Source organism: Mucilaginibacter sp. 14171R-50, assembly GCF_010093045.1.
In the GTDB taxonomy this organism is placed as follows: Bacteria; Bacteroidota; Bacteroidia; order Sphingobacteriales; family Sphingobacteriaceae; genus Mucilaginibacter.
This window is the reverse complement of sequence record NZ_CP048115.1, coordinates 2,073,128-2,130,798: the sequence shown is the minus strand read 5'-3', so window position 1 is coordinate 2,130,798 and position 57,671 is coordinate 2,073,128. Positions and strand designations below refer to the sequence as shown.

The window sequence follows — 57,671 nt, the reverse complement described above, 5'->3', positions numbered from 1 at the left end:
ACGAAAAGGCCAGCAGTATGGCTGCTAAGGAAACGCCCAGGGCGTAACCTGTAAATTTTTTTATCATGATATAATGCGGTTTTAGTATAGGTAGACGTTTATAGTTTAAAAAAGATGTTCCGTTTATACAGCCAGTAGCACAGGCCCCACTCGGCAATTAGCGTGGCAATGGCCGATACCACAGCCGCTACGCCTAACGGAACGTTCAGGAACAGGTGCAGCATATCGCCGGTAAAAATGGCCACTTTGCCATTAACCCATTGCGCGCCAACCGTTTCAAAAAACAGGTAGATGAATATGGCGTTCATGCCTACCACGGTAAATATCCATGCGTATTTATTGTTGCGCTTTACATCAACCAACCAGTAAACTGCAGCCAGTATCAACAACACCCAACCCACCGATGCAAACGCGAACGCGCTGGTGCTTATCCGTTTGATGATAGGTGTTACACCCGAAAGGTCGAGCCCGAAACCAATTACAAGGGCTACAATGCCGGCTGCAATTAAGGCCTTTATTTTATAACTGATGCTTTTGTTTGATATTAACAGTTTACCTGCCAACACACCCCAAATGGTATGCGCCGCTGTTGGTATGCAATTGATGGTTACCCAGCCATCGCTGTTTATTTTACCCATAAGCAGGGTATCAACATACGCCCCAAAGTTTTTGCCTTCTACAAACGGCTGGTCGAAACCAGGCATAAGTATGGTGCGGTATAAGACTTCGGTTAGGATAAGCAGGCCAATGCTAAACACAATTTGCCACGTGTACGATTTATCGATGATGAGATATGCTACTATGGTAGTGAACGATAGCTGTGTTAGCACATTCCAAAGTTCCCAAACCGGCTTGCCGGCATAAAAGCAATGCAGCGCTACACCGCAAATAAAAAGCTTAAGGCTGCGTATTAATATATGGCGCAGATTATCGTTCCAGCTAATGCCTTTATCCAGTTTGCGGCTGTAAGAAATATACATCGCGGCACCCGCCATGAACATAAACGCGGGCTGAACTAAATCCCAGAAATGCAGCCCGTGCCACGGATGATGAAAGAACTGGTTGATCAGTCCGCCCATAGGTTTGGCAGGATCGATATGCCTTATCGCTTCATAAAGCGCGCAGCTTTCGCCGCAAAGCAGTATCATGATCATGCCGCGCATAACATCTAACGATACTAAACGCCCGTTGGCTAACTGATCAGCAGTTGTACTTTTTGCCATAGTGCCTGATGTATATTTTACAGCCTAATAAACAGATATAAATCAACTAAACGCTATTCGCTCATGTCTAAGAAGAAACTCGAGGTCCCTTCGTCGGGCGCGTTGCCCAGCACTACCGACCAGTCGTTTTTTATGGCCTGTAAAGCTATACGCATGCCCGAACCTGTTAAGCCTTTAAGCTTACCGCGTGCAATACGCATTTCAAACTTCACCACACCGGCTTCATCCTTAACTGTACCTACTGTGTAGGCCTCGGCTATTGACTGCGGGGCGAACGAAAAGGCGTTCTGATCGGCGCTGTTATGGTAAAAAATATCCACACCAGCGGTGAGCAGCTGACCTTCCAGCAGGATGTCGTAGCCACCATCGGGGAAAGTGCCGGTTAGCAATCCTGTGCCCGCATCATTATCAGAATCGATATACATATCAAAAATAACCGCGTCTGATTTTTTTCCGGTCATTTCGCCGTACAGGTACACGTAGTTACCATCGTAATCCATTTTTACATTCCTGAAAATGCCCTTGGTTGCACCCAGTGGAATAACATCTTTGGTAACAGCTGCCCAATCATCGAGCGAGTTATCGTTGATCTTCACCGGCGATGTTTTGGCTATACGCAGCACAGTTGATGCCTCAACGCTTTTACCGTTTACCGATGCGGTTAGCGTTGGCACATACTTGCCCTTGCCCGGATAGGTATGGGTGGGGCTGGCTTCGGTAGATGTTTCACCATCGCCAAAATCCCATTTGTAACCTGTTACGCCCTCGGTTTTAACTTTAAAGGTGGCGGTAGAGCCATCAACTTCTACATCATAAAGCAGATCGGTTTGGGCTACATAGCTATCCTTTTTACATGAACTGAGTACCGCACTTGCTATAACTACCGATAGCACGAACAGGTAAGCTTTTAAATTTTTCATATCAATATGTATGTTACTGTGTGATAATTAAATTATGGGTTTTGTGTGGCTAACGGGTTGCTTAACACCTCGTCGATAGGCAAATAATAAATAATGCGCGGACTGGTGTACGGCACTGTTAGGTTAGGATACCCCGCCGGCGTTTTAGACAGATCGATATCGGTTTCTTTTAAACCGGTAAGGTGGTAACCCCAGTAAGCCTTGTTAAGCGTGCGTTTGTTACGGAATACGTCATAAGTACGGTGGCCTTCAAATGCCATCTCTAAACGTTTTTCGTCCAATACTACATCCAAAGCGGTTTTGCCGCCCGGTACTACCTTGTTATAAAGCGAGCCCTCCAGTCCGCGGTTCTTGCGAATCATATCCACATCGTCAAGCGCATCGGCGGTTTTTCCGGTTTTGGCTTCGGCTTCGGCACGTATCAGGTACATTTCGGCTATCCTGAACATAATTGGCGAGCTTAAATTTGGCAGGCCGCCCTGGAACGAGAATTTACTGATGTAATAGATCTCGATGCCGTTTTTCTTTTGAACGCCACCTGCACCATCTGACAGGGGAACGATGTACGACCAGCGCACATCTTCGGGGTGAGCCGACATCGCCGACCGTAATGAAGATGAAGCATACTCCTCGCCCCAGCCCGAGTTACCGTCTGAGTAGATCATTGATGCGATAGAGCCAAATTTACCATAATCGTCAACCGGGGTAAACGCTACGCACCAGATGGTTTCGCTGCTGGTAGCAGCATTGGCAAACAGGGTTTTGTACTCGTTTTTGTTGGCTAAGGTAAATTTGCCCGAGTTAATTACTTTATTGGCATACTCAATAGCCTTTGCGTTATCTTCTTTATACAGGTTTACACGCGCAAGTAACGACCACGCTGCTTCCTGCGATGCATACTGTACACCGCGCGGCCGGGTCATTAAACCGGCTGCTTTTTCGGCGTCGGCAATAACAGAATCGTAAACCTCCTGAACGGTTGAGCGCGCTTTTTTTGATGGATCGGTAAGGTTATCGCGCAGGATGATGCCCGGCGCGTTAGGATCTACCGTGTATGGCTTGGCAAATAGCCTTACCAGGTTAAAGTGGCAGAAGGAACGCAGGAAGTAACACTCGCCCAATAATTGATTGGTAGCGGCGTCTGTTTTGCCCGATTTTTCAACCGCATCTATAACCGTGTTAACACCAGTGATGATCTTGTACGAAATGTACCAGAAATAACGTGTGTTGCCCTGTGCCGGCGAATGATCGAGGCTAAAGCTGTAATACAATGGGTCGGTTGTTACCTGCCCGCAAACAATATCATCACTGGCAAAATCGCTCAGGTGATAAAACTGGCGCAGGTACATGTTATTCTGGTCAACCGTGCCGTTAAACTCAATATGGTCTTTAAACAAAGCGTAGGCTCCGTTAAGGGCATTGGTTAAACCATCGCTGGTGGTTACCAGCGTACCGGTACTGATGGCATCGCTTGGGGTAACATCTAAGTTTTTACAGCTGCTTGCCGCAACTAACACAAGGGTTATAATAGAGAATATTTTCTTTTTCATATACTTAATTTTATTAGGCTGCAACCTGCTTAAAAGTTAAAGTTAACGGTTAACAAATATTGGCGGTTGTTTGGGTACTTAAAGTCTGACACGCCCGGTGTTGCAAAGCTGCCCGGTGTAATGGTAGTTTGCGGGTCCTGGCCCAAAAAGTTCGAGAACGTAGCCACGTTATCGGCAGTTACGCCAACGGTTACACCCTTCATGGCTATTTTTTGTGCCCACGCGGTTGGCAGGGTATAGCTGAAAGCGATATTCCTGATAGTAAAATAGCTGCCGTCTTTTAAATAGCGGGTTGAGGTTTCGGTAGAGTTTGCCGAGTTTTGAGGGCTTGGCTCTGTAGCCTGGGTATCGCCGGGGCCGCTCCATATTTTAGCGCCATCAGGCAGTTTTATCTGGTTGTAATATGGTTCGTGGCCGTCGTTCATCATAAACCTTAAGTTATTGCTAAATACTTTGTTACCGTAGTTAAAGTAAGTGCTCACCCTTAAGTTAAAGCTTTTATACCTGAAACTGTTATTAAAGCCACCCTGAAATTTAGGCAATGCCGAACCAACTTCCTGGTTGGTAGCCTGTGCGTAATCTGATGTTTTTTCGCTGGCCACTGCTTTACCATCGGTATTGTAGATGATCTTTTCCCAAACAGGGGCGCCGGTTTGCGCATCTACGCCTAACCATTTTGGCATGTAAAACTCAAACAGGTCGCCGCCGTTGCGGTAGATCTGCGAGATGCTCCACGACCCGGTCTTGATAATATCCGATGGGAAGCCTGATAACTTGTTGTTGTTAAAATTAATGGTAAAATCGGTGTTCCATTCAAAATCTTTGGTTAGTACATTGGTCGAGCTGATGCCCACCTCAATACCCTTGTTTACTACAGTTCCGGCGTTTTCCCACCTGGTTTCGAAACCTACCGACAGCGGCTGCGATACCTGCAGCAACAGGTCTTTAGTATCGTTACGGTAAACATCTACCGTTAAATTCAACCGCTTAAATAAACCGATGTCGATACCGGCGTTTATCTGGCGTTTGCTCTCCCATGTTAAATTAGGATTGGCCAATTGGTATGGCACCGCGCCAACCAGCGAGTTATACTGGGTAGTTAACGAGAACAGGCCCAGGTACCGCGACGCGCCGATATCCTGCGTACCTGTAATACCATAACTGCCACGCAGCTTTAAGTTGTTGATGATATTGTTGTCTGCCAGGAAATCTTCGTTGCTGGCCAGCCATGCGGCAGATATAGACGGGAAGCCGCCGTATTGTTTGCTTGGCGCGAAGTTAGATGAACCATCGTACCGGAACGATCCAGAAAGGAAGTATTTGTTTTTGTAGTTATAGTTTACCTGCGAAAGCAATGATTGCAGGATGTATTTATTATTCGCGCCGTTTACCAGCTGGTTGTTTGATACCACGTTAAGCACCTTTAAACCTTCGGGCAGGCCTTTGCCCGATGCGCCCGAATATTCGCTCTTACTGGTTTCAAACGCCCCGCCCACAAAACCGCTAAGGCTGTGGTCGCCCATTTTAAAATCAAATTTGAATAACTGGTTGCTGATAAGGCCGTAGTTAAGGGTGTTCAGTTCGTCAATGTACCCGGTGCCATGGTAGGTACCTGCCGCTATCGGCGATACGTAGTTTGTACCTTTGTCAAACGATGCCGCTACGCGGTTGGTGCTGGTAAATGTTAGCCAGTTGGTAATGCGGTAATTGATACCCAGATCATAGTTTACATTGAACCCTTTGTAAGAGTGATCGGAGTTTTTTACCGTATTAAGGGGATTGATCTTATCGCGCGACCACCATTTAAAGGTAGAGTTGCCATCTACATAAATTGGCTGGCCGTTTGCATCATAGGGGTTATCCCAAGGCATGTTCAGGAACGAATAGTACACATCCATGTAATCGTAGCTTTTGCCCTGCGATGCGCTCAGGTTAATGTTATTGGTAACATCAAGCTTTTTTGAAAAATGGTAGGTTGAATTGCCGCGTAAGTTTACACGCTCGAAATTAGTGTTGATAAAAGTACCTTTTTCTTTATAGTATGATGCGCCAACGTAGTAATCGTTCTTTTCTGTTTTGCCGCTGGCAGATAAGTAAAAGTTATAAATAGGGGCTTTTTTAAACGATTCTTTAGACCAGTTATAATCCTGGCTGCGTAACGATAGCGGGCGCTCGTTATAAAACTTTACAAGGTCTATCTTATAGGAGTTATCGGGGGCACCAACTATATAATCGCGATAAAATTCCTTTTGATAATCGTAAAGCTCGTTACTGTTCATTACTTTCATCTTACCAAAATCGGCCGTGCGGAAACCGGTTGATATCTTAGCCTCGAACCTGGTTTCGCCCTGCTTTGCGGTTTTGGTAGTGATGATAACCACGCCGGCGTTGGCCTGCGAACCGTAAAGGGCGGTAGCGCCCGCATCCTTCAATACAGTAATGCTTTCTACATCGTTAGGGTCGTAGTTACCGCCAATAATGCCATCAACCACAATAAGCGGGCTTTGATTGGCATTAACAGATGATACGCCACGAAGCCTGATCTCGGCAGCTGCACCCGGCGCGCCCGAGCTGTTCACCACATTTAAACCGGCCACCTTGCCCTGCAGCATGGTGCCAATATCGTTTGCGGTAACATCCTTAAGCTTATTGGCCGATACTACGCTAACAGCGCTGGTAAGCTCGTTTTGCTTTTTGCTGGTATAACCTACTACCACAACATCGGTAAGCTGCTGCACATCCTCGGTTAGTTGTACCTGGATGCCTGTTTGGCCGCCTGTAACCGGCACCTCTTTAGGAAGGTAGCCTAAAAAGCGTACAACTAATGTTGCCTTACCGGCGGGCACGTTTACCGTAAACTCGCCGTTAATGTTTGTCATGGCGCCTGCGGTTGTGCCTTTAACAGAAACAGTTACGCCGGCCATGGGCTGCTTATCAAGCGCCGATACCACACGCCCTGTTACCGGTAAGGTTTGCGAGAAACCCTGCAGGCAAAACATGATGGCGCAAAAACAGATAAGTAAAATTTTCCTGATCATATTATGTGAATTAGTTTATAGTTTTTGCTTATTTATTTGGTTATCGTAAAAGTGATGTAAAATTGTTGTTAACGAAAGGCCGACCCTTTCAGCCAAAACCAAAACAGCATTACGCAAACGGTTGCATAGTTTACGCAAACGTTTGTTCTATTTTTACGCAACCGTTTGCGTAAAATTTACTTATTTACTGATTAGCAGATTATTATTGGCATTATTTGCCGCAAAACGCCACTAAAGTGTGCGATGATTGAAAAGAAGAGACAATTATTTGGCGGGCATATAATCCACCATCTCCGAATCGATGATGTGCTGAAGCAGCGGCAGTTCGGGGGCATTGGGTTTTGCGGCATTGTTGATCAGCTCGAAAAGAAAGCCTGCCGCCATTGACGATTGCTTGTAGGCAAACTGCTCTATCGAGGCCAGTGGCACGCTATCCATATACTCCCAGATGGGCAGGTTGGCAAAGCTGATGAAGCTGATATCCTTATTCACCACCAGCCCTTCGGATTTAACGGCAGCAATGCAATCAAGTAACACATAATCGTTAAATACAATAACAGCAGTTGGCCGCTCTTCCAGTTCTATCAGCTTGTTTATGGCCTTCAGATTATCGGCCTTAGCCAGGGTTGTTGATACAATAATCTCCTGATCTACCGGCAGGTTGTTCTCTTTTAAGCAACGGATGTATATCTCTAAGCGCTGCAGCGTGGCCGATAGTTTTGCGGGGCCGTTGATAAGGCCGATACGGGTGTGGCCAATGTTCACCAGTTTGGTTATGGCCTGCAGCATGCCCGAAACAAGGTTACAGGCTACATAATTGATATCCTTGCGGCTGGGCACCCTGTCAAAGAAAACTACGGGGATGTTATATTTTTTCAGGCTGTCGAAGTGGTCGTAGGTAGATGTTTCCTTGGTAAGCGATACCAGCACGCCATCTACCCGGTGGTCTTTCATATTCTCTACTATCTTCTTCTCCCGCTCAAAATTATCAAGCGATTGCCCGATGATCACGTTGTAATTGCTCGCTTCGGCGGCATCCTCTACCCCGGTTAGCGCCGCCGAAAAAAACGGCTCAGACAGGTCGGGGATGATAACACCTATGGTATAGGTTTTCCGCTCTTTAAAGTAGATGGCCATTTTATTGGCTTCGTAGCCAAGTTCTTTGGCAACCTTATGTACCCGCATTGTGGTTACCAAACCAATGCTGGGATGATCGTGCAGGGCCCGCGATACGGTGGACGCCGATACATTAAGCCGCTTGGCTATCTCTTTAATAGTAGGTAAGTTATTCCTTGACATTTATATGCTGTTGCGGGCAATTCTCAGATAGCTAAAATACTATATTAATTGTAAACCTAACAATTTGGCTGCCGCAACAATAGTACAATACAGTTGGCCCTTACGCAATTACCTTAAATAGTAATGGCCCTGGCATGCTGCAAGCCCGCTATTCATAAAAAAGGCAAAACCCTTAAAATCGCATATTACTGATAATCAGGTGTTCATGAATGTTCACGGTGTTCACGTGCGCCGAACGTAAACGCTGTAACCCTATTCGCTTAAACATGCCCGACTATTAAGCTATGTCGATATCAATTCACTTCATCCAGTTGTATCACTACACTGGTATGGTAACTGCTTACTTCGGGGTTGATACCAACATTCATTAAAAAGTCGCCCTGGTAAACAAGGTTGCCTTCCAAAACAGAGCCGGTGCCCGGGTATAAGTTGGTCTCCTTAACCGAGTATTTTTTCTGCGGATCGAGCCCCTTAAAACGGATGGGCGCCTTGCTGCCCGAATTATACCTGTTATTCACCAGGTAATTAAATACCACTGCTTTTGACCGTGCACTATTCACATACATCAGCGATGCCACATCGTTGCCCCACGGGCTTTGCAGGCGGTATTGATCTCCGTGCCAAATAATATCTTTAAGGTTATTATAGTTGTTTATTGCTTCGTGGCAAAAAGCCAGTTCGTGCTCATTAAGCTTGCTTACCACAATATCGAAGCCCATTTTACCCATCATGGCAACATCGACTTTGTATTTGATTGGCTGTTTACCCCAGTCGGTAACGTGGTTTGAGCTGGCAATAGCCGGGAAAAAATATGAATATTCCCACTGGATAAATACCCTTTCAAGCGGGTCGGTATTATCGCTTGGCCAGTACTCGGTAAAGTATTTCAGCGCGCCGTAATCAACACGGCCGCCCCCGCCCGAGCATAGCATCAGCGGTACTTTAGGATATTTGGCCCGTACCCTATCCAGCACTTTATACAACCCACGCACATAATCGGTGTACAGGTGCGATTGATTGCCTTTTAAATATTGCGAATGCGCGTTATAAATAACCGCGTTACAATCCCATTTCAGATACGCCAGATCGGGGTTTTTGGTAAACAGGTTATCAACTATTCCAAAAACGAAATCCTGCACCTTAGGGTTGGTCAGATCAAGTACCAGCTGGTTGCGAAAATATTTTTCGGGCCGGCCGCTCTCTTTGATCACCCAATCCGGGTGTGCTTTGTAAAGATCGCTGGCTGGGTTAACCATTTCTGGTTCTATCCAGATCCCGAACTTTACACCGTTGGCCTGCGCCTCTTTAATAAGTGGCGCTATGCCGTTTGGTAATTTCAATCTGTTCGGCTGCCAGTCGCCCAGGCCGGCGGTATCGCCATTACGCGGGTGATTGTTGCCAAACCAGCCATCGTCAAGTAAAAACATATCTACACCAAGCTTTTTTGTATCCTTAATTAACTGGGCCAGCTTAGGTTCGTTAAAATCAAAGTAGGTCGATTCCCAGTTGTTCAGTAGGGTAAGCCTGCTGCCCTGGCCATCAACAATTTTGTATTTGCGTGCCCAGCGGTGCATTTTGCGGCTGGCATCGCCTGTGCCATGGTCGCTGAAGGTATAAACCAGCGCGGGAGTTGCAAATTCTTCACCCGGTTTTAAATGGTACTCGGCTGCGGCATTGTTTATGCCCGCTATCAGTCGCAAATAATTTGATGGCTCGGGGCTCAGCTCAAAATCTACCCTGAAATTGCCAGACCATTCTAACGACCCTAACAGCACCTTTCCTTCATCCTCGGCAGCGGGTTTATCCATGCTTATAATAAAGGTAGATGGCTCGTATAGGTTGGCGCGGGTTCCCAGTTTGCTGTCGATGGTTTTAATACCGTGGGTTAATTTGCTTTCTTCGGGTTTCATTTCGGTAGCCCAATTGCCGTGATACTGTTTTAGCCAGTAGCTATCCGCCTTAAAATTAAGGTTTGCCGACGCGAACTTATTCAGGGTAACTACGCCTTTCTCATGATGCTCAATTACCGACCATTGTTCGGTAACATCCTCGTTAAAATAGGTTTTATAGTACAGTTTTACTTCAAATGGATAAGCGGGGTCTTTAAGGGTAACGGTTAACAACGAAACGTTGTCGTTCAGTTTATTTACGCTGTGGCTTACATAATGCAGATCGAGGGATTTGTTTCCATCGGCATGGGTAACCGTTATAGCAGGCTCGGCCAGGTTTGCCGATCCGGATGGCGTATAAGCATCGTCCAATATCCCCGAATCGTCGTTGGGTTTGTACATTTTTTGGATAGTGCTATACTCACGGGCATTACTCAGCCTGGTGCCAAAATAAACCATCTTCAGGTTTTTTTGAGCATCTGTTTGCAGCACCAGTGCATTATGCTGCGTTTCTACGGGGATAGTGACAACTTGTGCATTTGCGAATAAGGCAGCCGCAATAAGGCATGCGGTTAACAGGTAATTTTTGCGTCTCACGTTAATAATTGGTTATAAATGTACGATAGACAATAATACGCTAAAAAAAAGCCCTTAACAAAATGTTAAGAGCTTTTTATAATGGGTTTTATACAATTATAGCGATTCGACAAACGCCACCAGCGCGTCGCGCTCTGTTTTCGACATATTATTTACCTTATTTTTTGCCGATGCCGCCTCGCCGCCATGCCACATAATGGCTTCAATTATGTTACGTGCGCGGCCATCGTGTAAAAAGTTGGTATGGCCGTTCACCTTTTGGGTGAGGCCTATGCCCCATAGCGGGGCCGTACGCCACTCGGTGCCGCTTGCCATAAAATCGGGGCGGTTATCAGCAAGCCCCGCACCCATATCATGCAAAAGCAGGTCGGTATAAGGATGTATCAATTGATTGCTTACCTGCGGCAGGCTTACATCAACGCCGGTGCGTATATCGGCCTTGTGGCATTTTATACACCCGGCCGATCTGAACAAGCCCTTGCCTGCTATAACTTTGTTATCAGCGGCGTTACGGCGTGCCGGGACCGAAAGCGTACGCACGTAAAACTGCACACTATGCAGCAGGCTATCGGTTAACTCGTATGATTTACTATTAGGGTCGCTGTCAAATTGGGTCTGGCCTTCACTGCTCTCTTTCGGAAACAGCGAATTGGTGATACCGATATCGCCGTTATAGGCCGCGGCTACCTGCTGCAACAAACTTGGCTGGTTTGCCTTCCACCCAAAACGCCCTAATACCTTTTTATTTTTTAGCACATCCCAAACCATGTTGGCTTTACCGCTTATACCATCGCCGTCGGCATCATCAGGATCGGCATTCGCCAAAATAGTGCCGTCTGTAATAGCCTCTAAAAGCCCAAGCCCAAATACAGGCGCTGCAACCCGCGGCGATAGCATTACATTACCTGGCATGGCGGTGTACAAAGCTGTAAAAGTATAAGTTGGCGCGCGTAGCTTATAAGTTGCGCCATCCGCAAACTTGTAGGTAGTTTCGGTATAGGTGATGGCTATATCGCCTTCGCGTGTTTTACCGAGCAGGGCGCGGGTTTGCAGCTGATCTCCATAGCCGGGCACCGGCACGGGGTTGCCGTGCTCGCCTTCGCCGGGGATGCTTAGTCTGAACAGCATATTGGCCGCTGATTCGCCCAGCCCGGGCACCTTACCGCGCCCGTCGGATACGTGGCACGAGCTGCAGGCTACATTATTAAATATAGGCCCTAACCCCGGGTTTAACGGCGCCGGCGCCGAAACAAAAGTAGCGTTGAATTGCCCGTCGCCAATTTCATGCACCCGCAGCAGATTTGCCGGCAGCGTTGCAAAGGCATGCGAAAAAGCCCCGCCGCCCTCGTCAAAAGCAGTTTGGCTGCCGCCGCTTAACCACTCGCTATCGGGGTTATCATCTGGCGATACGCTATCAGCTTTCCGGCACGCTACCTGCAAAGCAACCATAGTGGCCAGGATAAATAATATAGCAATAGTAGTTTTTCTCATGTCGGGTATGTTCGCGCGGGGTATGTTGTTATTTAGTGTACTGAACCAAAAATGGCTTTAGTTTGCTATCAAGCACTTCGGCAAGTTCTGTTATCTTGGTCATCGCGTTTTGTACTTTCGACTGCTCTGACACTATCGCTTCGCCAAATGGCTTATCAATAGCGCCAAGCGCGGCAATTGCTGCAGCATGCTTGCTTTTTATCTCGGCATCTAACGATAGATTATTGGCGCGAACCACGTCTTCTATGCCCTTACCATCGGCAGCAAACCGCCCCTGGTAAATAGCCAGTATACCCTTTATATTATTTGTAAAATCGGTGATCGAGTTTTTAGCGAAGGGGCTTTCTTCCAGCATAGGGTCCTGCGCGTCAAATGGTTCCTTCAGTTTTGAATCGGCAACTTCGCCGCATATACCTGCCATTGCATCGGCTATTTGCACAAAAGCGGCTTGCTGTGTGGTAAACTCGCCCGAACCTTTCCCTGCGTTAGCCAGCTGGGCGGTATAACCATTTGTCCAGTTATCCCTTACTTCTTTTGAAAGTTTTACCAGGTTTTGGGTAAGCGCGGCCAAAAAATCTTTTTCGCGCGGCTTAAGCTGGGCAGCGGTTTTGGCTCCGTTCTGTCCCCACAATAAATACTCTATCGGGTGAAAGCCCTTTAATGCGTCGTCAAGGCCGTCAACGTAAGCCTCATTCAATACATCGTTGCTATTTAATATAGTTTCAAGCGCGTTAAAATCAACGGGCCAGGTATCAATGCGCGGGTCAATGTTCTCAGATTCAACAGGGCCAAATAACCAGGCCTCGCTTTGCTCCCAGGTGGTGCGTATAGCTTTCCATTTAACACGGGCAGTTGCTAAATTATCATCATTGGTTGTGATATTCAGCGCGGTTACCGCGGCCTGCAGCTCCTGTGTTTTAGCATACATATCTTCATATGAAGCAGCGCAAACGTTGGCAGATATATTGGCCAGCACTTCTGTTTTTAAAGTGCTGTTATCAGCATTATTATCCGGATTATTTTTTGAGCATGATAACCCAAGCAACGTTAACGGCAACACCACGGCGAGCGATCGTTTGATAAAAGTATTCATAGGTATTAACTTAAATGTATGATGATTTGATTATTGATAACTTCGGTTGGATAAGTTTTTAAAGGGCGCAGGGCGGGCTCTTTAACCACCTTGCCTTCCAGGTCGAACACGCTGCCATGGGCGCTGCAGAATATTTTGTTGGCTGCGGGCGTAAGGCCAACGCCCTCGTGCGTGCACCTTAAATAAAGCGCTTTATAAGCATCAGCATTTTTGATCAGCAGGATATCATACTCCAACTGTTTACTACGCACCACCAACATATTGCCTTTATTGGCAAAAGCATCCGTGCCTACCGCTATTTGCCCGCCTGTTGTACTTGCCAGCTTGATCATGGGCAAAGGGGTTGAGCATGATTCTAAAAAAGACATCCCCGCACCCATTAAAATACATGCCGCGCATCCCGATTTAATAAAGCTTCTCCTGGTGCTCATACACTTAAAAATTATAGGCTACGCCTAAGTTTATAAACCCGTTGTTTTTAAAGTAAGGTACCTGCTGCGGGAAAGGCGTCACAATAAGCGCCTGGTTAAATTCGCCGGTTAAGCGGCGTACGTAGTCGCCTTTAATAGCAATGCCCCTTATGGGCTTATAAGTAAAGCCGCCAACTATATAATGCTTTTCACTAGCCTTATTTTCGATACCGTTTGATGGTATTTTAGCGTTCATATTCAAATACTCGTACCGGCCAAAAAGGATAAATGCCTTTTCGCCTTTGCTGGCAGGGTATAGCAGGTCGTACCCTACTTCGGCATAGCCCCCGTACATGGTTTGCGGGGTATTGCTGGCAAAAGCGCGGTTAATGGCATCGGCATTTTTGATATTTACTATGGTGCCTATTGCACGCACGGTAATTCCCGATCTGGCGTACTGTACGTTAACCTCGCCTAATGATACCGGGTTGCCAAACGGACCGGAGTTGAGCTCAAGGCTATCGGCCACACGCTGTTCTTTAGCAGTAGAGCCGCCAATATAACCCGATGCCTGCACCCTGAAATCGCCCGCATAGTATAACAATGCCGCGTTAACCCCCAGGTTTAAGCCATTGGCGGCCTGGCCCAACTGCCTGCCGCCGCCTATGCCCGTGGTGCTGTTAAACCCTTCGGAGTTTAACCCGTTGGTTACTGATAAGCTATAATTCAAGCCCGGTACCTGCGTAAACTGACCGTATAGACCGACGCCTATCTCGCGCCAGGTAGACGGAATAATTTGTTCTTCAAGGAAGGGCCTGTCAACCCCGTTAAAGGTTGTGGGCAGGTGGTTTTCGTTAATAAAACCTATGCGGGGCACAAACAAGCCGGCCACCAAATAAGTATTTGGGTTCAGGTTAAATTTCAGGAAAGCTTGTTCCATCGCAATTTCGCCGGCCCCGGTGCCACCGTTGGCTACCAGTGCGTCTTCAACCTCCAATTCGGTAAACAGTGATATCTTATTATTGAATTTATGCCCCAGGAACAGCACTACTCGTTTCAGTCTCGCTTCGGCGCTCTTTCTTTTGGTATCTATGCCATATTTGGCCTCGCCGTAACCGGATATAACCGTTGCCTGCTGTTTATATATTAATCCTGCTGAAAGGGAATCTTCCTGCGTTAAAACCTGAGCCGACGCGCCGGTGAAAAATAAACCGGCTATTAAGAATGTGATTAAGGTAAAGCTCTTTAATTGCATAGCGTAATTTTGACAGCAAATATATTATCCTTATTTAGATTAATTATAATTAAAAATAAAAAAATATCTACGCTTTATTTATTACCGATGCAATGGTGTAACTTGCCGACAGATGAAAAGAATATGAAGTACCTTTTACTTTTTTTAACACTGATAACTTTTAATTGCACGGCACAGGATTACAAAGCCATGCTTGCAACTCATCGCCAACAGTACAAGGCAGATTTTATATCAGATAAACATTCGCCGTTAAAGGAAGCCGATCTGCAGAACCTGCATTTTTTTGATGCCGACAGCACTTATCGCGTTAATGCAGAGGTGGAGCTACTTACAAACCAAGACGTTTTTAGTATGCCTACCTTTAATGGCGCACAGCAGGCGTATGTTAAATATGCAGTTGTGAAGTTTATGCTTAAAGGCAAGGCGCAGCAATTGAACATCTACCAAAATGTCAGCCTATCAAAACGGCCGGAGTTTGCCGGTTATCTTTTTTTGCCTTTCCTGGATAAAACAAATTCTGAAGAGAGTTATGGCGGCGGACGTTACATCGACCTTAAAACCACCGATATAAAAAACGGCTACATTGAACTGGACTTTAACAAAGCTTATAACCCGTATTGCGCCTACAGCGATGGTTACCAGTGCCCCATGCCCCCGCGCGAGAACTACCTGGACCTAAAGGTTAAAGCAGGCGAAAAACAATATACCGGCGAGAAAAAACATTTATAAATAGTTGACGGGGGCGAAAAGAAAAAGGACAAAGCTTTGCCTTTATCCTTTCGTCTTAATCATAAATGATCAACTAATCGCTGATCATCAATATCCAATCTCTAAAGACTGTTTATCCAGTCAACCAATTCTTCACGGGTTTTGCCGGTTTTTTGCTGGATGCGGCCGAGTGTTTCATCGTCTTTCCCTTCTTCGTGTGCCAGATCGTCATCGGTCAGGTCGCCATAAGCTTGTTTTATCTTCCCTTTCAACTCGTTCCAGCCGCCTTTTAATTCTAACTTATCCATTGTATGTTCTCCTATATATTTAGATGTATAGGATTAACAGATTGGGAGGGGTTTGGTTTGAGGGGATTCAAGAAATCAAGAACCAGGAACCAGGACAAAACATATTTTTCTGCTTCCTGACTTTAAAATCCTTGCATGCGGCGCAGGGTCGCTTTCAGAAAACACTGCGACAACATCAAGGACATAAATAGTTATCCCAAATAGACCTTTGCTCTAACGCTTTTTGAAAAAAGTTCAATGGATACATCAGGCAAAAAATTAATATAGTAATAATGTTTCCCGGTATCGGACACCTCGCCCAAGTGCCCGCTACTTATTTCAAAACGGCCTCTATACATCAAGTCAAGTGTGCCCGAATCAGTATCTGATTTATTAAGCTTAGCGGAATAGTGTTCAATAATGCAATCGTCAAAAACAAGTTCAACGCTATTTATTCCTCGTTTACAACATTCATTAGCTTTAAAGGTAAGCGTTAGCTGTTTTGTATCGCTTGAAAACGCTATAACCTTACAATCAAATTCGTTATGCAAATCAATATATACACCGTCCTGCTCAAATTCTGCAAAACTTTTAAATAATTCAGAATTTGTCAGATCAACTTCCATCTTGCCTCTTGATTCTAAACTTCTTGATTCCCCTCTTACAACGCCCCAGCCTTTATCTCGTCAACCACCGCCGGGTCAAGTAAAGTGCTGGTATCGCCTAAATTAGAGGTATCACCCTCGGCAATTTTTCTCAAAATCCTGCGCATAATTTTGCCCGAGCGCGTTTTCGGCAGGCCGCTTACAAACTGGATCTTATCCGGCTTGGCAATGGCGCCAATAATGCGCGCAACGGTCATGATGATATCCTTCCTGGTAAGTTCGGGGTCGTCGTGCAGGTTGGGGCATACCACAAAGGCATAAACGCCCTGCCCCTTAATATCATGCGGATAACCCACTACGGCACTTTCCACAACACTGCTGTGCATGTTAATGGCGTTCTCTACTTCGGCGGTGCCAATACGGTGGCCCGATACGTTCAGCACATCATCTACACGACCGGTTATACGATAATAACCGTCTTCATCGCGCAGGCAGCCGTCGCCGGTAAAGTACAAGTCAGGATAAGTGGCAAAATAAGTTTGGCGGCAGCGCTCATGGTCGCCGTAGGTAGTGCGCAGCATGCCCGGCCATGGAAATTTCATGCAAAGGTTGCCGCTTACACCATTACCCTCAATCTCTTTACCATTCTCGTCAACCAATACGGGTTGTACCCCCGGCAGCGGTAAGGTGGCGTAACCAGGTTTGGTTGGCGTTATGCCGGCAATGGGCGATATCATAAAGCCGCCTGTTTCGGTTTGCCACCAGGTATCAACAATAGGGCATTTACCCTGCCCTATCTTATCGTTAAACCAGTGCCAGGCTTCCTCGTTAATAGGTTCGCCAACCGAGCCAAGCTTGGTAAGCGAGCTAAAATCTTTCCCCTCCAAAGCTTCGTCTCCAAAGCTCATCAGCGAGCGTATGGCGGTTGGCGCGGTATATAATATGTTCACCTTATATTTCGCCACAATTTCCCACAGGCGGCCCTGGTTTGGCCATGATGGTATCCCCTCGAACATTACCGATGTTGCCCCCTGGGTAAGCGGCCCGTAGGCAATGTAGGAGTGACCGGTTATCCATCCGATATCAGCGGTACAAAAATAAACCTCGCCGGGCTGGTACTGAAAAGCGTTACTAAACGTATAGCCTGTATAAACCATATACCCCCCGCAGGTGTGCACTACGCCTTTTGGCTTACCGGTTGAGCCCGATGTATATAGGATAAACAGCATATCTTCGGCATCCATTTCTTCGGCCGGGCAATCGGGGTTACCCTGGGTCTCTACTTTTTTTACTTCATCTTCCCACCACACGTCGCGCCCTTTGATCATTGACACGGGCGTACGGCTTCTGGTTAACACAATAACCTTTTGTACCGATGAGCATTGTACCAGCGAGTCGTCGATAATTGATTTCAGCGGGATCTCTTTATTACCCCTGTACCCGCCATCGGCAGTAATTACAATATTGCATTCGGCATCTTTTATCCTGTCGGCAATTGATTGTGCCGAAAACCCGCCAAACACCACCGAATGGATAGCGCCTATACGGGCGCAGGCCAAAACGGCAATGGCCAGTTCGGGCACCATAGGCATATATATACATATACGATCGCCTTTTTTGGCGCCGTTGTTTTTTAACACGTTGGCAAACTGGCAAACCTTGCCATGCAGTTGTTTATAGGTTAATATACGGTGGTCTTCGGTCGGGTCATTGGGTTCCCAGATAATAGCGGGGGTATCACCGTTTTTTTCAAGGTGGCGGTCCAGGCAGTTTTCAGTAATGTTAAGTTTGGCGCCTTTAAACCATTCTACTTTTGGTTCTTTAAAGTTCCACTCCAGTACCTTGTCCCACTTTTTTTTCCATTGGAAATTATTGGCTATTTCCTCCCAAAATTGTTCAGGTTGTTCAACGCTTTTGCGGTACACCTGCTGGTATTCTTCAAATGATTTAACTTGCATGGTAGTATATAAATGGTGGTGTAAATTAGTAATTTCTACTTTATCTACCTATTAAAAATACAACTTTTTAAATTTTTTTAAAAAGTACGTTTAACCGGCTCACTATGGATAATAGTGCGAAATATATCTTTGCTGCCGGTAAAAAAGATTATTAAAAAATATTTTAAAAACACTGTTGTCTATCTCACTTAAAAACCTGATATTTGCAAACTCTTTTTAGGAGAAGAACGAGAATTAAAAAATATTTGTCATGTCAAGAATTTGTGATTTAACAGGAAAAGGCTACATGAACGGCTTTAACGTTTCTAACTCAAACGTTAAAACCAAGCGCAAGTTTTATCCTAACTTAAAGCTTAAAAGGTTTTATATCCCTGAAGAAGATAAATGGATCACGTTAAAAGTATCTACTTCGGCGCTTAAAACTATCAGCAAAAACGGTATAACAGCTTGTATCAACAAGTTTGTAAAAAAAGGCTCTATTTAATATTAATAGATTGTTGGGGCTATGGTTAAAGATGTGATATCTTAACAATTGGCAGGCAACTCAAAACATAACAGAAAATGGCTAAGAAAGGCAACAGGGTTCAGGTAATTTTAGAATGCACAGAGCATAAAACCAGCGGCATGCCGGGTATGTCTCGTTACATTACCACCAAAAACAAAAAAAACACTACCGAAAGACTGGAGATGAAGAAATTTAACCCGGTTTTAAGAAAAGTAACTTTACACAAAGAGATTAAATAATTTAAGCTTGATAGCTGTAGATACGGTTACTAATTAACCGCTATTGTAAGCACAACTTATTAAAACATAAAAACATGGCAAAGAAAGTAGTTGCAACCCTGAAAACAGGCAAAGGAAAAGAATTTTCGAAGGTAATAACCATGACTAAGTCGCCACGTACCGGCGCTTACTCGTTCAAAGAGCAGATCGTTGCGAACGATTTCATTAAGGACGCCATTGCTGGTAAACAGTAATAACCTTTGATAAAAATATAAAAGCCGTCTTGTGATAACGAGAGGGCTTTTTTTGTTATAGTGGATGTTTAAAATAAAGATGCGTTATTACGTTTCGGTTACCAAACATCCCGTTCCGAATTGTTAATTTGCATATCTGCACATTTAAAATCTGCACATCTGACTATGGGATTATTTGATTTTTTCAAGAAAAAGGAAACTACGCAGCAGGAACAGCAGGCGCTTGATACCGGCCTGGAAAAAACCAAGGATAGCTTCTTCTCAAAAATAACCAAGGTAATTGCCGGTAAAAGCACCGTTGACGATGATGTGCTGGACGACCTGGAGGAAGTACTGGTAACTTCGGACGTGGGCGTAAGCACTACGCTTAAGATCATAGAACGTATACAGGCCCGTGTAGCAAAAGACAAGTATGTTAACACATCCGAACTTAATAACCTTTTAAAAGACGAGATACAGCAGCTGCTTGCTGAAAACAACAGCAACGATTTCCGTACGTTTGAGTACGGCTCGCAAAAACCCTATGTTATAATGGTGGTTGGGGTTAACGGTGTAGGTAAAACCACCACTATTGGCAAACTGGCCCACAAGCTAAAGCAAGCGGGCAGCCAGGTGGTATTAGGCGCTGCCGATACGTTTCGCGCGGCGGCTGTTGACCAGATAAAGCTTTGGGGCGAGCGTGTAGGCGTTAAGGTTGTGGCGCAGGCCATGGGCAGCGACCCCGCCTCTGTAGCTTACGATACCCTGCGCTCGGCCGTGGCCAATGGCGATGATGTGGCAATTATTGACACCGCAGGGCGTTTACATAATAAGGTAGGCCTGATGAACGAGCTTACCAAGATCAAGAACGTAATGCAAAAGGTAGTGCCCGATGCGCCGCATGAAATATTGCTGGTGCTTGATGCATCAACCGGGCAAAACGCCATTGAGCAGTGCAAACAGTTTACCGAAGCTACCGCCGTTAACGCCCTGGCCCTAACCAAGCTTGATGGCACCGCAAAAGGCGGCGTGGTGATAGGTATATCCGATCAGTTTAAGATACCTGTAAAATACATCGGCGTTGGCGAAGGCATGGACCACCTGCAATTGTTTGACAGGACGGAGTTTGTGAACAGCCTATTTAAGTAAGATATAGCGGCGCAGCCGCAAATAAACAGAGCGTCATTGCGAGGAACGAAGCAATCTACCGAAGGCATAACCGATATGCAGAGTTCAGAGATTGCTTCGTACCTCGCAATGACGGCGTGGAAAAAGAGCAATGAGGACAAAAGAAATTATCAAACCGATACTTAAAAGCAAGCCCCGTGTAAACGTGGTTACTTTAGGCTGTTCAAAAAATGTTTACGACAGCGAGGTGCTGATGGGCCAGCTTAAGGGTAACGCCTTTAATGTGGTGCATGAATCGCAGCAGGTACGCAATGATGATATTATTGTAATAAACACCTGCGGCTTTATTGATAACGCCAAGCAGGAATCTATTGATACTATACTGCAATACAGCGAACTTAAAGAACAAGGTAAGGTTGGGAAAGTGATAGTTACAGGCTGCCTAAGCGAGCGCTACAAACCTGAGCTTGAATCTGAAATTACCAACGTTGACGCTTATTTTGGCACAAACGACCTGCAAAATATCTTGCAAAATATTGGCGCCGATTACCGCCACGAATTGATCGGCGAGCGTTTGCTTACCACTCCGTCGCACTTCGCCTATTTTAAAATTGCCGAAGGCTGCAACCGCCCGTGCTCGTTCTGCGCCATCCCGCTGATGCGTGGCAAACACGTTAGCACCCCTATAGACCAACTGGTTAAAAATGCCGAAAACCTGGTAAAGAACGGTACAAAAGAACTGATACTGATAGCGCAGGACCTTACCTACTACGGGCTGGACCTGTATGGAAAACGTAACCTTGACGAACTTTTGCGCCGCCTGAGCGATGTGAACGGCGTGGAGTGGATCAGGCTGCAATATGCCTACCCTTCCGGCTTCCCGATGGAGATATTGGACGTAATGAACGAGCGGGATAACATATGCAAGTACCTGGATATGCCTTTACAGCATATCACTGATAATATGCTTAAATCAATGCGGCGCGGACTTACCAAGCAAAAAACCATCGACGTAGTTAATGAGATACGCGACCGCGTGCCAAACATTGCCATGCGTACCACGCTGATAACCGGCTACCCCGGCGAAACACACCAGGACTTTGAAGAAATGGCGCAATGGGTAGAGGATACCAAATTCGACCGCCTGGGCTGCTTCACTTACTCGCATGAGGAAAAAACGCATGCGCACACTTTGGTTGATAACGTGCCTGAAGAAGTAAAGCAAGGCCGCGCTGATTCCATTATGGAAATTCAGCAGGGTATATCGTTTGATAAAAACCAGGAGAAGATAGGCAATATCTATAAAGTGCTGATAGACAAGAAAGATGGCGGCTATTTTGTTGGCCGTACGGAATTTGATTCGCCGGAGGTGGATAACGAGGTATTGATTGACGCCAATGTAGATTATGCAGCCGTAGGCAGCTTTGTCAATGTAAAAATTAACGCCGCGGAAGATTTTGACCTTTATGGACAAATTGTAAAATAAAGCCGATTTTAAAGGCTGCATATTGCTATTAAGCTTTTTAAATTTAATTTCGACTCTTTACTTGAATGTGTTTTCGAAATTCAACATTCGAAATTCGACGTTCGATATTCGAAATAAACAATGGACGCAGCCTGTATTGACTATAAAGACACGGGATACTTTTCCCAAACGGTTATCGATTATCTGGACGACGTTCCGGAGCTGAGGTCATTTTATAGTCAGCGCCCTACCCTGCAGGGCTTCGCCGCACTTTTTGAACATAAAAAGGTAATTGCCGACCGCGACCTGCTAGCTCAGGTTTTATTGGAGCAATATTTTGGTAATTCGCAAAACAATGCGCCCCAATTGCAATCGGCCGATATGATCCGCGATTGTATCGGGCAGTTAAAAAATAACGACACCTATACCGTTACCACCGGGCACCAGCTGAACATATTTACAGGTCCGCTATATTTTATATACAAGATAGTAACCACTATAAAGCTGTGCAGGCAACTAAAACAAGCCCACCCCGATAAAAATTTTGTGCCGGTATATTGGATGGCATCCGAGGACCATGACTTTGCCGAAATAAATTATACCAATATAGGTGGTAAAAAGGTACACTGGTGGTACGAGGCCTCAGGCGCAACGGGGCGCATAAACCCCGACACCATGCGGCAGGCCATCAACCAATACAAGGGCGTTTTGGGTATTGACGGGCACTCGGCCGAACTGGGTGAAATGGTTGAAACCGCTTACACAAAATTCGACAGGCTTGCTGATGCTACCCGCTACCTGGTAAATGCACTGTTTGGCCGTTATGGCCTGGTTATTATTGATGCCGACGACCATCGCCTGAAGGAGTCTTTCGCCCCTATTATGGAGCAGGATATCATCCGGCAAAATAGCTTTAAAAATATAACTGCCGCCAACGCGCAGCTGCAAAAGCTTGGCGTGCATATACAGGTGAACCCGCGCGAAATAAACTTTTTTTACCTGAGGGATAACCTGCGCGAACGCATTGTTTTTGAGGAGGGCAGGTATAGTGTTATGAATACCGATATCAGCTTTACCGAGGCTGAATTAAAACAGGAAATAAAAACTGCGCCCGAAAGGTTTAGCCCTAATGTGGTAATGCGCCCGCTGTACCAGGAGTGTATTTTACCCAATATAGCCTATGTAGGTGGTGGTGCCGAACTGGTTTACTGGCTGGAGTTGAAGTCAAATTTCGATTACTACAAGGTTGATTTCCCGATATTGGTATTGCGCAATTCGGGCCTGGTTATCCGTAAAGAAACGGCTGCTAAAATAAAAAGCATGGAGCTTGCCCCTGCGGAGATATTTAAAAGCGCCGACCAGATCAAAAACAACTGGGTAAAAAAACACAGCAACCACGACCTTACGCTTGCCGACGAATGGCGCGAACTGGAGCGTGTTTTTGAAAAGATAAAATTGCGCTCGCATAAAATTGACCGTACGCTTGAGCCATCGGCAGCGGCGGTACAGGCTCGCCTTAAACACGCCATAGAGAATCTGCAAAAAAAGCTGGTAAAGGCCGAGAAGCGCAACTACCACACCCGCCTGGAACAGATAGAACACATCAAGGCCGATATATTCCCAAACAACAGCCTGCAGGAACGCACCGAAAATTTTGGATTAAGCTATGTGAAATGGGGCCAGCTTTTCATCGATGAACTGATCCGAAATTTCGAACCCCTTGATTTTAAGTTTACGGTGCTGACGGAATAAATTATGTAATCGTCTAATTGCAAAGTAATCTCACTGCCATAATCAGGTAAACCTGATATCCATTGTAAACCAAAGTATTATAACATTCGTTTATTAATCAAATGAACATACAGAAAATAACATTGGGCAACGGTTGCTTTTGGTGCACCGAGGCTATCTTCCAGGCGCTTAAGGGCGTAACATCGGTAACGTCGGGCTACACCGGCGGGCACACCAAAAACCCCACTTATATGGACATCTGCAACGGCGATACCGGCCATGCCGAGGTGTTGGAAGTTGAGTATGACGCGGATATATTATCTTTTGACGAACTGCTGCTGGTTTTCTTTAAAACGCACAACCCCACTACGCTTAACCGCCAGGGCAATGATGTAGGCACACAATACCGTTCGGCCATTTTTTACCACACCGACGAGCAAAAGCAGCAGGCCGAAGCCATGATCAAAAAGCTAACCGACGAAAAGGTTTTTGATAAACTCATTGTAACCGAGGTTACCCCCGTTAGCGAGTTTTACAAGGCCGAAGATTATCATCAAAATTATTACAACGATAACCCCATGAAGCCTTATTGCGCCTTTGTGATACAGCCCAAATTAAATAAGTTTGCCAAAGAATTTACGGATAAAATAAAGCCGGAACTATTGTAACCGGCCAGGCTTATTTACATGAAAAGATCAATCATCGCCCTGCTTGCAGCAACCTTGCTATTTACAGCCTGCACCACACAAAAGAAAACCGAAAACGCGTCCATCGCCAACAACGGCAAAGTATGGGCATCGGTATGGCAGCAGCGGGCGGCCGAGTATAGGGCATTGTGTTTCCAGGCTTATAATGTAGCTAAGCTAAGGCTTGATGAAGCCCTGAAAAACCCCGGCAGCAAACCGCTGGCTGTAGTCACCGACATTGACGAAACTATATTAGATAACAGCCCCTACGATGCGGCGCGTGCTATCACCAATAAAGAATACACACTGGCCACCTGGAAGACATGGACAAGCAAAGGACAGGCCGATACGGTACCCGGCGCACCGGAGTTTTTTAAGTACGCGGCATCAAAGGGGGTGGCGGTTTTTTACATAACCAACCGCGACGAGGATGAGCGCTCAGGCACCATTAAAAACCTGCGATTGTATAACATGCCTGATACAGACAATGATCATGTACTGTTAAGGCAAAAAACATCAAGCAAAGAGGGTCGCCGCAAACAGGTATTGGCTAATTATAATATTGTTTTATTATGTGGCGACAACCTGGCCGATTTTGATGTGTTGTATGATAACAAACCCGCCGAACAAGGCAGGCAGGCGGCCACCGGGCAATTAAAAAAAGAGTTTGGCAATAAATATATTGTGATACCCAATGTATCCTACGGCGATTTTGAAGGCGCTTTATTCAATTACAATTACGGGCAATCAGCCGCACAAAAGGATTCTGTTATCAGGGTGAAACTTAAGGTGGATAAGGAATAATATAAGCTAATTAATTTACTGTATCTCCCGATGTGGTGAATTAAGTCGGTTATCCTTCCCTATTTTTATACAACAGAAACCAGATACCAATTTGTTTGTTGATATTCGTTGAAACCTCACAACGCATGATCACGCTCGAAAATGAATTTCTGAAAGTTGCCATCGATAGCAAAGGCGCTCAGCTTACCTCGTTATTTAATAAAGAAACCGGAGTGGAACAATTGTGGCAGGCCGACCCGAACGTCTGGGCTTACCATGCGCCAAACCTGTTCCCTATTGTAGGTGGCCTGCTGGATAATCAGCTACACGTAGACGGGCGAGCCTATCCAATGAACAGGCACGGTTTTGCGCGCCAGTCGGATTTTATCCTGTTAGACAGCGATGACGTTCATGCGGGCTTTTCGCTACCCTACTGCGAGAAAACACTTGCAGTATTCCCTTTTAAATTCGATTTCCAGGTGTTGTACACGCTCATTGACAATGCCCTTAGGGTAACCTATAAGCTTATTAACCGGGATGATAAGCCGGTTTATTTTTCGGTTGGGGGGCACCCCGCCTTTAACGTACCGTTTAACGCAGGCGAAACATTTGAAGATTATTATCTGGAATTTGAGGTACAGGAAAAATTGGCATCGCACCTTTTAAACAAAGAGGGTTTGTTTAGCGGCGAAACGCAGCCTGTATCAACGCCAAACAAAAAACTACAGTTAACCCGCGAGTTGTTTGCGCAGGATGCGCTGGTATTTAAAAACTTACAATCGCGGATGGTTACCATTAAAAGCGACAAGCACGACCAAAGCCTGTCGGTGGAGTTTCCGCATTTTAATTACCTGGGCATATGGGCAAAACCCGGTGCCGACTTTGTTTGCATAGAACCCTGGCTTGGCTGTGCCGACTCAGCAGGGGAGCCAAAAGATATCAGGCAAAAAGAGAACATTCAGAAGGTGGTTGTCGGGCATGTTTTTGAAGCGTCGTACTATATCAGCGTATAAAAACAATTTATTTTATTGTTTTTAAAACATTTGAATTGCTTTTACGCTTATCCTAAAAATACATAACTCCAACATTTACAACTATGAAAAAGAAAATTTATCTAATTGCCGTAACCATGTTACTAACCGTAACTGCCTTTAACAGTAATGCCGCCACTTTTACTGATAATAAGGATGCCTACAAAGAAGCTGCGTCGCACATGACCGCAGACCAGAAGGCCGCCCGTATCGAGGAAATAAAGTTGCGTGTTGACGAGATCAAGGCAATGGACAAATCTCAGCTGAACAAAACCGAAAAGAAAGAGTTAAAAACCGAGCTTAAAAACCTTAAGCACGAAGCCCAGGCAATGGGTAGCGGTGGTGTTTACCTTTCAGTTGGTGCTATCATCATCATTATCCTGGTATTGATCCTGATCCTGTAATCAGCAATAAAACACTTACAAACACAAAAGGCGCCAAAATGGTGCCTTTTGTGTTTGTATATAATTTTCTTTTTGGGGCGACACCATTGGGAGGTAATCGTTTAAACCCTCGCTTAAGCTTACTTTTGGGAGGCAGGTGAGTTTACCTGGTTTAAAACCGGATGGTCGAAGGTTGATAATTCGGTATGACCGCTTTTAAGTTCATCGAATACAATTACCTCGTTAACGCCTTTTTTTAGCCATGCTGCGGGCACATACAGCGTTTGCTGCGGCCCGATCTCCCAGTATTTGCCCAGGTTATGGCCATTAACGAACACAAAGCCTTTGCCAAAGCCACTCATGTCAAGGTAAGTATCAACCACGCCCCGCAGCGCGAAAGTACCGCGATAGAGGGCGGGCTGCAGTTCGTTCTGATTTTGTGCCGGCAGGTATTTAAAGCCCTCGGTGGTTCCAAATGGAAACTTATACATTTTCCAGCCTAAAAGCTCGTGCCCGTTCAGGGTAACTTTATCCGTTATGCCTTGCCGGTTATCGGTTAAGTAAGGGCCGTAGTTAATGCGGCCATTGTTTTCTACCAGTATATCAAGCACGCTGTTTGGGTTAGGGTTATCCAACTGCAGCGAGTCCTGCTTTAAGCGCCTGTCCAGCACACTGATGCGTTTCCCATTAAGGTAAACGGTGGCATAATCGCGCAGTTCCTTAATTTTAAGCAACCCGCTTGCAGCGTTGGCCAGGGTGGTACGGTACAACACAAAGCCGTAGCCCTGGTCAATATCCTCAAAGCTAAGCGGCCTGTCGCTTTCTACAGGTGTACCTAAATTGCTGAACAGGTTTGCAACGCCAGTTAACTTGATCACCTCTAAAGCAAAGGTACGGCGCTTTTTTTCGGGCACATCCGGCAGGGTTTCGCCAGCAGGTAAATGTTTAGCAATAATTGCTCTTAATTTAAAATATTTTGGCGTGGGGTTGCCTGCCTCGTCAAGCGGGGCATCATAATCATAGCTTGATGTTTGAGGGGCATAAGCCTCGGTACGGCTCATGTTGGCGCCATTCATAAAATCGCGCGTAGTACCGCCATGAAACATATACATATTGATGGAAATCCCTGCCGATAAAACCTCATCAAGCTTTTTGGCATCTTCATCGGCGTTGCTGCCGCTATGCGGCTTGCCCCAGCTATCAAACCAGCCGGGGTACCATTCGGCAATGTAATACGGGCCTTTGCCGTTATGATATTTGTTGATAAGCGCCTTTACCTTAGCAGGATCATCCTCCCCGTTTACAGCAGGTAGAAACCCCGGCAGGTAGCCAGCGGGCATCTGGCCTGGGCCATCGCAGGTAAACAGCAAGCCGTCAAAACCGGCCTCGCGGAAAATTTTTTCGTTTTGGGCCAGGTATTCTTTATCGTTACTGAACGAGCCATACTCGTTTTCGATCTGTACCATCAGGATATTGCCGCCGTGGTTTATCTGCAAGGGCGCAAGCTGTTTGCCCAACTCTATCATGTAGTTACGGTAAGCGTTGATAAATTCAGGGTCCTTACTGCGTACCTTAAGGTTTTTGTTCTTTAACAGCCACCAGGGGTAACCGCCAAATTCCCACTCGGCGCATACGTAGGGGCTTGGGCGCATCACCACCCAAAGGCCTTCTTCTTTGGCTATACGCACAAATTCGGCTATATCGTTGTTGCCGGTAAAATCATACTTGCCCTGCACCGGCTCGTGCGCGTTCCAGAAAACGTAGGTACCTATGGTATTGAGGCCCATTGCTTTAGCCATCTTCATCCGCTCGCGCCAGTACTCACGTGGTATACGGGTGTAGTGCATCTCGCCCGAGATCATTTGCAGCGGCTTACCATCCAGCAAAAAGGTGCTGTCGCCCAGGGCGAAGGTATGACTATCAGTTTGGGCCCTGCCAATATTAAGCATACCAAAAACTAAAACGAAACAAGCTAATATCCTCTTCAGCATAACGCGGCTATGTATTAAAACAAACCTAATTGTCCCTTATCATCAATCTCGATATCGTCCGGATTGGTGATCTCAAAATCAACCTTCTTTTTTGAAATTTCCTGAGTTTTTTCCGGTATTTCCTGAGTTTTTTCCGCCGTTTTCCCAGGCTTTTCTTCCGGATTCACGAATGTTTTTCCGGCTGCCTCTGCGGCCCCAACTTTTTCATCCACAGGTTTAGTTGGTTCCGGTTCCGCCGGTTTTTCTATAACGGGTTTTGCCGGCTCAGATTGTATAGGCGCGGCCTGGGGTTTTGCCTTCGCAGCACCCGGAGGTGTATCGGGTATATGTTTGTCCTCGCCGGTGATGATAATTTCGGTATCCTCTATCGAGTCCGGTGCCGGGTCTGGTACATCCTCGGCATCGTCGTGCTCGGTGAGCAGTTCCACGCTTTTTACCTGGTGTACCGACAGGCGGTTACCCATCGCTTTCATGCCTTTTACATCTATCAGGTCGCTAAGGTTCAGTTCCGCTTCTTCGGGGATAAGGGTTTTACCTTTAAGTTGGTCAACCTTTACCACAGGCTGTGCCGCCCCGGAGATGATGATGAGTTTTGACCCGCTTTCGTCGCTGATGATACTGGTTTGCTTACCTATAACGGTATTTTCGAACACAAAGCGTTTTACCATGTAATTTTTTGATTTACCATCGTAATGCACCACCGCGAATACCTTTGCCGGGTCGTATTTCTCGATGACGATCATCTTATCATCAAAATGGTTGTTCAGGTCAAAGCTGGTCAGTTCGTAAATACCGTTGCTCATTACCGTTAGTATACGGTCGTCGCCGTCAAACTCGCCGAGGTATTTGCCGCGGCCATCTGCGTTAAGGCGTTTTAATATATCATCGTACCATATCTTTCGGCCGGCCAGTGTCGAGATGCCCTTACTCTTCAAGATCACCTTTTTAACCGGGTATTTGGTAACCATATTACCTATAGAGTTGCGGCCTTTAATGGCCAGCTGCGCAAAATCCTCGTCAAATTGCAGCTTTTTAAGCTTTTGATGAGGCTTTAACTGCACGTTAACCACCTCGGCTTCGCCGTTGGGGTTGGCTGTAAAATACAGCACCTTTGAACCCTTGCTGCCTTTGGTTAAATCATATTCTTTATCGCGGGTTACCCCTGTTACCGAGAATCGTTTAATATAGCTTACGCCGCTTTGCCCGTCTTTGTAGATCATGTTGTAAACGGTGCGGTCGTCGTTCTTTTTAAATACGGCCACATGCACAATATCCTTGCCCACAAACACTTTATCCTGCACCTTGGTCACAATAAACCTGCCATCGCCGCGAAAAACGATGATCTCGTCGATGTCCGAGCAGTCGCACACAAACTCATCTTTCTTTAACCCGCTGCCAATAAAGCCGTCTTCGCGGTTTACGTATAGCTTAACGTTTGCCAGGGCCACCTGTGCTGCTTCTACCTTATCAAAGGTGCGCAGTTCGGTTTTACGGCCGCGGTCTTTACCGTACTTGTCCTTTAGTTTTTCGAACCAGGCGATAGTATAATCGGTAAGGTGTTTTAGGTGATTTTTTACCGTTTTTATTTCCGCTTCAAGCGCTTTTATCTGTTCATCCGTTTTCTTCACATCAAAACGGGTAATGCTGCTCATCGGCTTATCTATCAGCTTTTTATAATCCTCGGGCAGTATAGTGCGATAAAACTGCGGGAAGAAAGGCTCGAACAACTTGTTCAGTACAACCAGTACGCCTTCAAAATCTGTCGAGTTCTCGTAATCCGGGTGTTTATACATCCCCTCCTGGATAAAAATCTTGAGCAGCGAACTGAAAAAGATCTTTTCCATCAGTTCCTTCAGCTTTATCTCCAGTTCCTGTTTCAGCAGGTCTTTGGTGAAGAAGGTGCTTTCGCTCAGCATGTCGTTCACGCTCATAAAGCGCGGCTTATCGTCCTGTATCACGCAGGTGTTCGGCGATATGGAAACCTCGCAATCGGTAAAGGCGTAAAGGGCATCAATAGTTACATCGGGCGAAATACCGGGCGCCAGGTGTATCACTATCTCCACATCCTGGGCGGTGTTATCCTCTATCTTTTTTATTTTGATCTTACCCTTGTCATTGGCAGATATCACGCTGTCTATCAGGCTGCCGGTGGTGGTGGTAAAAGGTATTTCGGTAATGGTAAGCGTTTTTTTATCGCGCTCAACTATCTTGGCGCGCACACGGATCCGGCCGCCACGTTGTCCCTCGTTATAAGCCGAAGCATCCGCCATACCCCCCGTCGGGAAATCGGGCAGCAGGTTTGGCCGGTCACCCTTAAGCACCGCAATCGAGGCGTCTATCAGCTCAATAAAATTATGGGGCAATATCTTAGTGGCCAGGCCTACCGCAATACCCTCGGCACCCTGCGCCAGCAGCAGCGGGAACTTTACCGGCAAGGTTATCGGCTCGCGGTTACGGCCATCGTAACTGGCCTGCCAAACGGTAGTATCGGGGTTAAAAACAACATCCAGCGCAAATTTTGAAAGGCGCGCCTCGATGTAACGCGGGGCCGCTGCCGAGTCGCCGGTTATAGGGTCGCCCCAGTTACCCTGGCAATCTATGAGCAGGTTCTTCTGCCCTATCTGCACCATAGCATCACCAATAGAAGCATCCCCGTGCGGATGATACTTCATGGTGTTACCTATAACGTTGGCCGCCTTGTTAAAGCGCCCGTCGTCCATCTCTTTAAGCGAATGCAGTATGCGGCGCTGCACAGGTTTTAAGCCATCGTTTATATGCGGAACGGCACGATCAAGTATTACATAAGAGGCGTAATCCAGAAACCAGTTTTCGTACAGCCCGTCGAGCGAGGTAACTTTATGCAGTATATTTTCTTCGTTATTGTTTTTAGGAGTATCAGGATTGTTCAGATCGTCGCTCATGCTGTAACTAAAAAAATTAAGGATGGGTAAAGATAGGGAAATGTGCAGATGTGCAGACATGCAGATGTGTAGATTTTAGCTGTAAAAAAGGTATTTTTACTAACATTTGCACAGTAATTCACCTTTGATGTTTAATTAAAAAATAGGTAAATTTGATTTATGACGACATTAACTGTACAGATAGATAAAGAAAAAGATCTATCGGCTTTGCAAGAAGTACTTGATCGTTTGGGATTGGAATACCAAATGCAGGATGATGAGTGGGCTGGCCTGTCAGCAGCTGAAATAGAAGGAATTAACGCCGGCATTGACGATGTGGAAGCTGGCAGGATCTTTACCCATGAAGAGGCTATAAATAGGATTACCGATAAGTTGAAACAACTGGGTATAGATAAATGACACAGCCAAAATTAATCTGGTCATTAAGGTCCCTTACTGAATATGAGCAACTGTTGAGCTATTTAATGAAAGAATGGGGCGAACTGATCACCAAAAGGGTAGCAGAACGCATAAACGACCAGATCAATAGAATACAGAATGCCCCAGAGCAATTTCCCCTAATTGTAAAAAGCAAAAATATACGTCGTTGCGTTGTTTCATCCCAAACATCAATATTTTTTAGGGTAAATATAAACCGGATTGAACTTTTGTCTATTTTCGACAATAGGCAAGATCCCAAGAAGAGGTCTTTTCTTACATAAAACTTATCATTATTATTTACTTTCCGTCAGTCATCCTTAGATTACCAACTTAGGTTTTTGATGCTTTAGCATGCTGCATTCTTAACAGCCTGCATTAGGTTAACGCACGCACTACTCATTTATTTCGCCCAAAAAAATATACCCGGAAACATTTTTTTGAATGTATTTGCGCGGATATATTTGGCTATTAACCAACATTTTACAACATAATTTATGATCCCTGAAGAAAAAAGGCCTTTGGTTGAACGTGCCCTGCAAACAGCATTTGATGTAACCTGGTTTGATGAAGTTTGCCAGCTAACCGCCGGACTTTCATCCGCCCTTATTTTTAAGATCGTGATAAAAAACAAGCCGTACCTGCTGCGCATCATTACCCAAATGAATGATATGAACGACCCCGCGCACTGGTACAACTGCATGAAAGCTGCAGCCGAAGCCGGAATAGCGCCGCGTGTTTGGTACACCAACGCTGCCGACAGGGTATGCATCACTGATTTTGTGGAGGCGAAACCTTTTGAACTGAACCTGGCGAGGGAGAAAATGCCGCCGCTGCTCGGGCGCTTGCATACGTTGCCCGCGTTCCCCAACCGGATGAATTACCTGGAACGAATGGATGGGTTTGTGCAAAAGTTCAGAGCTGCCTGTACCCTGCCCGGCAAAATAGCAGCAAGGCTTTTTGAACATTACGACCAGATCAAACGCGAGTATACCCTACCAACGATAGCGACCTGGTAGCCTGCCATAACGACCTTAAACCCGAAAACATCCTTTTTGACGGAACTAACCCCTGGCTGGTTGATTGGGAAGCCGCCTTTTTGAACGACCGTTATACCGACCTTGCCGTTATCGCCAACTTTGCGGTGAACAATGACCATGAAGAGAAGGCATACCTGAAAGCTTACTTTGGCAGCGATGCCACCGATTACCAGCTTGCCCGCTTTTACCTGATGCAGCAGCTGCTGCACTTTTTTTACTTTACCTTTTTCGGGCTTATTTGCTTCAACGCCAACCAGCCTGTTGATTTTACTGCTCCTTATCCCAATTTCAGGGAGTTTCACGACCGGATGTGGGCGGGCCGCGTTAACCTGGTAAATGCCGACGCCCGGCAGCAGTATGCCCGGGCGCATCTGGGGCAACTATTGCATAACCTGCAACAAGGACGGTTCGCCAAAGCGTTAGCTATTGTAAAGAGCAACAGCTATAAACCGGGCGACTAATATTTGCCTGCTTATTCCCTTAACCTTTTCTGCTCGCGCAAAATGTCGCCATAGTCCATGCGGCGTAAAGCCGCGCTAATGGTTTTGGCTATACGGCTGGCGCGTGTCTCAACTGTTTTGGCGTCGGTTATCCATTTGATAAAGTAGCCCTGGTGAGATTTTGCCAGGCTGCTGAAATATTCAAACGCTTCGGGTTGTTCAAAGTCAAAACACTCCTGCAGGTCGGCAGGCATTTCTATTTTAAAGTCTTTATCATGTTCCAGCCTAACCCTTAACATGGCGCCGTGGCTTTTATGGATAGCCTTCCTGATATGGGCACGCAGGGCCAGCAAAAAATCCCCCTCGCCAACCGGCATCATAGACATACCCGCAACAGCAAAGTCATCCAGCCAGCCTTTTACCCTTACCGCCTTTTTATTCCCAGGCAGTATTTGCTGCGCGATATCAAACGGGATGATAATATAAGTCCAGCCGGTTTTGTCGCCATGCTCGTTATGCCGATGAATAATGGTAGTAAAATCAACCATCACCAAATATATAATATCAGGGCCAAATGTTAAATGTTTGTTAAATAGTCAACTTTAACAATTTAAGGTGTAACTATTTGGTGGCTGGGTACATCTTATAACTGTAACTATTAACTGAGCGGTCATAAAAAACACAAATTAATTACAACCTTAATTTCAAAATTATGAAAACCTTAAAATCAGTTACCCTTGGCATTGCCTTAATTGTTACCAGCAGCTTTATACAGGCTAAAGCTAACGATGTCCCCGAAATTAACTTAACAAAAACCCACGCCATCAATATCTATGTAGATGCCATGACGCGTGGCAGGATAGATGGCCTGAACCAGGTGGTTGATCAATCGGCCAAGTTTAGCATGCTGCGCGGAAAAAGCATTTTAAGCTTTACCAAAAAAGAAATGACCGATTACCTGAAACATGAAAAAAACATTGAACAGGTATGCACAACCAGTACCGAAATTGTAGAGAACAACCCCGATATGGCTGTTGTAAGGGTTGATATGAAATTCGACAACTTTACCCGCAGCAATTATGTAACCGTTGCTAATACCGGCAGCGGCTGGAAGATCACGAACGTTTATAGTGTATTTAAATAGTTAAAATTAGTGTTTGAGTGTGATTGGCTCCCCGATATAATGGGGGGCCTTTCTATTTTAGGCCGCACCCCAAACCCCTCTCCGGGGGGAGAGGGGCTTAAGAAGTTTATTGATAATGAATTCTGAAAGTCCAACACCGAAATTTCACTTCGTTATTGGTTGTTAGACATTTGGTGTTTGATATTATTTTACTAAAGGCTGCAGCACCGCCTGCCATTTATCATAGCCTTTACTGTTCAGGTGAAGCATATCGTTTTCAAATAAGCTTGTATCGGGCTGGTGCGTTGCGGGGTCGAGTATTACCGATGCTACATCTACGTAATGCCCTTTCTTTTTATTCTTCAAAAAAGATCTCACCAGGGCGTTAGCTATTTTAACTTCGGGGAAATACTTTGCACGGCTCGGGCTGGGCTTTATAGCCATAAAATAGATCTCGGCGTGCGGCAGGTTTTGTTTGATCATGGCCCACAGCTTATAAAACTCGCGGGCGGTAAACTTGCCGGTTTTGCCTGCGGCGATGTCATTTTCGCCCGCGTAGATAAATATTTTGCGCGGCTGATACGGGTACATGATATACGGTGTAAAATAATTCACAACCTGCTCAATGGTGCAGCCGCCAACGCCCCGCCTGATGATGGGCTTATCGCTAAAGCGCTGCTCAAGATCCGTCCATTTACGGATAGACGAGCTGCCGATAAACAAGATGCCATTTTTTGCAGGCATGCTGATGCTGTCCTGGTGTTTAAAATCCCGTATTTCGTTATCAAACGGAAAGCCTGTTTGCGCGTTGGCCGTTATGCCGGCTGTAAGTAAAATAAAAAATAAATACAGTTTTAATTTCATAGTGATGATGTTGTATAAAGTGTGTTGACGCTAAACAGGTATTTGTATAATTCCATCCGGGAGGGCGGGAACCGTACAACCCGCTTTTGCTGAACTTAGTTTTTAAACTTCCAAAATTTAGAGGGCGCGTCTGTCTTTTCTATCGAGCGCATGATCATCGTATCGTTTACAAAACGAATTTTCCCCGTATAATTGAAACTGTCGGGATAATGAATGGTGATCACATTTTTATTTAGCTCGTATTTGAAACTTTTAAAATATTCCACATAATAAATAGAATCGCGCCCGATATCAAAACTGGCATTTTCTGTACTGCCGTTGGTCCAGGTCCCCATGATCATGTCTTTGGTTACCGCAGGTATTTTATTTACTGCTTTATTGATGGTACGGGTTTCTTTTTTGGGGGCGTTATTGCAACTCACAAAAACACACACCGCTAACAAGTAAATTAACCTCTTCATAACCGCTATACCGCTACAGGCAATTCAATCTCGTCCAAACTTTCGGTAATGGTAGGGTTTACACTTTCGTCGTCTTTCTCAACGCGAAGATTGTTCACAATATGCTGCTGGCGTATAGGCGTGTTTTTACCCATAAAATATTCAAGCAGGGCTTTTATGTTATCCCCTTTCAGAAACACCGGGTCCAGCCTGATATCCTTGCCGATAAACAAGCCAAACTCATCCGGCGATATCTCGCCTAACCCTTTAAAGCGGGTTATCTCGGGCTTAACACCCAGGCTGGCAATGGCGTTGCGGCGTTCCTCGTCGCTGTAGCAGTATATGGTTTGCTTTTTATTGCGCACCCTAAACAGCGGTGTTTGCAGGATAGATACATGCCCTGCCTTTACCAGGTCGGGGAAGAACTGTAAAAAGAAGGTCATCAGCAGCAGGCGGATGTGCATGCCATCCACATCGGCGTCGGTAGCTATTACAATATTGTTGTACCGCAGGCCATCTATACCATCCTCAATATTCAGCGCGTGCTGTAGCAGGTTAAATTCTTCGTTCTCGTAAACTACCTTTTTGGTAAGGCCGAAACAGTTTAGCGGCTTACCCTTTAAGCTGAACACCGCCTGCGTTTGCACATCGCGCGATTTGGTGATACTACCGCTTGCCGAGTCGCCCTCGGTGATGAACAGGGTTGTTTCCTGCCTGCGTTCGTGGTTATCATCAAAATGCAGCTTGCAGTCGCGCAGCTTACGGTTATGCAGCGATGCTTTTTTGGCGCGGTCGTTGGCAAGCTTTTTTATGCCGGCGATATCCTTACGCTCACGTTCAGATTGTAATATCCGTTTCAGCAGGGCATCGGCCGTTGCCGGGTTTTTGTGCAGGTAGTTATCCAGTTCTTTTTTCAGAAAATCGTTTACAAAACCACGTACCGACGGACCATCCGGCCCAATATTTTGCGAGCCCAGCTTGGTTTTGGTTTGCGATTCGAACACCGGCTCCTGCACTTTTACCGCTATTGCCGCAACAATAGATGCCCTTACATCGGCCGCGTCAAACTCCTTTTTATAAAACTCGCGGATGGTTTTCACTACCGCTTCGCGAAAAGCAGCCTGGTGGGTACCACCCTGCGTGGTGTGCTGGCCGTTCACAAACGAGTAGTATTCTTCGCCGTACGACTGCCCATGCGTCATAGCAATTTCAATATCATCCCCTTTAAGATGAATGATAGGATACCGCAGGTTCTCGGCATCGGCGTTGCGTACCAGCAAGTCGTAAAGGCCCCGTTCTGACAGGTATTTTTGCCCGTTAAAATTCAGCGTCAAGCCCGCATTCAGGAACACATAGTTCCATATCATGTTCTCAACAAATTCGGGTATAAATCGGTAATGCCTGAAAATGGTATCGTCGGGGATAAAGCTTATGGCCGTACCGTTGCGCTGCGAAGTCTCTTTCTCGGGTTCGTCGCGTATCAGCTCGCCTTTTTCAAATTCAGCTATCTTGGTGCGGCCGTCGCGGTAGCTTTGCACGGTGAAGGAGTTTGATAAGGCGTTAACCGCCTTGGTACCCACACCATTTAACCCCACCGATTTCTGGAAGGCCTTGCTATCGTACTTACCTCCGGTATTTATTTTTGATACGCAATCAATAACCTTCCCCAAGGGGATACCGCGGCCATAATCGCGTACGGATACCTTATGATCGCTCATATTTACTTCGATGGTACGGCCGGCGCCCATCACAAATTCATCAATGGAGTTATCAATGATCTCTTTAAGCAATACGTACACACCATCGTCGTAAGCCGAGCCATCGCCCAGTTTACCAATGTACATTCCCGGCCTTAAGCGGATGTGTTCCTTCCAGTCTAACGACCGGATACTGTCATCATCATAATTTACTGTTTCTGCCATGTTTTAGATCAAGTGTTTTTGGTGCTGATATGCCCCGGATGCAAAAATAAATTTATGGCACTTAAATTAACGTTTAAATGCGCTAACTTATTAACATTTACCAACCATTTATGGATTAAACCTAATGCAGTTTCGGGCTTTGTCGATGCTTTTAAAAAAATCCGGGCCTTTTTCGTTTGCAAAACAAACCGCCAGGATAGTGCCGATATGGTCTTTTTGCAATGTTATCAGCAGGGCGTATTTATAGTGTTTGGTTACCGGCAGGTCAAGCAGGTTAAGCAGGTAGGTTTTGCCCGCGTCGGCATTATACCTGGCAAGGTAAGCGGGTGGTATAGTACGGGTAAAAAAATGATGTTCGCCTGTAAAAGCCAACGCATGCGCTGTACCCATGCCCAGGTATAACGAATCCGGGTTGGCCTGCCTGGTACTTTTATCATTTATCGACCTCAGGTAGCTGGCGTAATTCTCTTTCTGTGACTTTACCTGAAACCATATCTCGAAATCCTTGCCTGGCAACTCCATGGCATAGTCGAAAGAAAAATCCTCGTTGTTTGGCGCGGTTGTTTCCCTGAAACCATTTGGAAACGAAAAACTGACATTGGCCTGCGACGCAAGTTTCTGAAAGTTTTTCAGTTGGGCGCTCATAACCGGTTTAGGCGCAGGCCTGTTAACTGCCTTGTTTGATTTAACAGGCCGCTGCTGCGCCTTAACAACCAAAGCAGGCGCAAAACAAAACAACAATATCCCCGTAAGTAATATTTGTTTAAATTGCTTCAAAATAGGACCAGTTAATTAGGTAAAACACCAACAAACGAATTTAAATGATTTCGGGATTAAACAAAATTAAATTAAAATATAAATTTAAAAAATAAACGTTTGGATAATAATGAGCATTCAACCTCGTCTCAATCGCTTCGACCTCAGCATGATCGTTATCAGCCTGGTGATAGGGATGGGTATTTTTGGCAGCCCGAGTGATGTTGCCGTTAAAGCCGGCAGCGCGCCGGTGTTTTTTAGCGCATGGGTATTCGGCGGTATAGTTACACTTTGCGGGGCGTTAACCTTTGCCGAAATAGGCGCGCGATACCCCACAACAGGCGGCTTCTATAAAGTTTTTTCGTATTGTTATCACCCGGCCTTTGCGTTCATGATCAACTGGGTGCTGGTTATCAGCAATGCCTCGTCGGTAGCTGCGGTAGCGTTGCTTGGGGCCGAATACATCAACCCCATTTTATTACCTCATAGCCTGCAAAACCCCACCGGTACAAAGCTTACTACCATTTTCACGGTACTGCTGCTATATGTTATTAACTTTTTAGGCATTAAACTAAGCGCCCGCGCCCAAAACGTTTTAACCATTTTTAAAGTAGCGGCTATATTGGTGCTTTGCCTGGCCGTTTTTAAAACCGATGCCCAACCTACTACCATGATTGCTATAGCGCCGCATACCGGCAATGTTATAACCGCATTCGGGTTAAGCCTGGTGGCGGTTTTTTTTACCTACGGGGGCTACCAGCAAACCATTAATTTTGGGGGCGATATTATCAACGCTAAAAGCAATATACCAAAAGCCATCTTCTTTGGGATAGGTACGGTAATAGCTTTATACCTGGCCATCAATTATGTTTATTATGCGGTGCTGGGCATTGGCGGTTTGCAGCAAACCCATACACTGGCAGCAAAGCTGGCCGGGGTAATATTTGGCACTACCGGTTACAAGATCACCTCGATACTGATGTTTGTATCGGTATTGGCGTATGTAAATGTGAACATACTTGCCAATCCCAGGGTATATTATGCTATGGCCGAAGATGGCATGCTCCCTGCTATTTTTAAAAAGGTAAACTCAAAAACCCAGGTACAGGAGTTCGGAATGTCTTTTTTTGTGGCGGCAGCCCTGGTTATTCTTTTCTTTGTAGGGTCCTTCAGCGAAATGCTTAAATACGTGATGTTTTTTGATACCATCGGCCTTTCGCTTTGCGCGTTAACTATTTTTATCCTGCGTAAAAAAACAAAACACCTCAATACAAAAGATATTTACGTTATCAAATGGTTCCCGCTTATACCGGCCGTGTTCATTTTGGCTTACTGGTTTGTTACCATCAACATTTTCATCACCTTTAAAGAAAATCCGTTTGCGGCATTTTGGTGCCTGGCGGCATATGCGCTGGGGTTGGCCGTTTATTACTTAAGCACCCATAAGCAAAAACCCTTACTGCCTGATAATTGACCCATGGATATATCGTATATATTAAACGAACTTGGCGAAGAGCGCGATGGTTATTTCAACGCTGTATCGCCGCCAATTGTGCAAACCAGCAACTTCGCCTTTAAAACCGTCAGTGATTTTCGCAACGCGCTGAGCAACGAGTTTGATGCCCTGCTTTATTCGCGCGGAAACAACCCTACGCTGAATATCCTGCGTCAAAAACTGGCCGCGTTGGATGGCGCCGAAGATGCGCTGGTTTTCAGCAGCGGTATTGCTGCCATCACTGTCCCAATACTTGCCCTGCTTAAACAGGGCGACCATGTAGTTACCGTAGACAACCCTTACAGTTGGACCATCAGATTATTTAACGACTTCCTGGCGAAGTTTGGCATAACCTGCACCTTTGTTGACGGCACCAGGGTAGAAAATATAGAGAACGCCATCCGCGCAAATACCCGGCTTATCTACCTGGAAAGCCCAAGTACCTTTAGCTACGAACTACAGGACCTGGAAGCAGTTGCCGCGATGGCCAGGCCGCGCGGCATCATTACCATGACAGATAACAGCTATTGCACCCCCATTTACCAACAGCCTGTTAAATTGGGTATCGATCTCGTGGCGCAATCGGCAACCAAATATCTCGGCGGGCACTCTGATGTGGTTGCAGGTGTACTTACCGGCAGCAAAACGCTTATACGGGAGATTTTTTCGCATGAGTTTATGAATATCGGGCCGTCGTTATCGCCGCATTCTGCGTGGCTGCTCATACGCGGCATGCGTACTTTGCCCCTGCGCCTGCAGCGCAGTTTCGAGACGACAAAAAAAGTTATTGCGTGGCTAAGGCAGCAGCCGCAAATTGATAAAGTATTATGGCCGTTTGATGATGAATTTGCACAGGCGGACCTTGCCCGCCGGCAAATGCAGGGATGCGGGGGGCTGTTTAGTTTTACACTAAAAAATTCATCGCTCGAGAAAATTGAGGCTTTTTGCAATAATTTGAAGCACATCCTGATGGCGGTTTCATGGGGCGGACACGAAAGCCTGGTAATCCCCTCGTTAGCAGGCATGCAAAAAGCTGATTATCAGGAAATAAATCCACGTCATCAACTGATACGCATGTATATTGGTTTAGAGGAGCCTGATTATATCATCAACGATATTGGGCAAGCCCTGAAAATCTAATCTTTTTAAATTTTTTTAAAAAGTATTTTGATTATTACATTTATGTTTATTAAGTTTGCATTAATGATGAATAACAGATCATTAAAATATGCATACTTGATGTCCCTGCTGGAGGGATTAATTTTATAGTTAATTGGTTGAAATCCTCGCTTCGGTGGGGATTTTTTTTGCGCCGATTTTAATTCAGATAAACCGAATAGCAATATATAAACCCCATTATGGCAAGATTAAATTTATTAGAAGAGACCCGTTACGAGAAACTGCCGGTAACGGTGTACGCTGACCAGAACGCGGCATCGGTAGCTGTTGCAAAACGCATTGCCGGTCTTATCCGTAAAAAAGAGGCTGCAGGGCAGCAGGCCGTGCTTGGCCTGGCAACGGGGGTCACCCCTATAAAAGTGTATGCCGAGTTGGTGAGGCTGCATCAGCAGGAAGGGCTTTCGTTTAAGAACGTTATCACCTTTAACCTGGATGAGTACTACCCCATGAAGCCCGATGCCGTGCAAAGCTACGTTACCTTCATGAACGAGAATTTGTTTGACCATGTGGATATTGAACGGGCTAACGTGCACATCCCCGACGGTACCCTCCCCGCAGATAAGGTGGCCGCTTTTTGCCTGGAATACGAAAGGCTGATCGAGGAGCTTGGCGGGCTGGACCTGCAGCTGCTGGGTATAGGCCGTACCGGCCACATCGGGTTCAATGAGCCGGGCTCGGCCCCAAACTCGGGCACCCGGCTGGTTACTCTGGATGACCTTACCCGCCGTGATGCCTCCCGCGATTTTGGCGGTAAGCAAAATGTGCCTGCCAAAGCCATCACCATGGGCGTGGGCACCATATTTAAGGCCCGGGAAATTATCCTGATGGCCTGGAGCGCCAAAAAAGCGCCCATTGTGCGTAAGGCGGTAGAGGGGGAGATCTCGGGCGAAGTGCCGGCCACCTTCCTGCAGTTATCAGATAATGTAGAATTTGTACTGGATGCGGATGCGGCATCAGACCTTACCCGGTTTGATACGCCCTGGCTGGTTAAGGATTGTGCCTGGGATGAGCGGCTGATCAAAAAAGCGGTGATCTGGCTGTCCCAGGCGGTAGGTAAACCTATACTAAAGCTTACTGAAGAAGATTATAACAGCAATGGTATGGCACAACTGGCTGTAGAGCGGGGCCCGGTATACCAGATCAACATTGATATATTTAACCGCCTGCAGCATACCATAACCGGCTGGCCGGGCGGTAAGCCGGGGGCCGACGACAGCCAGCGCCCTGAGCGTGCCGAGCCGGCCCGCAAGCGCTCTGTTATCTTTTCGCCGCATCCTGATGATGATGTGATATCCATGGGCGGTACCTTCATCCGCCTGGTCGATCAGGGCCACGATGTGCATGTGGCTTACCAAACATCGGGCAACACTGCTGTCTGGGATGATGATGTGCTGCGGTATATGGAGTTCGCTATTGATTTTAAACACAGTATAGGCGAGGATACCGCCCAGCTGCAGCGTATATATGATGACATGCGGGCGTTCATCGATAAAAAGTTACCTAACCAGGTGGATACTCCCGAGATCCGCGACGTTAAGGGCTTTATCCGCAAAACCGAGGCTATCTCGGGGGCGCGCTTCGCGGGCCTGCCCGACAGTAATATCCACTTTCAGGCGCTGCCTTTTTATGAAACCGGCAAAACGCAAAAAAATTCGGTTGGCGAGGAGGATATCAGGCTAACGATGGAACTGCTTCAAAAGGTGAAACCCCAGCAGGTGTTCACCGCCGGCGATTTTGCCGACCCGCACGGTACTCACGTGGTTTGCTTTAACATCGTGATGGAATCCTTACGACGCCTGCGTAAAACCGAAGCCTGGGTAAAGGATTGCTGGGTTTGGATGTACCGGGGCGCATGGCAGGAGTTCCCGACACATGAGATCGAAATGGCGGTGCCTTTGTCGCCCGCCGAGGTTTTGCGCAAGCGTAACGCCATCTTTAAACATCAGTCGCAAAAGGACAGGCCGGTTTTCCCCGGTGATGATGCACGCGAGTTTTGGGTACGGGCCGAGGACCGGAACCGCGAAACCGCACAGAACTATGACAGGCTCGGCATGGCTGAATATGCTGCTATGGAAGCTTTTGTCAGATATCACTTTTAAAAATAGAATAATCAGCCTCGTTTAGAGAAGCATGGATAAAAAGAAAGGGCCGCAATTGCAGCCCTTTCTTTTTATGTGTTATGGTGGTAACGCTTATTTCTTTACCGCATCGTTAGCCTGTTGTGCCATTTCTAAATGGTGTTTCAAAACGGGGACAGTTTTTGCAGCAAATGCCTTTAACTCGGCATCCTTGCCTTTGTCAGCCTCTTTTTGAAATTCCTCAATGTCTTCTTTATGGTCTTTCACCATATAATCTGTATAAGCTTTATCAAACTCCGCTTTGTTAAGCTTGGCCATATCGTCATAATCCTTCTGGGTTTTGTTATCCAAAATGGCCGGCAGGGTAATGGTTTTGGTACCGGCAATGCCCATCAGTTCTTTGTTGGCTTTCGAATGGTCGTCAACCATCATTTTAGCAAACTCAAGCACTTTTGGTGATGAGCCCTTGCTTAACGCCAGTTTCCCTAACTGCACTTCCATCATGCCGCCGTTGGCTGCCATTACCGCGAATTTGGTATCATCAAGCACCTCTGTCGAGTCTTGAGCTTTAAGCGCCTTTTCGTTACTATCGATGGCGGCATCGGTACTGCTGCTGTTATACATGGCTGCACTATCGGTATCGGCGGTTCCTTTGCTGCCATTGCCGCTGCAGGATGCCAGGGCAGCACCCATTGCTATCACTGAAAGAAATTTTGATATGTTTTTCATAGTATTGAATGTTAATTTGTGTTAAAAAAATTAACCAATAATTATGCCACAAGAACGCTTAAAGCAGGAGGTTTTGCCTGGCGTAAACACTTCTAAACAGATTGCCCTGTGCCGGCTATGCGCGTTGATATATTTTTTGCGAAAGACACCATCCTTTACGCCTCCGTTTTACCTCCGCTTATTTGCAAAGTATCGCTTCTCTACAGTTTTATTTTGCTATTTACCAGTGCAATAATCTCTGCCTCGGCGGCGATGGTTTTTTGTTCTATATCTTCGCCGCGTGTTAGTATATCCTCTACGAAAGCCCCGTCCTTATAACCCGAAGCGTTGATCTTCACATTCATGAAAGCACCCATCACTGCCGACCGCGCACAAAGCGCCGCCACACCCGCATCTGTTATCGAATTCGGGTTGCCTGTTTCTACCATCGCCTTTATCAGCGTTAAGCTTTCAAAACTCGTTTGCATAACCTTAAATGGGATTTCGATAGCGTATCTGGTAGCGTCTTGTATAGCTTGATCGCGGGCTGCCTTTTCCTCTTCGTTTCCTTTCGGCAGGCCAAAGGCCTCCATAATTTTGTTGAAAGCCGCAGTGTCTTCATCAACCAGGCCCAGCAGTTGGTCTTTAAATTTCTGCCCCTGCTCCGCCCGGCTGCTAAACTCTTCCCAACGGCTGTCCCATCCTTTTTTATGCGACGACAGGTTAGCCACCATCGTAGCCAATGACGCCCCCAACGCGCCCATATAGGCCGATATCGAGCCGCCACCAGGGGCCGGGCTTTCGCTCGCGGTTTCGTCGGCGAAATCGCTTAGGGTCATGCTTACCAGTTTGCCCGCGGCGGCATCTTTGAGCAGGTATTCGATGATACGCTCATCGGGGTTAAACGGCCCAAGCTCGTCCAGTCCCATCGATTTAATGGCTATCTTGATCAGCTCTTTCTCGCTCACCCCGACAGAGCGTTGTTGTTTCCGCAGGAAATATTTCCCTGCATCCAGCATGGCTTTGAGCGGTATCAGGCCAACCAATTCGCTGCCCGTTACCCGGATACCACGATCAGCCGCTTTCCTGCAAACCTCGTCAAAGGCCACATGTATCGGTGTAACCTCAATATTCGTCAGGTTCATCGATATCTGGGCAACGCCGTATTCCTCGATATACCAACCAATGGCCTTTACACTTTTTAAAGTACCGGGTATCGATCTTAGTTTTCCGTTCTCATCAGTGATAATTTTGCCTGTAACCGGGTCGCCCTCGCGCATTACGCGGCCAGCCTCGCGCACATCAAAAGCAATGGCATTTGCCCTGCGGGTTGATGTAGTGTTTAGGTTGATGTTATAAGCGATCAGAAAATCGCGTGCGCCGATAACGGTAGCACCCCGTTTAGTGTCCATCTCTGCCGGACCATAGTCGGGTTTCCATTTTGGTTCTTTTATCTTTTTGAAAAAGCCTTCGTACTCACCTGCCCTGATCACCGACAGGTTATCGCGGGTTTTATCAGCCTGCGCATGCTGGTACAAATACACCGGTATAGCTAACTCCTCGCCCACACGCTTTGCCAGTTGTTTTGCGTATCCGGCGGTTTCTTCCATCGTGATATTGGCGATGGGTATCAACGGGCAAACATCGGTAGCGCCCATGCGCGGATGCTCGCCCTTGTGCCTGCTCATATCTATGAGTTCGCCGGCCTTTTTTATGGCCAGAAAGGCTGCCTGTACTACCTGTTGCGGCTCGCCTACAAAAGTTACCACCGTACGATTGGTTGCCTTTCCCGGGTCAACATTCAGCAGGCGTACGCCTTCCACAGATTCTACCTCGTCGGTTATTTGTTTAATGATTGCCAGGTTTACACCTTCGCTAAAATTTGGTACGCATTCAATTAATTGGTTCATTTCTTAGATTTGAGATATGAGATTTTAGACATGAGACCCTCCTTTTGCCCAGACGATCCCCGGCTTCAATTTTCCCTGGTAATATAATATTTCGCGGTAGTCGGCACATGGGTAGGCCTGCATATCGGCAGGCAAGCCCGGCGCTAATATACCACCTTCGATTTTTAATGCTGCTGCGGCGCGGAAGGTTAAACCCGCAAAAACTTCGGCAGCAGATAGCTTTTCGGCGGCGCTCATTACCGCAGCTTGCATCAGCAGGTCGCCCATTGGCGCCGAGCCTGGGTTCCAGTCGCTGGCAATAGCCAGGCAGGCACCCGCGTTTAATAATTTACGTGCGGGGGCGTATGGCATACCCAACCCCATTGACGCCCCGGGCAACGTAACAGCAACTATATCCGAGTCAGCTAATAGTTTAATTTCATGATCGCCGCTGGCTTCCAGGTGATCGGCAGAAAGCGCGTCTGTCTGTACAGCAACAGCGCTACCGCCCGTAGTGAACTGGTCGGCATGTACGGTAATATCAAAGCCCATTTGTTTGGCTTTGTTTAAATATATCAAAGCATTTTCTGTATTAATGGCGCTTTGTTCAATAAATATATCTACGCGATTGGATAGGTTTTCCTGCTTGATGATGGGCAACAGGTGATTCACTACGTGCTGCAAATACTCCGCTTGCGATCCTATAAAATCTTTCGGCACCATGTGCGCGGCAAGGCAGGTAGGTATCAGTTTGGCCTTTGTTTGTGCTGATGCCGCTTTAATAGCACGCAGCTGTTTTAGCTCTTCATCCAAACTTAATCCGTACCCGCTTTTTACCTCAATGGTGGTTACCCCCTCAGCCAGATGGCGGTTAGCCCTTTGCAACAGCAACGCTACCAACGAAGCTTCATCCGCCGCCCGCGTTTGGGTAACAGTATCCCAGATGCCGCCGCCTGCTTTGGCAATCTCCAGGTAGGTTTTGCCCGCGATGCGCATGGCGTAGTCTTTAGCACGGTTTCCTGCGAAACAGATATGCGTATGGCAATCAATAAACCCGGGCAGCAAAACGTTTTGCCCGGTAATTTCTTCTATTTGCGCGGATGGGGCGGCTTTCCGCAATTCGTTAAAGTCACCAATGGCTAAGATCAGTCCACCCTCCACCAGCACACCTCCGTCGGGGATAATGTGCAATTGCTCATCCTTAAGCATGCCTTTTAAGGGCAGCCCTGTTAAAGGGAGTATCTGGGTAAACGGACCTATTAGTTTTTTCATGTTACTTGTTATTTCCACGCGTCATTGCGAGGAGCGTAGCAATTTCCTGACTTGCATGTGCGCTTTGCTTGTTCGCCGTTCTATCGAGAGATTGCTTCGTACCTCGCAATGACGTATTGGTTATTGCACAAAATCAATGACTTAATGACTCAATGACCCATCACCTACCACACCTTTAACCCAAATCTATCGGCCCAATCCTGCGCTTTATCGTACCCGGCATCCGCATGACGGAAGATACCCATCGCAGGGTCGTTATACAGTACACGTTTAAGGCACGTTGCAGCACGTTCGGTGCCATCGGCAACTACCACCATGCCCGCATGCTGCGAGTAGCCCATCCCTACCCCACCACCGTGGTGGAACGATACCCATGTGGCGCCACCTGACGTATTCGCCATCAGGTTTAATAGCGGCCAGTCGGATACGGCGTCCGAGCCATCCTTCATGGACTCTGTCTCGCGGTTGGGCGACGCTACCGAGCCGCAGTCCAGATGGTCGCGACCTATTACGATCGGCGCTTTTACCTTACCGCTTGCCACCGATTCGTTGAATATCAGGCCCGCCTTTTCGCGTTCGCCCATACCCAGCCAACAAATACGTGCTGGCAGGCCCTGGAAGGTTATCTGCTTTTGCGCTTTCTGCAGCCAGTTTATTAAGGGCTTATTTTCGGGGAAGGCCTCCATAAGGGCCCTATCGGTTGTATAAATATCTTCAGGGTCGCCGGAGAGGGCTACCCACCTGAACGGACCTTTGCCCTCGCAAAACAAAGGGCGGATAAATGCCGGGGTAAAGCCGGGGAAATCGTACGCATTTTGTTCGCCGCCCTGTTTGGCAAATTCGCGCAGGTTGTTGCCATAATCAAATGTTACCGAACCGCGTTTCTGCAATTCCAGCATAAAACCAACATGCCGAGCCATACTTTTAAGCGACAAGCGTTTGTATTGTTCAGGGTCGGCCTTGCGCAGATCGAGGGCCTTATCAAGCGTTAAACCGTTAGGTACATAACCATTCAATGGGTCATGAGCCGAGGTTTGGTCGGTGACCATATCGGGCACAATGCCATCGGCGATCAATCTTTGCAGCATATCGCCGGCATCGCTAACCAAACCAACCGATAGTGTTTCGCCTTTAGCCATGGCATCCTGCACCCAACTTATCGCTTCGTCGTATGAGTGTGTCAGCCTGTCGATATACTTACTATCGATACGTTTCTGAATACGCGTTTCATCTACATCAGCCCCTAAAAATACCGCGCCTGCCATTGTTGCGGCCAGCGGCTGCGCGCCGCCCATACCGCCAATACCGGCACTGACGATCAGTTTTCCAGTTAAGTTACCATTAAAATGTTGGCGACCTGCCTCTACAAAGGTCTCGTATGTGCCTTGCAAAATACCTTGCGTACCGATATATATCCAACTGCCGGCAGTCATCTGTCCGTACATCATCAGGCCATCGGCACGCAGCTTGTTAAAATGCTCCCAGGTGGCCCATGCGGGTACCAGGTTGCTGTTGGCTATCAAAACCCTTGGCGCTTGTGGATGGCTGCGGATGATCCCTACCGGTTTGCCCGATTGCACCAATAAGGAATGGTCGTCGTCTAATTCCAGCAAAAGCTCAACTATTTTTCTTAAAGATTCGGGGTTACGGGCGGCCTGGCCAATGCCGCCGTATACCACCAGTTCGTCCGGGTTTTCGGCAACCTGCCCGTTAAGATTATTCAGCAGCATACGCAGGGGTGCTTCGGTCTGCCAGCTTTTTGCGTGCAGTTGGTCGCCAACCGGCGCGTAATACACCGGGTGCTTGGCGTAGGTATTAATAAATTCCGAACTGGTCATGGTCAGTAATGTTAATATTATGCTGTTGGGCGGCTTTCATCGCTACCGACTGGAATTGGCCGCTTGTAATTAATTGATGCAGGGCGTTTATATCATCTGCAAATATTCTGTCCTCTTTTATAAAAGGCACATGCTGCCTAACTAACTGGTGCAGGCTCTCTATCACCGGTGTGCTTTGCAAAGGCCTGCGAAACTCCAAAGCCTGCGAAGCATACAGTAACTCTACAGCCTGTATATACTCGATATTATCAAGTACCATGTGCAGTTTGCGCCCGCTGACAGAGCCCATGGAAACATGGTCTTCCTGGCCCAGCGAGGTAGGCACACTATCGGCGCTTGCCGGGAAACAAAGGGTTTTATTTTCGGTAACCAGTGCCGCGGTGGTATATTGCGGTATCATCAGGCCGGAATTTAATCCCGCGTGTTCGGTCAGTAATTTTGGCAAGCCATAGCGCCCTTCGCTCATCAGGTAGCAGCGGCGGTCGGCAATGTTACCCAGTTCGGCAGCTGCAACGGTAGCATAATCTAAAGGCAAGGCCAGGGGCTGCCCGTGAAAATTGCCTCCGCTGATGGTATCATCGGCATTAAAAATAACAGGGTTATCTGTAACGGAGTTGAGTTCAATTTCGGTAAGCTCTTTTAAATGCAGCCAGGCGTTGCGCGATGCGCCATGCACCTGCGGCATACAGCGCAACGAATATGGGTCCTGCACCCTATCGCAATCTATGTGTGAACTGCCAATTGCCGAATCTTGCAGCAGCGCAGCCAATCGTTTTGCCACAAGCTTTGTGCCCTTATACGGGCGAATGGTATGGAGCCTCGCATCAAACGGCTTTGCTGAGCCCATAAGGCCTTCGAGCGACATAGCACCGATCAGGTCGGCGTTATTCAGTATATTGTTTAAGCGTTCTACGGCTTTAATAGCAAAGGACAAAATGAATTGGGTACCGTTGATAAGGGCAAGCCCTTCTTTAGGGCCTAATGTTAACGGCTGTAAGTTATACTGTTTCAGAACATCTCCTGCTGGAAGCTTTTGATCGCCTGCGTTCACATATCCTAAACCGATCAGCGGCAAAAACAGATGCGATAGCGGCGCCAGGTCGCCGGATGCGCCAACCGAGCCTTTCTCCGGCACAACCGGGATCACATCATTATCAATATGCCATATTATTCTTTCCAAAGTTTGCGGGGCAATGCCCGAATATCCCTGCGCCAATGCATGTACCTTGGTGATCATCATCAGCTTGGCAATTTCCTGCGGAATAGGTTTGCCTACACCTACGCTGTGGCTCTTAAGGATATTACTTTGCAGCAGGCTGGTATCTTCTTCAGATATCCTGGTATCGCAAAGCGGGCCAAAGCCGGTATTGATGCCGTATACCGGGAGGTGGGCGTGCACTATCTTCTCTACTTCTTTCCACGAAGCGTTGATGTGCCCGGCAGCGGCGGTATTTACTACTCCTTTTACCTTGCCTGCCGCAATATCCAGGCAAGTACCTATCGTGAGGTGATCAATACCATAATTAAATTTTTTCATCAGGTATCAGGTTTAGTTTTTCGCCAACCTTACCGGCAAGATTAAATTTGCGGAAAGTGTCTTCCAATGCCGATATGGCCGGTAATATCTGGGCGCTGATCGCATCGCCATCAGCGAGTTCCTGCATACTTGTGCCTATGGCATCCCATATCGGTAGTATTTGTTTCAGCAGGCTACGCCCCTTATCTGTAAACTGCACCAGTTGCCTGCGGCCATCATCGGCGCAAACCGTAGTTTCTACCAGTTTGCGGTTTTTTAGGTTGGTTATCAACTGGCTGGCTGCAGGGTGCGATACTTCCGTTTGTTCGCTTAGTTCTTTTATTGAAAGCGAATCGTTTTTAGAGAGCAGGTAGAATACCGGGAACCAACTGGCGTCAAACTCAATGCCCTCATTCTGGTAAATGCGGTTTATCTCGCCAAGAAAGGTTTCGCTCATTCGCCTCAAGCGACTCCCCAAAACCAGGTATCCTAAACTTTGATACAAATTCATAATGCAATTTATATAAGCGCTTATATAAATACAAGTATTTTTTTAACAAAGCGTTTATTTTACTCACCCGGTCATCGCTTCGCCCGACCACCCTCTCTACTTCGTAAAGAGGGCTTTTTGCCTTCCCACCTCTTTGCGCGGCAGAGAGGGTGGCGCATGTAGTGCCGCGGGGCGAGTAAATTTACCTTCTTGTCCCAATTCCCCTCTTAACTTGTCGTGATTGCACCCGCCGTTTTTAGCAGGCACCGCTCATCTTTGTATTATTAACTTACAGAACATGAAAGAGCAATATAGCATCAGCATTAATGCGCCGCGAAAAAAGGTTTGGGAAACACTTTGGGGCGAAACCACTTACACGCAATGGACAGCCCCTTTTTGCGAGGGATCTAAAGCTGTTACCGATTGGCAGGAGGGCAGCAAAGTATTATTTACCGACCGTGAGGACCGGGGTATGATAGCCGTTATAGCCCGCTGTATCCCTTATGAATATATGTCGTTCAAAATGCTGGGCGAACTGGTAAATGGCATCGAAGATTTTACCAGCGAAAACGCCAGAAAGATTGCCGGCGCTTTTGAAAACTACACCTTAACCCCCGAAGGCGATAAAACCTTACTGGTAATTAACCTGACCGGGATGAACATGGACAAGGGCATTATGGATTATTTGGCTGCGGCCTGGCCAAAAGCGTTGGAGGCTTTGAAACTGATTGCAGAAGAATAGCATTGTATCAGGCTTTTTACGGTGTTATGGCATGCGTTTGTGCTTTTACACTATTTTTGCCTTATGAAAAAATTAGCAGTACTACTATTAACAACGCTGATATGCGGCACAGGCTTTGCCGCGCGCATTGATACGATAAAAAGGGAGGGTTATACCCTGATCGTCTCGGGTAACGACGAACACTTTGATGATACCATTAAACAAAAGCTCATCAGCACTTTTTTTACCGTTTACCCAAAAATTGTTAAAGAGTATAACAAAAAGAGCCTGAAAACTGTAAACTTTTTTATAGATACGGCATACCATGGTGTTGCTGCTACCGATAACGGCCGCGTTGTTTTCAGCGTTGCTTACATGACCAAGCACCCTAATGATATTGATGTGGTTACCCACGAGGTAATGCACATTGCGCAGGATTATGGCGACTTTGACGGACCGGGCTGGCTAACCGAAGGTATTGCCGATTATGTGCGTAACGAGCACGGCGTAGCCAACCCGGCGGCTAACTGGAAACTGCCCGATTATAAGCCGACCCAAAATTATGACAACGCCTACCGCGTTACCGCGCGCTTTTTGGTTTGGGTTGAAACAAAAGTTAAAAAAGGAACGGTTAAAAAGCTGGACAGTCAAATGCGCGACCGCACTTACACCGCTGCCTCATGGAACAAATTGACGGGAAAAAGTGTAGATGAGCTCTGGAAAGATTATTCGGCAAACCCGGCTATATAATAAACGTAATTGCGAGGAGCGTAGCGACGTGGCAATCTTCGATAGAAAAGTCGGCGACCTGCATGTTGAAGATAGCCACGCTATAGCTCGCAATAACGAGGTGGGTAAATTGTGGTGCCGCTACTGAGAATATAGAAATAAGAAAGGCTTTCCAAATTGGAAAGCCTTTCTTGTTATGGTTTGATGATAATTATCAACCGCCTAATGCTGCCGCACCACTTACGATCTCGGTAAGCTCGGTAGTGATTGCTGCCTGGCGTGCCTGGTTGTACGAAAGCTTAAGGGCTTTCAACAGGTCGCCTGCGTTTTCGGTCGCTTTGTCCATGGCGGTCATACGTGCGCCATGTTCAGATGCGTTCGAATCCAACACTGCACGGTATAACTGTATCTTAATATTCTTAGGGATCAGCTGTTCTACAATTTCTTCCTGCGATGGCTCCAGTATGTAGTCAACCTGAGTTTCAACCACCTCACCTTTGGTTTTAAAGGCTTCCTTAGGCGTGGCTTCTGACCTTGGCACCGGTAATAACTGTTCGGTTATCAGGTACTGCACGGCAGCATTACGGAAATGGTTATACACCAGTTCAACTCGGTCGTAATCGCCATTGATAAAGCCCTGCATTATGCTTTCGGTAATTTTAGAAGCGTTTATGAAGTTAAGGTCAAGGTACAGGTCGTTATTGTTGCCTATAACATTGTATTTACGGCGTTGGTAATATTCCTGGCTTTTTTTACCAATAGCAACAATTGATACGTTGCCCGCGCTTAACTGCTTGCTGTATTTTTCGGCTATCAGGTTATTGGCCGCCTTTATTACGTTGGTATTAAAAGCGCCTGCCAAACCACGATTTGATGATACAACTACAACCAGCACACGTACCGGTTCGCGCTGCTGTAAAAATGGCGAGGCGCCATCCTCAAGGCTTGCCGATAAGTTAGCCAACAGGTCTTTCAACTTGTTAGCATAGGGGCGTAATTGTACAATGGCATCAGTAGCCCTTCTCAGCTTAGCCGCCGAAACCATTTTCATGGCTTTGGTTATCTGCTGCGTTGAGTTTACGGATGCTATCCTGTTTCTTACTTCTTTTAAATTAGCCATCTTTTGAGATTTGAGATTTGAGATTTGAGATTTGAGATTTAACTCATTCCTTCAATCTGATCTCGTTTATTTTTATCTATAAGACGTGAGTATCTGTCTCAATACTCACATCTCATATCTCATATCTAAAAATTAGTACTTACCTGCCAGTTCTTTAGCTACTGTTTCCAGCACGCCGGTTAACTGGTCGTCAAATTTACCTGCCTTAAGTGCAGCCAGCACTTCGGGGTGGCGTTGCTCTAACTGGTTGGTATATTCTACTTCAAACTCTTTTATCTTGTTCACCGGTACGTTACGCATCAGGTTTTTAGTACCCAGGTAAATAATAGCTACCTGTTTTTCAACCGTTACCGGCGAGTACTGGCCTTGCTTTAATATTTCAACGTTACGGGCACCTTTATCAATTACGCTTTTGGTTGATGCATCCAGGTCCGATCCAAATTTCGAGAACGCCTCAAGCTCGCGATATTGTGCCTGGTCAAGCTTAAGTGTACCGGCAACCTTCTTCATTGATTTGATCTGCGCGTTACCACCCACACGTGATACCGAGATACCAACGTTAATGGCCGGGCGTATACCTGCAAGGAACAAGTTCGACTCCAGGAATATCTGGCCATCGGTGATCGAGATCACGTTGGTTGGGATATACGCTGATACGTCACCTGCCTGTGTTTCGATGATAGGCAACGCCGTTAACGAACCACCACCTTTTACGATGTGTCTGATAGACTCCGGCAAATCGTTCATTTGCTGCGCGATGTTGTCATTGCTGTTAACCTTAGCAGCACGCTCCAATAAACGGCTGTGCAGGTAAAACACGTCACCAGGGTAAGCCTCGCGGCCCGGCGGGCGGCGTAATAATAACGATACTTCGCGGTAAGCAACAGCCTGTTTAGAAAGATCATCATAAATGATCAGAGCCGGGCGGCCGGTATCGCGGAAGTATTCGCCAATTGCAGCACCTGCAAACGGCGAGAAGAACTGCATGGTAGCAGAGTCAGAAGCATTGGCCGCAACAACTATTGAGTATGGCATAGCGCCGTTCTCTTCCAGTGTGCGTACAATGTTTGCCACGGTAGAGGCCTTTTGGCCGCACGCTACATATATACATGTTACAGGCTGGCCTGCATCATAAAACTCTTTTTGATTGATGATGGTATCGATACAAACAGCGGTTTTACCGGTTTGGCGGTCACCAATAACCAACTCACGCTGGCCACGGCCGATAGGGATCATCGCGTCGATAGCTTTAATACCTGTTTGCAATGGCTCGGTTACCGGCTGGCGGTAAATAACACCAGGTGCTTTACGCTCCAAAGGCATTTCGTAGGTCTCACCTACTATCGGGCCTTTACCGTCAATTGGGTTACCCAAAGTATCAACAACACGGCCAAGCATGCCTTCGCCTACGTTAATTGATGCGATACGGTTGGTACGCTTTACGTTATCACCTTCTTTAATATCGTCAGATTTACCTAACAATACCACACCTACGTTATCTTCTTCAAGGTTCAGTACGATACCTTGTAAACCGTTATCAAATTCAACCAGCTCACCTGATTGTACTTTAGTTAATCCGTAAACGCGTGCAATACCATCACCCACCTGGAGCACGGTACCCACTTCTTCTAATTCAGATTCTGACTTAAAGCCGGCCAATTGCTGACGCAAAATTGCTGATACTTCGTCTGGTCTTACCTCTACCATTTTTTGAATTTATTTTAGAGTTTTAATTTAATATTATTTGATCGCAACTTGCGCAAATTCCTTTTTCATCCGCTTTAAGCTGCTGGCAATGCTGGTATCCACCTGCCTGTCGCCAACGGTTAGTACAAAGCCACCAATTAACGATGGGTCAACCTTATCCTTAAGCTTAACAGTACCGCCAATTGCCTTCTGCACATTATCAAGCATTTTCTTTTTGTTTTCGGCAGATAAAGGTGATGCTGTAACCACCCTGGCATTGGTAATATGATTTTTGATATCATACAAGCCAATAAACTCCTGTGCGGTAGTGAACAAAACTTCGCCACGGCCTTTATTCACCATGATATTTAAAAACGCGAGGGTTACTTTACTAACGCTGGCGCCAAAAACATCGGCCAGAATATGTACCTTTTTGCTGTGCGATATGATCGGGTTAGCCAAAACAGCGCCCAATTCTGAACTGGCCTTAACCGTTCTCAGAAAAAGCTCCATATCATTCTTAACAGCTTCAAGGCTGTTTTGCTCTTGCGCAAGGTCAATCAATGCTTTCGCGTATCTTATTGCTACTGTTATTTCTGACATATCTTTTGAGATGTGAGATGTGAGATATAAGATGTGAGAAAAAAGTCTCAGATCTGCTATCTAAATCTCATTTCTATAATTTCACTTCCTTTAACAGGTCGGCAACCAGTTCATCTTGTTTTTCCTGGTCTTCCAGTTGTTTGCGTAAAACCTTTTCGGCTATCTCTAACGACAAGGCCGCAACCTGGTTTTTAACGTCGGCCATAGCAATGGCTTTCTGGTTGTTTATCTCGATACGGGCAAGCTCTATCTGGCGGGCACCTTCTTTGTGTGCGGCATCCTTAGCATCGCTGATGATCTGGTCTTTCACCTTTTTAGCTTCCTGCAATATCGCGTCGCGCTCTATACGGGCTTGTTTTAATAACGCTTCGTTCTCGCTGGTTAGGCGACTCATTTCTTCTTTAGCAGCCTCGGCTTTCGACAGCGAATCTTCTATAAAGCGCTCACGATCGTTAAGGGCACCCATAATAGGTTTCCAGGCAAATTTGGCCAGTAAAAAAAACAATACCACAAATGATACCGTTGTCCAGAACACTAAACCAATATCGGGGGTAACTAATGGATTCATTATTATATGTTGATATATATTTTAAAAATCATTTAATAACCGTACCCGCGGCCAATCGCAACGGGTACGGTTAAAATTTTATCCTCGGGCAGAAAAATTATTTCAAGCCCAGGAATGACACAACCACAGCAAACAGTGCAACACCTTCTACAAGGGCCGCAGCGATGATCATTGCAGTTTGGATCTTTGAAGCAGCTTCTGGCTGGCGTGCAATACCTTCGCAAGCTTTACCACCAATTTGACCGATACCGATACCGGCACCAATTACTGCTAAACCTGCACCAAGTGCGGCGATACTTCCAATCATTGTTTTAAATTTAAAGTGAATATATAGTATATAATTATTTACAAATATTAATGGTGGTGCTCTTCTATCGCTGTACCTATAAACAAGGCAGTTAACAGCGTAAAGATAAAGGCCTGTAAAGCTGCTACCAGCAACTCAAGCACATCCATGAACACCACAAAAGCAACTGATACCGGCGCAATAGCAAACGATTTGAACACGAATATCAGCGATATTAAGCTAAGCACAATAATGTGCCCTGCAGTAATGTTGGCAAACAAACGTATCATTAAGGCGAAAGGCTTTGATATGATACCTACCAGCTCGATAACCCACCATAACGGCCATATCCAGCCCGGTACATCGGCCGGTACAAAAACGTGCTGCCAGTAATGCTTGTTACCATTCAGGTTAACCACAAACAAGGTAATAACCGAAAGCACCAGCGTTACTGCTATATTACCCGTTAAGTTTGCACCACCCGGAAAGAACGGCACCAAACCTATCAGGTTGTTTATCCATATAAAAAAGAAAACCGTTAATAACAGCGGCATAAAACGCTGATATTTATACCCGATGTTTGGGCGGGCAATATCGTCCCTAACAAACAGTATAATCGGCTCTATAAAAGATTGCAAGCCTTTTGGGGCTTTACCTTCGCGTTTTTTGTATGCTGATGCTACAGTCAAAAATATAAGCAGCAGGAAGATGATCGACATCCACATACTTACCACGTTGCGGGTGATCGAGAAATCGTAAAGTTTACTTGTGGCCGCCTCATCAACCTCGCCGGCCTCGTTAACTATCTTAACTTTATCGTTAACCAGCTTATAGTTGTAATTAGCTCCTTTATATACACCGGCCGCTTCGGCTTCGTGCGCGCCTTCTTCTTCATGAGCAAACCTTGCAGACGAGAACATCTCCAGGCCCTTGTCGGTATAAACAATTACCGGTAACGGCAAATGGCTATGACCAATAATATGCAGCGAATGCGAATCGGCAATGTGCTCTAAAATAACCTCGCTCGGTTCAAACTTTTTTTCTGGGCCCTCGGCATGTTCTTCCTGCGAAAAAGCCGGTATCGAAAATGCGG

At 46.4% G+C, this 57,671-nt stretch carries 53 protein-coding genes (2 of these 53 running past the window's edge); 20 read left to right on the top strand and 33 right to left on the bottom strand.

The features are described from left to right. The 11 genes from GWR56_RS09785 to GWR56_RS09735 form a co-directional block, all read right to left on the bottom strand. Positions 1 to 67 carry the beginning of a DUF4832 domain-containing protein gene (locus GWR56_RS09785; RefSeq protein WP_162430973.1) on the bottom strand. 1,484 nt of this gene lie to the left of the window's left edge, so 67 of the gene's 1,551 nt are visible here — the first part of the coding sequence; it begins with the start codon at positions 65 to 67; the stop codon falls past the left edge of the window. Between the two features lie 31 nt (positions 68 to 98). Further along, complete coding sequence (locus GWR56_RS09780) at positions 99 to 1,223, bottom strand: acyltransferase family protein (protein ID WP_162430971.1); 1,125 nt, start codon at positions 1,221 to 1,223, stop codon at positions 99 to 101. A gap of 53 nt (positions 1,224 to 1,276) precedes the next feature. Next, positions 1,277 to 2,143 carry a PKD domain-containing protein gene (locus GWR56_RS09775; RefSeq protein WP_162430969.1) on the bottom strand — a complete coding sequence of 289 codons (867 nt, stop codon included), beginning with the start codon at positions 2,141 to 2,143 and terminating at the stop codon, positions 1,277 to 1,279. A 32-nt stretch (positions 2,144 to 2,175) separates the two neighbouring features. Further along, positions 2,176 to 3,693 carry a RagB/SusD family nutrient uptake outer membrane protein gene (locus GWR56_RS09770; protein WP_162430967.1) on the bottom strand — a complete coding sequence of 506 codons (1,518 nt, stop codon included), beginning with the start codon at positions 3,691 to 3,693 and terminating at the stop codon, positions 2,176 to 2,178. A gap of 29 nt (positions 3,694 to 3,722) precedes the next feature. Continuing rightward, positions 3,723 to 6,731 carry a TonB-dependent receptor gene (locus GWR56_RS09765; protein WP_238395346.1) on the bottom strand — a complete coding sequence of 1,003 codons (3,009 nt, stop codon included), beginning with the start codon at positions 6,729 to 6,731 and terminating at the stop codon, positions 3,723 to 3,725. A gap of 264 nt (positions 6,732 to 6,995) precedes the next feature. Continuing rightward, a complete protein-coding gene (locus GWR56_RS09760) occupies positions 6,996 to 8,030 on the bottom strand; it encodes a LacI family DNA-binding transcriptional regulator (protein WP_162430965.1) in 1,035 nt (344 codons plus the stop codon). A gap of 293 nt (positions 8,031 to 8,323) precedes the next feature. After that, on the bottom strand, positions 8,324 to 10,516 hold the full coding sequence (locus GWR56_RS09755) for an alpha-galactosidase (RefSeq protein ID WP_238395345.1): 2,193 nt from the start codon (positions 10,514 to 10,516) through the stop codon (positions 8,324 to 8,326). A 96-nt stretch (positions 10,517 to 10,612) separates the two neighbouring features. Then, the gene (locus GWR56_RS09750) at positions 10,613 to 12,007 is read right to left on the bottom strand and encodes a di-heme oxidoredictase family protein (protein ID WP_202925398.1); all 1,395 of its coding nucleotides are present in this window, start codon (positions 12,005 to 12,007) and stop codon (positions 10,613 to 10,615) included. Between the two features lie 28 nt (positions 12,008 to 12,035). Next, complete coding sequence (locus tag GWR56_RS09745; RefSeq protein ID WP_162430963.1) at positions 12,036 to 13,100, bottom strand: imelysin family protein; 1,065 nt, start codon at positions 13,098 to 13,100, stop codon at positions 12,036 to 12,038. Positions 13,101 to 13,105: 5 nt separating this feature from the next. Beyond that, positions 13,106 to 13,531 (bottom strand): ubiquinol-cytochrome c reductase iron-sulfur subunit, encoded by a 426-nt coding sequence (locus tag GWR56_RS09740; RefSeq protein ID WP_162430961.1) that lies wholly within the window; start codon positions 13,529 to 13,531, stop codon positions 13,106 to 13,108. 4 nt (positions 13,532 to 13,535) lie between these two features. After that, positions 13,536 to 14,765, bottom strand: coding sequence for a hypothetical protein (locus tag GWR56_RS09735; RefSeq protein WP_162430959.1), 1,230 nt, complete (start codon positions 14,763 to 14,765; stop codon positions 13,536 to 13,538). A gap of 123 nt (positions 14,766 to 14,888) precedes the next feature. On the opposite strand from GWR56_RS09735, the gene GWR56_RS09730 reads away from it, so the two are divergent. Then, positions 14,889 to 15,494: a DUF1684 domain-containing protein gene (locus tag GWR56_RS09730; RefSeq protein WP_162430957.1), complete on the top strand. Its 606-nt coding sequence runs from the start codon at positions 14,889 to 14,891 to the stop codon at positions 15,492 to 15,494. A 101-nt stretch (positions 15,495 to 15,595) separates the two neighbouring features. Here GWR56_RS09730 and GWR56_RS09725 read toward each other — a convergent pair whose 3' ends face one another. The 3 genes from GWR56_RS09725 to acs all read right to left on the bottom strand — a co-directional run bounded on the left by GWR56_RS09725 (position 15,596) and on the right by acs (position 18,323). After that, positions 15,596 to 15,781 (bottom strand): CsbD family protein, encoded by a 186-nt coding sequence (locus GWR56_RS09725; RefSeq protein ID WP_138805093.1) that lies wholly within the window; start codon positions 15,779 to 15,781, stop codon positions 15,596 to 15,598. Between the two features lie 191 nt (positions 15,782 to 15,972). Continuing rightward, entirely contained in the window at positions 15,973 to 16,386 is a 414-nt protein-coding gene (locus GWR56_RS09720; RefSeq protein ID WP_162430955.1) for a hypothetical protein, read from the bottom strand. Between the two features lie 35 nt (positions 16,387 to 16,421). Next, positions 16,422 to 18,323: an acetate--CoA ligase gene (acs, locus tag GWR56_RS09715; RefSeq protein ID WP_162430953.1), complete on the bottom strand. Its 1,902-nt coding sequence runs from the start codon at positions 18,321 to 18,323 to the stop codon at positions 16,422 to 16,424. A gap of 250 nt (positions 18,324 to 18,573) precedes the next feature. Here acs and rpmB point away from each other — a divergent pair, with 250 nt between their 5' ends. The 10 genes from rpmB to GWR56_RS09665 all read left to right on the top strand — a co-directional run bounded on the left by rpmB (position 18,574) and on the right by GWR56_RS09665 (position 26,507). Beyond that, entirely contained in the window at positions 18,574 to 18,807 is a 234-nt protein-coding gene (rpmB, locus tag GWR56_RS09710; RefSeq protein ID WP_121246453.1) for a 50S ribosomal protein L28, read from the top strand. Between the two features lie 77 nt (positions 18,808 to 18,884). Further along, on the top strand, positions 18,885 to 19,067 hold the full coding sequence (rpmG, locus tag GWR56_RS09705) for a 50S ribosomal protein L33 (RefSeq protein ID WP_121246452.1): 183 nt from the start codon (positions 18,885 to 18,887) through the stop codon (positions 19,065 to 19,067). A 74-nt stretch (positions 19,068 to 19,141) separates the two neighbouring features. Then, a complete protein-coding gene (locus GWR56_RS09700) occupies positions 19,142 to 19,300 on the top strand; it encodes a DUF4295 domain-containing protein (protein ID WP_162430951.1) in 159 nt (52 codons plus the stop codon). A 165-nt stretch (positions 19,301 to 19,465) separates the two neighbouring features. Then, positions 19,466 to 20,428 carry a signal recognition particle-docking protein FtsY gene (ftsY, locus tag GWR56_RS09695; RefSeq protein WP_162430949.1) on the top strand — a complete coding sequence of 321 codons (963 nt, stop codon included), beginning with the start codon at positions 19,466 to 19,468 and terminating at the stop codon, positions 20,426 to 20,428. Between the two features lie 130 nt (positions 20,429 to 20,558). After that, a complete protein-coding gene (gene rimO / locus GWR56_RS09690; RefSeq protein ID WP_162430947.1) occupies positions 20,559 to 21,893 on the top strand; it encodes a 30S ribosomal protein S12 methylthiotransferase RimO in 1,335 nt (444 codons plus the stop codon). A 120-nt stretch (positions 21,894 to 22,013) separates the two neighbouring features. Further along, complete coding sequence (bshC, locus tag GWR56_RS09685; protein ID WP_162430945.1) at positions 22,014 to 23,624, top strand: bacillithiol biosynthesis cysteine-adding enzyme BshC; 1,611 nt, start codon at positions 22,014 to 22,016, stop codon at positions 23,622 to 23,624. 101 nt (positions 23,625 to 23,725) lie between these two features. Further along, positions 23,726 to 24,271 carry a peptide-methionine (S)-S-oxide reductase MsrA gene (gene msrA / locus GWR56_RS09680; protein ID WP_162430943.1) on the top strand — a complete coding sequence of 182 codons (546 nt, stop codon included), beginning with the start codon at positions 23,726 to 23,728 and terminating at the stop codon, positions 24,269 to 24,271. Positions 24,272 to 24,289: 18 nt separating this feature from the next. Beyond that, positions 24,290 to 25,093, top strand: a complete 804-nt coding sequence (locus tag GWR56_RS09675; protein ID WP_162430941.1) for a 5'-nucleotidase, lipoprotein e(P4) family — start codon at positions 24,290 to 24,292, stop codon at positions 25,091 to 25,093. A gap of 125 nt (positions 25,094 to 25,218) precedes the next feature. Then, the gene (locus GWR56_RS09670) at positions 25,219 to 26,085 is read left to right on the top strand and encodes an aldose 1-epimerase family protein (RefSeq protein WP_162430939.1); all 867 of its coding nucleotides are present in this window, start codon (positions 25,219 to 25,221) and stop codon (positions 26,083 to 26,085) included. Positions 26,086 to 26,168: 83 nt separating this feature from the next. Beyond that, positions 26,169 to 26,507, top strand: coding sequence for a hypothetical protein (locus GWR56_RS09665; protein WP_162430937.1), 339 nt, complete (start codon positions 26,169 to 26,171; stop codon positions 26,505 to 26,507). A gap of 119 nt (positions 26,508 to 26,626) precedes the next feature. On the opposite strand, the gene GWR56_RS09660 is transcribed toward GWR56_RS09665, so the two are convergent. Continuing rightward, positions 26,627 to 28,477 (bottom strand): beta-galactosidase, encoded by a 1,851-nt coding sequence (locus tag GWR56_RS09660; RefSeq protein ID WP_162430935.1) that lies wholly within the window; start codon positions 28,475 to 28,477, stop codon positions 26,627 to 26,629. 14 nt (positions 28,478 to 28,491) lie between these two features. Further along, positions 28,492 to 31,398 (bottom strand): DNA gyrase/topoisomerase IV subunit A, encoded by a 2,907-nt coding sequence (locus tag GWR56_RS09655; RefSeq protein WP_162433164.1) that lies wholly within the window; start codon positions 31,396 to 31,398, stop codon positions 28,492 to 28,494. A gap of 159 nt (positions 31,399 to 31,557) precedes the next feature. On the opposite strand from GWR56_RS09655, the gene GWR56_RS09650 reads away from it, so the two are divergent. From GWR56_RS09650 to GWR56_RS09635, 3 genes are all read left to right on the top strand, one after another. Beyond that, positions 31,558 to 31,797 (top strand): hypothetical protein, encoded by a 240-nt coding sequence (locus tag GWR56_RS09650; RefSeq protein WP_162430933.1) that lies wholly within the window; start codon positions 31,558 to 31,560, stop codon positions 31,795 to 31,797. A 515-nt stretch (positions 31,798 to 32,312) separates the two neighbouring features. Next, positions 32,313 to 32,834 (top strand): hypothetical protein, encoded by a 522-nt coding sequence (locus GWR56_RS09640; protein WP_162430929.1) that lies wholly within the window; start codon positions 32,313 to 32,315, stop codon positions 32,832 to 32,834. Continuing rightward, positions 32,828 to 33,316 (top strand): phosphotransferase family protein, encoded by a 489-nt coding sequence (locus GWR56_RS09635; RefSeq protein WP_162433163.1) that lies wholly within the window; start codon positions 32,828 to 32,830, stop codon positions 33,314 to 33,316. Before GWR56_RS09640 ends, GWR56_RS09635 begins: the two co-directional genes overlap by 7 nt. Positions 33,317 to 33,327: 11 nt before the next feature. Here GWR56_RS09635 and GWR56_RS09630 read toward each other — a convergent pair whose 3' ends face one another. After that, entirely contained in the window at positions 33,328 to 33,843 is a 516-nt protein-coding gene (locus GWR56_RS09630) for a YdeI/OmpD-associated family protein (RefSeq protein ID WP_162430927.1), read from the bottom strand. 164 nt (positions 33,844 to 34,007) lie between these two features. Between GWR56_RS09630 and GWR56_RS09625 the strand changes: the two genes are divergently transcribed. Continuing rightward, entirely contained in the window at positions 34,008 to 34,439 is a 432-nt protein-coding gene (locus GWR56_RS09625; RefSeq protein WP_162430926.1) for a nuclear transport factor 2 family protein, read from the top strand. 183 nt (positions 34,440 to 34,622) lie between these two features. Here GWR56_RS09625 and GWR56_RS09620 read toward each other — a convergent pair whose 3' ends face one another. The 4 genes from GWR56_RS09620 to GWR56_RS09605 all read right to left on the bottom strand — a co-directional run bounded on the left by GWR56_RS09620 (position 34,623) and on the right by GWR56_RS09605 (position 38,421). After that, on the bottom strand, positions 34,623 to 35,282 hold the full coding sequence (locus GWR56_RS09620) for a GDSL-type esterase/lipase family protein (protein ID WP_162430925.1): 660 nt from the start codon (positions 35,280 to 35,282) through the stop codon (positions 34,623 to 34,625). A 95-nt stretch (positions 35,283 to 35,377) separates the two neighbouring features. Continuing rightward, positions 35,378 to 35,743 carry a hypothetical protein gene (locus GWR56_RS09615; RefSeq protein ID WP_162430923.1) on the bottom strand — a complete coding sequence of 122 codons (366 nt, stop codon included), beginning with the start codon at positions 35,741 to 35,743 and terminating at the stop codon, positions 35,378 to 35,380. A gap of 5 nt (positions 35,744 to 35,748) precedes the next feature. After that, positions 35,749 to 37,644 (bottom strand): DNA topoisomerase IV subunit B, encoded by a 1,896-nt coding sequence (locus GWR56_RS09610; RefSeq protein WP_162430921.1) that lies wholly within the window; start codon positions 37,642 to 37,644, stop codon positions 35,749 to 35,751. A gap of 108 nt (positions 37,645 to 37,752) precedes the next feature. Continuing rightward, positions 37,753 to 38,421 (bottom strand): hypothetical protein, encoded by a 669-nt coding sequence (locus GWR56_RS09605; protein WP_162430919.1) that lies wholly within the window; start codon positions 38,419 to 38,421, stop codon positions 37,753 to 37,755. 109 nt (positions 38,422 to 38,530) lie between these two features. Between GWR56_RS09605 and GWR56_RS09600 the strand changes: the two genes are divergently transcribed. The 3 genes from GWR56_RS09600 (at position 38,531) to nagB (ending at position 43,173) form a co-directional block, all read left to right on the top strand. Continuing rightward, positions 38,531 to 39,874, top strand: coding sequence for an APC family permease (locus tag GWR56_RS09600; RefSeq protein WP_162430917.1), 1,344 nt, complete (start codon positions 38,531 to 38,533; stop codon positions 39,872 to 39,874). A 3-nt stretch (positions 39,875 to 39,877) separates the two neighbouring features. Then, the gene (locus tag GWR56_RS09595; RefSeq protein WP_162430915.1) at positions 39,878 to 41,035 is read left to right on the top strand and encodes a PLP-dependent aspartate aminotransferase family protein; all 1,158 of its coding nucleotides are present in this window, start codon (positions 39,878 to 39,880) and stop codon (positions 41,033 to 41,035) included. Positions 41,036 to 41,253: 218 nt separating this feature from the next. After that, a complete protein-coding gene (nagB, locus tag GWR56_RS09590; protein ID WP_162430913.1) occupies positions 41,254 to 43,173 on the top strand; it encodes a glucosamine-6-phosphate deaminase in 1,920 nt (639 codons plus the stop codon). Between the two features lie 93 nt (positions 43,174 to 43,266). On the opposite strand, the gene GWR56_RS09585 is transcribed toward nagB, so the two are convergent. The 6 genes from GWR56_RS09585 to GWR56_RS09560 form a co-directional block, all read right to left on the bottom strand. Next, entirely contained in the window at positions 43,267 to 43,881 is a 615-nt protein-coding gene (locus GWR56_RS09585) for a DUF4142 domain-containing protein (RefSeq protein WP_162430911.1), read from the bottom strand. A 200-nt stretch (positions 43,882 to 44,081) separates the two neighbouring features. Beyond that, positions 44,082 to 45,770 carry a glutamate formimidoyltransferase gene (gene ftcD, locus GWR56_RS09580; protein ID WP_162430909.1) on the bottom strand — a complete coding sequence of 563 codons (1,689 nt, stop codon included), beginning with the start codon at positions 45,768 to 45,770 and terminating at the stop codon, positions 44,082 to 44,084. 24 nt (positions 45,771 to 45,794) lie between these two features. Then, the gene (gene hutI / locus GWR56_RS09575) at positions 45,795 to 47,021 is read right to left on the bottom strand and encodes an imidazolonepropionase (RefSeq protein WP_162430907.1); all 1,227 of its coding nucleotides are present in this window, start codon (positions 47,019 to 47,021) and stop codon (positions 45,795 to 45,797) included. Positions 47,022 to 47,185: 164 nt separating this feature from the next. Next, positions 47,186 to 48,859 carry a urocanate hydratase gene (hutU, locus tag GWR56_RS09570; RefSeq protein WP_162430905.1) on the bottom strand — a complete coding sequence of 558 codons (1,674 nt, stop codon included), beginning with the start codon at positions 48,857 to 48,859 and terminating at the stop codon, positions 47,186 to 47,188. Then, positions 48,837 to 50,396, bottom strand: coding sequence for a histidine ammonia-lyase (hutH, locus tag GWR56_RS09565; RefSeq protein ID WP_162430903.1), 1,560 nt, complete (start codon positions 50,394 to 50,396; stop codon positions 48,837 to 48,839). Before hutH ends, hutU begins: the two co-directional genes overlap by 23 nt. Beyond that, a complete protein-coding gene (locus GWR56_RS09560; RefSeq protein ID WP_162430901.1) occupies positions 50,383 to 50,886 on the bottom strand; it encodes a MarR family winged helix-turn-helix transcriptional regulator in 504 nt (167 codons plus the stop codon). The genes hutH and GWR56_RS09560 overlap by 14 nt, the downstream gene beginning before the upstream one ends. Positions 50,887 to 51,163: 277 nt before the next feature. Here GWR56_RS09560 and GWR56_RS09555 point away from each other — a divergent pair, with 277 nt between their 5' ends. Together GWR56_RS09555 and GWR56_RS09550 are read left to right on the top strand one after the other, a co-directional pair. Beyond that, positions 51,164 to 51,607, top strand: coding sequence for an SRPBCC domain-containing protein (locus GWR56_RS09555; RefSeq protein ID WP_162430899.1), 444 nt, complete (start codon positions 51,164 to 51,166; stop codon positions 51,605 to 51,607). A gap of 63 nt (positions 51,608 to 51,670) precedes the next feature. Further along, entirely contained in the window at positions 51,671 to 52,336 is a 666-nt protein-coding gene (locus GWR56_RS09550) for a basic secretory protein-like protein (RefSeq protein ID WP_162430897.1), read from the top strand. Positions 52,337 to 52,529: 193 nt separating this feature from the next. On the opposite strand, the gene atpG is transcribed toward GWR56_RS09550, so the two are convergent. From atpG to atpB, 6 genes are all read right to left on the bottom strand, one after another. Next, the gene (atpG, locus tag GWR56_RS09545; protein ID WP_162430895.1) at positions 52,530 to 53,435 is read right to left on the bottom strand and encodes an ATP synthase F1 subunit gamma; all 906 of its coding nucleotides are present in this window, start codon (positions 53,433 to 53,435) and stop codon (positions 52,530 to 52,532) included. Between the two features lie 132 nt (positions 53,436 to 53,567). Further along, entirely contained in the window at positions 53,568 to 55,142 is a 1,575-nt protein-coding gene (gene atpA, locus GWR56_RS09540) for a F0F1 ATP synthase subunit alpha (protein WP_162430893.1), read from the bottom strand. Positions 55,143 to 55,175: 33 nt separating this feature from the next. Then, complete coding sequence (atpH, locus tag GWR56_RS09535) at positions 55,176 to 55,724, bottom strand: ATP synthase F1 subunit delta (RefSeq protein WP_162430891.1); 549 nt, start codon at positions 55,722 to 55,724, stop codon at positions 55,176 to 55,178. Between the two features lie 73 nt (positions 55,725 to 55,797). Next, positions 55,798 to 56,292, bottom strand: a complete 495-nt coding sequence (gene atpF, locus GWR56_RS09530) for a F0F1 ATP synthase subunit B (RefSeq protein WP_162430889.1) — start codon at positions 56,290 to 56,292, stop codon at positions 55,798 to 55,800. 97 nt (positions 56,293 to 56,389) lie between these two features. Beyond that, positions 56,390 to 56,599: an ATP synthase F0 subunit C gene (gene atpE, locus GWR56_RS09525; RefSeq protein ID WP_067062340.1), complete on the bottom strand. Its 210-nt coding sequence runs from the start codon at positions 56,597 to 56,599 to the stop codon at positions 56,390 to 56,392. Between the two features lie 47 nt (positions 56,600 to 56,646). Then, a protein-coding gene (gene atpB, locus GWR56_RS09520; protein WP_238395344.1) for a F0F1 ATP synthase subunit A crosses the window boundary here: on the bottom strand, positions 56,647 to 57,671 show its 3' portion. The gene runs 55 nt beyond the window's last position; only the last 1,025 of its 1,080 coding nucleotides appear in the window; its start codon lies beyond the right edge, outside the window; its stop codon occupies positions 56,647 to 56,649.

Bases quoted from the DNA above. Each gene is read 5' to 3' on its own strand.
- GWR56_RS09655 (WP_162433164.1), bottom strand. From the start codon at position 31,398: ATGAGCGACGATCTGAACAATCCTGATACTCCTAAAAACAATAACGAA.
- GWR56_RS09735 (WP_162430959.1), bottom strand. From the start codon at position 14,765: ATGCAATTAAAGAGCTTTACCTTAATCACATTCTTAATAGCCGGTTTA.
- ftsY (WP_162430949.1), top strand. From the start codon at position 19,466: ATGGGATTATTTGATTTTTTCAAGAAAAAGGAAACTACGCAGCAGGAA.
- GWR56_RS09670 (WP_162430939.1), top strand. From the start codon at position 25,219: ATGATCACGCTCGAAAATGAATTTCTGAAAGTTGCCATCGATAGCAAA.
- GWR56_RS09765 (WP_238395346.1), bottom strand. From the start codon at position 6,731: ATGATCAGGAAAATTTTACTTATCTGTTTTTGCGCCATCATGTTTTGC.
- GWR56_RS09555 (WP_162430899.1), top strand. From the start codon at position 51,164: ATGAAAGAGCAATATAGCATCAGCATTAATGCGCCGCGAAAAAAGGTT.
- GWR56_RS09675 (WP_162430941.1), top strand. From the start codon at position 24,290: ATGAAAAGATCAATCATCGCCCTGCTTGCAGCAACCTTGCTATTTACA.
- atpH (WP_162430891.1), bottom strand. From the start codon at position 55,724: ATGTCAGAAATAACAGTAGCAATAAGATACGCGAAAGCATTGATTGAC.
- hutH (WP_162430903.1), bottom strand. From the start codon at position 50,396: ATGAAAAAATTTAATTATGGTATTGATCACCTCACGATAGGTACTTGC.
- GWR56_RS09750 (WP_202925398.1), bottom strand. From the start codon at position 12,007: ATGAGAAAAACTACTATTGCTATATTATTTATCCTGGCCACTATGGTT.
- GWR56_RS09615 (WP_162430923.1), bottom strand. From the start codon at position 35,743: ATGAAGAGGTTAATTTACTTGTTAGCGGTGTGTGTTTTTGTGAGTTGC.
- ftcD (WP_162430909.1), bottom strand. From the start codon at position 45,770: ATGAACCAATTAATTGAATGCGTACCAAATTTTAGCGAAGGTGTAAAC.
- rpmB (WP_121246453.1), top strand. From the start codon at position 18,574: ATGTCAAGAATTTGTGATTTAACAGGAAAAGGCTACATGAACGGCTTT.
- rpmG (WP_121246452.1), top strand. From the start codon at position 18,885: ATGGCTAAGAAAGGCAACAGGGTTCAGGTAATTTTAGAATGCACAGAG.
- GWR56_RS09595 (WP_162430915.1), top strand. From the start codon at position 39,878: ATGGATATATCGTATATATTAAACGAACTTGGCGAAGAGCGCGATGGT.
- GWR56_RS09665 (WP_162430937.1), top strand. From the start codon at position 26,169: ATGAAAAAGAAAATTTATCTAATTGCCGTAACCATGTTACTAACCGTA.
- GWR56_RS09600 (WP_162430917.1), top strand. From the start codon at position 38,531: ATGAGCATTCAACCTCGTCTCAATCGCTTCGACCTCAGCATGATCGTT.
- GWR56_RS09730 (WP_162430957.1), top strand. From the start codon at position 14,889: ATGAAGTACCTTTTACTTTTTTTAACACTGATAACTTTTAATTGCACG.
- GWR56_RS09770 (WP_162430967.1), bottom strand. From the start codon at position 3,693: ATGAAAAAGAAAATATTCTCTATTATAACCCTTGTGTTAGTTGCGGCA.
- GWR56_RS09740 (WP_162430961.1), bottom strand. From the start codon at position 13,531: ATGAGCACCAGGAGAAGCTTTATTAAATCGGGATGCGCGGCATGTATT.
- GWR56_RS09630 (WP_162430927.1), bottom strand. From the start codon at position 33,843: ATGGTTGATTTTACTACCATTATTCATCGGCATAACGAGCATGGCGAC.
- atpA (WP_162430893.1), bottom strand. From the start codon at position 55,142: ATGGTAGAGGTAAGACCAGACGAAGTATCAGCAATTTTGCGTCAGCAA.
- GWR56_RS09725 (WP_138805093.1), bottom strand. From the start codon at position 15,781: ATGGATAAGTTAGAATTAAAAGGCGGCTGGAACGAGTTGAAAGGGAAG.
- GWR56_RS09700 (WP_162430951.1), top strand. From the start codon at position 19,142: ATGGCAAAGAAAGTAGTTGCAACCCTGAAAACAGGCAAAGGAAAAGAA.
- GWR56_RS09640 (WP_162430929.1), top strand. From the start codon at position 32,313: ATGATCCCTGAAGAAAAAAGGCCTTTGGTTGAACGTGCCCTGCAAACA.
- atpG (WP_162430895.1), bottom strand. From the start codon at position 53,435: ATGGCTAATTTAAAAGAAGTAAGAAACAGGATAGCATCCGTAAACTCA.
- GWR56_RS09610 (WP_162430921.1), bottom strand. From the start codon at position 37,644: ATGGCAGAAACAGTAAATTATGATGATGACAGTATCCGGTCGTTAGAC.
- GWR56_RS09780 (WP_162430971.1), bottom strand. From the start codon at position 1,223: ATGGCAAAAAGTACAACTGCTGATCAGTTAGCCAACGGGCGTTTAGTA.
- GWR56_RS09625 (WP_162430926.1), top strand. From the start codon at position 34,008: ATGAAAACCTTAAAATCAGTTACCCTTGGCATTGCCTTAATTGTTACC.
- GWR56_RS09620 (WP_162430925.1), bottom strand. From the start codon at position 35,282: ATGAAATTAAAACTGTATTTATTTTTTATTTTACTTACAGCCGGCATA.
- hutU (WP_162430905.1), bottom strand. From the start codon at position 48,859: ATGACCAGTTCGGAATTTATTAATACCTACGCCAAGCACCCGGTGTAT.
- GWR56_RS09560 (WP_162430901.1), bottom strand. From the start codon at position 50,886: ATGAATTTGTATCAAAGTTTAGGATACCTGGTTTTGGGGAGTCGCTTG.
- msrA (WP_162430943.1), top strand. From the start codon at position 23,726: ATGAACATACAGAAAATAACATTGGGCAACGGTTGCTTTTGGTGCACC.
- GWR56_RS09775 (WP_162430969.1), bottom strand. From the start codon at position 2,143: ATGAAAAATTTAAAAGCTTACCTGTTCGTGCTATCGGTAGTTATAGCA.
- atpF (WP_162430889.1), bottom strand. From the start codon at position 56,292: ATGAATCCATTAGTTACCCCCGATATTGGTTTAGTGTTCTGGACAACG.
- GWR56_RS09660 (WP_162430935.1), bottom strand. From the start codon at position 28,477: ATGCTGAAGAGGATATTAGCTTGTTTCGTTTTAGTTTTTGGTATGCTT.
- GWR56_RS09585 (WP_162430911.1), bottom strand. From the start codon at position 43,881: ATGAAAAACATATCAAAATTTCTTTCAGTGATAGCAATGGGTGCTGCC.
- bshC (WP_162430945.1), top strand. From the start codon at position 22,014: ATGGACGCAGCCTGTATTGACTATAAAGACACGGGATACTTTTCCCAA.
- GWR56_RS09550 (WP_162430897.1), top strand. From the start codon at position 51,671: ATGAAAAAATTAGCAGTACTACTATTAACAACGCTGATATGCGGCACA.
- nagB (WP_162430913.1), top strand. From the start codon at position 41,254: ATGGCAAGATTAAATTTATTAGAAGAGACCCGTTACGAGAAACTGCCG.
- GWR56_RS09745 (WP_162430963.1), bottom strand. From the start codon at position 13,100: ATGAATACTTTTATCAAACGATCGCTCGCCGTGGTGTTGCCGTTAACG.
- hutI (WP_162430907.1), bottom strand. From the start codon at position 47,021: ATGAAAAAACTAATAGGTCCGTTTACCCAGATACTCCCTTTAACAGGG.
- acs (WP_162430953.1), bottom strand. From the start codon at position 18,323: ATGCAAGTTAAATCATTTGAAGAATACCAGCAGGTGTACCGCAAAAGC.
- atpE (WP_067062340.1), bottom strand. From the start codon at position 56,599: ATGATTGGAAGTATCGCCGCACTTGGTGCAGGTTTAGCAGTAATTGGT.
- GWR56_RS09760 (WP_162430965.1), bottom strand. From the start codon at position 8,030: ATGTCAAGGAATAACTTACCTACTATTAAAGAGATAGCCAAGCGGCTT.
- rimO (WP_162430947.1), top strand. From the start codon at position 20,559: ATGAGGACAAAAGAAATTATCAAACCGATACTTAAAAGCAAGCCCCGT.
- GWR56_RS09650 (WP_162430933.1), top strand. From the start codon at position 31,558: ATGACGACATTAACTGTACAGATAGATAAAGAAAAAGATCTATCGGCT.
- GWR56_RS09720 (WP_162430955.1), bottom strand. From the start codon at position 16,386: ATGGAAGTTGATCTGACAAATTCTGAATTATTTAAAAGTTTTGCAGAA.